This is a genomic window from Nonomuraea roseoviolacea subsp. carminata (assembly GCF_024172185.1).
Taxonomy (GTDB): Bacteria; Actinomycetota; Actinomycetes; order Streptosporangiales; family Streptosporangiaceae; genus Nonomuraea; species Nonomuraea roseoviolacea.
The window spans coordinates 6,273,632-6,330,901 of the sequence record NZ_JAMZEC010000001.1; the positions used below are offsets into that span (position 1 = coordinate 6,273,632).

General features: G+C 70.9%; 53 protein-coding genes and 1 tRNA gene (2 of these 54 only partly in view). 25 read left to right on the forward strand and 29 right to left on the reverse strand.

What is annotated here, in order from left to right:
* Positions 1-2,117, reverse strand: the 5' portion of a protein-coding gene (locus tag HD595_RS29040) for a glycoside hydrolase family 3 N-terminal domain-containing protein (protein ID WP_253774458.1). It extends 961 nt beyond the left edge of the window; the window shows 2,117 of its 3,078 coding nt (coding positions 1-2,117); its start codon is at positions 2,115-2,117; its stop codon lies beyond the left edge, outside the window.
* 567 nt (positions 2,118-2,684) lie between these two features.
* On the reverse strand, positions 2,685-5,267 hold the full coding sequence (locus HD595_RS29045; protein WP_253774460.1) for a DNA gyrase/topoisomerase IV subunit A: 2,583 nt from the start codon (positions 5,265-5,267) through the stop codon (positions 2,685-2,687).
* A gap of 386 nt (positions 5,268-5,653) precedes the next feature.
* Here HD595_RS29045 and HD595_RS29050 point away from each other — a divergent pair, with 386 nt between their 5' ends.
* Entirely contained in the window at positions 5,654-6,475 is an 822-nt protein-coding gene (locus tag HD595_RS29050) for a TauD/TfdA dioxygenase family protein (RefSeq protein WP_253774461.1), read from the forward strand.
* Between the two features lies 1 nt (position 6,476).
* Here the strand turns inward: HD595_RS29050 and HD595_RS29055 are convergent, their stop codons facing one another.
* Complete coding sequence (locus tag HD595_RS29055) at positions 6,477-7,286, reverse strand: hypothetical protein (RefSeq protein ID WP_253774463.1); 810 nt, start codon at positions 7,284-7,286, stop codon at positions 6,477-6,479.
* Positions 7,287-7,431: 145 nt separating this feature from the next.
* On the opposite strand from HD595_RS29055, the gene HD595_RS29060 reads away from it, so the two are divergent.
* Complete coding sequence (locus HD595_RS29060) at positions 7,432-9,519, forward strand: RecQ family ATP-dependent DNA helicase (RefSeq protein WP_253774465.1); 2,088 nt, start codon at positions 7,432-7,434, stop codon at positions 9,517-9,519.
* 147 nt (positions 9,520-9,666) lie between these two features.
* On the opposite strand, the gene HD595_RS29065 is transcribed toward HD595_RS29060, so the two are convergent.
* Positions 9,667-10,560 (reverse strand): carbohydrate kinase family protein, encoded by an 894-nt coding sequence (locus HD595_RS29065; protein WP_253774467.1) that lies wholly within the window; start codon positions 10,558-10,560, stop codon positions 9,667-9,669.
* Between the two features lie 202 nt (positions 10,561-10,762).
* Here HD595_RS29065 and HD595_RS29070 point away from each other — a divergent pair, with 202 nt between their 5' ends.
* From HD595_RS29070 to HD595_RS29085, 4 genes are all read left to right on the forward strand, one after another.
* Complete coding sequence (locus HD595_RS29070; RefSeq protein ID WP_253774469.1) at positions 10,763-13,492, forward strand: bifunctional acetate--CoA ligase family protein/GNAT family N-acetyltransferase; 2,730 nt, start codon at positions 10,763-10,765, stop codon at positions 13,490-13,492.
* 114 nt (positions 13,493-13,606) lie between these two features.
* On the forward strand, positions 13,607-14,197 hold the full coding sequence (locus HD595_RS29075; protein ID WP_175588167.1) for a DUF5998 family protein: 591 nt from the start codon (positions 13,607-13,609) through the stop codon (positions 14,195-14,197).
* Positions 14,198-14,392: 195 nt separating this feature from the next.
* Positions 14,393-15,556, forward strand: a complete 1,164-nt coding sequence (locus tag HD595_RS29080; protein ID WP_253774472.1) for an alkaline phosphatase family protein — start codon at positions 14,393-14,395, stop codon at positions 15,554-15,556.
* Positions 15,557-15,596: 40 nt separating this feature from the next.
* Complete coding sequence (locus HD595_RS29085; RefSeq protein ID WP_253774474.1) at positions 15,597-16,409, forward strand: sulfurtransferase; 813 nt, start codon at positions 15,597-15,599, stop codon at positions 16,407-16,409.
* A 78-nt stretch (positions 16,410-16,487) separates the two neighbouring features.
* On the opposite strand, the gene HD595_RS46880 is transcribed toward HD595_RS29085, so the two are convergent.
* The 4 genes from HD595_RS46880 to HD595_RS29105 form a co-directional block, all read right to left on the reverse strand.
* A complete protein-coding gene (locus HD595_RS46880; protein WP_253774476.1) occupies positions 16,488-19,148 on the reverse strand; it encodes a CHAT domain-containing protein in 2,661 nt (886 codons plus the stop codon).
* Between the two features lie 14 nt (positions 19,149-19,162).
* Positions 19,163-19,417 carry a hypothetical protein gene (locus tag HD595_RS29095; protein ID WP_253774478.1) on the reverse strand — a complete coding sequence of 85 codons (255 nt, stop codon included), beginning with the start codon at positions 19,415-19,417 and terminating at the stop codon, positions 19,163-19,165.
* Between the two features lie 188 nt (positions 19,418-19,605).
* The gene (locus HD595_RS29100; protein ID WP_253774480.1) at positions 19,606-20,145 is read right to left on the reverse strand and encodes an RNA polymerase sigma factor; all 540 of its coding nucleotides are present in this window, start codon (positions 20,143-20,145) and stop codon (positions 19,606-19,608) included.
* Positions 20,146-20,210: 65 nt separating this feature from the next.
* Positions 20,211-21,224: a S8 family peptidase gene (locus HD595_RS29105; RefSeq protein ID WP_253774482.1), complete on the reverse strand. Its 1,014-nt coding sequence runs from the start codon at positions 21,222-21,224 to the stop codon at positions 20,211-20,213.
* A 176-nt stretch (positions 21,225-21,400) separates the two neighbouring features.
* On the opposite strand from HD595_RS29105, the gene HD595_RS29110 reads away from it, so the two are divergent.
* Positions 21,401-21,895: a DUF3145 domain-containing protein gene (locus tag HD595_RS29110; protein WP_175602497.1), complete on the forward strand. Its 495-nt coding sequence runs from the start codon at positions 21,401-21,403 to the stop codon at positions 21,893-21,895.
* A 105-nt stretch (positions 21,896-22,000) separates the two neighbouring features.
* Here the strand turns inward: HD595_RS29110 and HD595_RS29115 are convergent, their stop codons facing one another.
* From HD595_RS29115 to HD595_RS29155, 9 genes are all read right to left on the reverse strand, one after another.
* A complete protein-coding gene (locus tag HD595_RS29115; protein ID WP_253774484.1) occupies positions 22,001-23,425 on the reverse strand; it encodes an acyl-CoA carboxylase subunit beta in 1,425 nt (474 codons plus the stop codon).
* Complete coding sequence (gene fabF, locus HD595_RS29120; protein WP_253774486.1) at positions 23,425-24,657, reverse strand: beta-ketoacyl-ACP synthase II; 1,233 nt, start codon at positions 24,655-24,657, stop codon at positions 23,425-23,427. Before fabF ends, HD595_RS29115 begins: the two co-directional genes overlap by 1 nt.
* Before the next feature lie 70 nt (positions 24,658-24,727).
* Positions 24,728-24,967 (reverse strand): acyl carrier protein, encoded by a 240-nt coding sequence (locus HD595_RS29125; RefSeq protein ID WP_148030187.1) that lies wholly within the window; start codon positions 24,965-24,967, stop codon positions 24,728-24,730.
* Positions 24,968-25,054: 87 nt separating this feature from the next.
* Positions 25,055-26,011 (reverse strand): beta-ketoacyl-ACP synthase III, encoded by a 957-nt coding sequence (locus HD595_RS29130; protein ID WP_253774488.1) that lies wholly within the window; start codon positions 26,009-26,011, stop codon positions 25,055-25,057.
* On the reverse strand, positions 26,008-26,904 hold the full coding sequence (locus HD595_RS29135) for an ACP S-malonyltransferase (protein ID WP_253774490.1): 897 nt from the start codon (positions 26,902-26,904) through the stop codon (positions 26,008-26,010). The genes HD595_RS29130 and HD595_RS29135 overlap by 4 nt, the downstream gene beginning before the upstream one ends.
* A gap of 144 nt (positions 26,905-27,048) precedes the next feature.
* Positions 27,049-28,173 (reverse strand): PucR family transcriptional regulator, encoded by a 1,125-nt coding sequence (locus tag HD595_RS29140; protein ID WP_253781352.1) that lies wholly within the window; start codon positions 28,171-28,173, stop codon positions 27,049-27,051.
* Positions 28,174-28,294: 121 nt separating this feature from the next.
* Positions 28,295-28,726 (reverse strand): DUF350 domain-containing protein, encoded by a 432-nt coding sequence (locus tag HD595_RS29145; RefSeq protein WP_253774491.1) that lies wholly within the window; start codon positions 28,724-28,726, stop codon positions 28,295-28,297.
* Complete coding sequence (locus tag HD595_RS29150; RefSeq protein WP_253774493.1) at positions 28,723-29,871, reverse strand: glutathionylspermidine synthase family protein; 1,149 nt, start codon at positions 29,869-29,871, stop codon at positions 28,723-28,725. Before HD595_RS29150 ends, HD595_RS29145 begins: the two co-directional genes overlap by 4 nt.
* A 3-nt stretch (positions 29,872-29,874) precedes the next feature.
* Complete coding sequence (locus HD595_RS29155; protein WP_253774495.1) at positions 29,875-30,216, reverse strand: hypothetical protein; 342 nt, start codon at positions 30,214-30,216, stop codon at positions 29,875-29,877.
* 164 nt (positions 30,217-30,380) lie between these two features.
* Here HD595_RS29155 and HD595_RS29160 point away from each other — a divergent pair, with 164 nt between their 5' ends.
* Positions 30,381-31,409 carry a PHP domain-containing protein gene (locus HD595_RS29160; protein ID WP_253774497.1) on the forward strand — a complete coding sequence of 343 codons (1,029 nt, stop codon included), beginning with the start codon at positions 30,381-30,383 and terminating at the stop codon, positions 31,407-31,409.
* Between the two features lie 115 nt (positions 31,410-31,524).
* The gene (locus tag HD595_RS29165) at positions 31,525-32,256 is read left to right on the forward strand and encodes a helix-turn-helix transcriptional regulator (protein WP_253774499.1); all 732 of its coding nucleotides are present in this window, start codon (positions 31,525-31,527) and stop codon (positions 32,254-32,256) included.
* A gap of 280 nt (positions 32,257-32,536) precedes the next feature.
* Here the strand turns inward: HD595_RS29165 and HD595_RS29170 are convergent, their stop codons facing one another.
* From HD595_RS29170 to aceE, 3 genes are all read right to left on the reverse strand, one after another.
* Positions 32,537-33,301: a maleylpyruvate isomerase family mycothiol-dependent enzyme gene (locus HD595_RS29170; RefSeq protein ID WP_253774501.1), complete on the reverse strand. Its 765-nt coding sequence runs from the start codon at positions 33,299-33,301 to the stop codon at positions 32,537-32,539.
* Between the two features lie 25 nt (positions 33,302-33,326).
* Positions 33,327-34,823 (reverse strand): alpha/beta hydrolase, encoded by a 1,497-nt coding sequence (locus HD595_RS29175; RefSeq protein WP_253774503.1) that lies wholly within the window; start codon positions 34,821-34,823, stop codon positions 33,327-33,329.
* A 132-nt stretch (positions 34,824-34,955) separates the two neighbouring features.
* Entirely contained in the window at positions 34,956-37,703 is a 2,748-nt protein-coding gene (gene aceE / locus HD595_RS29180; RefSeq protein WP_344582412.1) for a pyruvate dehydrogenase (acetyl-transferring), homodimeric type, read from the reverse strand.
* A 789-nt stretch (positions 37,704-38,492) separates the two neighbouring features.
* On the opposite strand from aceE, the gene HD595_RS29185 reads away from it, so the two are divergent.
* From HD595_RS29185 to HD595_RS29220, 8 genes are all read left to right on the forward strand, one after another.
* Entirely contained in the window at positions 38,493-38,675 is a 183-nt protein-coding gene (locus HD595_RS29185) for a DUF1918 domain-containing protein (protein WP_253774505.1), read from the forward strand.
* A 9-nt stretch (positions 38,676-38,684) separates the two neighbouring features.
* Positions 38,685-39,092: a secondary thiamine-phosphate synthase enzyme YjbQ gene (locus HD595_RS29190; protein ID WP_253774507.1), complete on the forward strand. Its 408-nt coding sequence runs from the start codon at positions 38,685-38,687 to the stop codon at positions 39,090-39,092.
* 116 nt (positions 39,093-39,208) lie between these two features.
* The gene (locus HD595_RS29195; RefSeq protein WP_175602481.1) at positions 39,209-39,637 is read left to right on the forward strand and encodes a DUF3052 domain-containing protein; all 429 of its coding nucleotides are present in this window, start codon (positions 39,209-39,211) and stop codon (positions 39,635-39,637) included.
* A 30-nt stretch (positions 39,638-39,667) separates the two neighbouring features.
* Positions 39,668-40,129 carry a peroxiredoxin gene (locus HD595_RS29200; RefSeq protein WP_420540721.1) on the forward strand — a complete coding sequence of 154 codons (462 nt, stop codon included), beginning with the start codon at positions 39,668-39,670 and terminating at the stop codon, positions 40,127-40,129.
* A gap of 11 nt (positions 40,130-40,140) precedes the next feature.
* On the forward strand, positions 40,141-40,461 hold the full coding sequence (locus tag HD595_RS29205) for a hypothetical protein (RefSeq protein WP_253774511.1): 321 nt from the start codon (positions 40,141-40,143) through the stop codon (positions 40,459-40,461).
* A gap of 153 nt (positions 40,462-40,614) precedes the next feature.
* Complete coding sequence (locus tag HD595_RS29210; RefSeq protein WP_253774513.1) at positions 40,615-41,571, forward strand: ROK family protein; 957 nt, start codon at positions 40,615-40,617, stop codon at positions 41,569-41,571.
* A gap of 17 nt (positions 41,572-41,588) precedes the next feature.
* A tRNA-Val gene (locus HD595_RS29215) sits at positions 41,589-41,660 on the forward strand.
* A gap of 293 nt (positions 41,661-41,953) precedes the next feature.
* Positions 41,954-42,388 carry a hypothetical protein gene (locus tag HD595_RS29220; protein ID WP_253774515.1) on the forward strand — a complete coding sequence of 145 codons (435 nt, stop codon included), beginning with the start codon at positions 41,954-41,956 and terminating at the stop codon, positions 42,386-42,388.
* A gap of 10 nt (positions 42,389-42,398) precedes the next feature.
* Here HD595_RS29220 and HD595_RS29225 read toward each other — a convergent pair whose 3' ends face one another.
* A complete protein-coding gene (locus HD595_RS29225) occupies positions 42,399-43,145 on the reverse strand; it encodes a GntR family transcriptional regulator (RefSeq protein WP_308211259.1) in 747 nt (248 codons plus the stop codon).
* Between the two features lie 867 nt (positions 43,146-44,012).
* Here HD595_RS29225 and HD595_RS29230 point away from each other — a divergent pair.
* Positions 44,013-45,305, forward strand: coding sequence for an NsdA family TPR-like regulatory protein (locus HD595_RS29230; protein ID WP_253774519.1), 1,293 nt, complete (start codon positions 44,013-44,015; stop codon positions 45,303-45,305).
* Between the two features lie 27 nt (positions 45,306-45,332).
* On the opposite strand, the gene HD595_RS29235 is transcribed toward HD595_RS29230, so the two are convergent.
* Complete coding sequence (locus tag HD595_RS29235; protein WP_253774521.1) at positions 45,333-46,061, reverse strand: HNH endonuclease; 729 nt, start codon at positions 46,059-46,061, stop codon at positions 45,333-45,335.
* A gap of 39 nt (positions 46,062-46,100) precedes the next feature.
* On the reverse strand, positions 46,101-47,363 hold the full coding sequence (locus tag HD595_RS29240; RefSeq protein ID WP_253774523.1) for an AAA family ATPase: 1,263 nt from the start codon (positions 47,361-47,363) through the stop codon (positions 46,101-46,103).
* Between the two features lie 1,526 nt (positions 47,364-48,889).
* On the opposite strand from HD595_RS29240, the gene HD595_RS29245 reads away from it, so the two are divergent.
* From HD595_RS29245 to HD595_RS29255, 3 genes are all read left to right on the forward strand, one after another.
* Positions 48,890-49,072 (forward strand): hypothetical protein, encoded by a 183-nt coding sequence (locus HD595_RS29245; protein ID WP_253774525.1) that lies wholly within the window; start codon positions 48,890-48,892, stop codon positions 49,070-49,072.
* Positions 49,073-49,432: 360 nt separating this feature from the next.
* Positions 49,433-49,813 carry a hypothetical protein gene (locus HD595_RS29250; RefSeq protein ID WP_253774527.1) on the forward strand — a complete coding sequence of 127 codons (381 nt, stop codon included), beginning with the start codon at positions 49,433-49,435 and terminating at the stop codon, positions 49,811-49,813.
* Positions 49,814-49,870: 57 nt separating this feature from the next.
* Entirely contained in the window at positions 49,871-50,068 is a 198-nt protein-coding gene (locus tag HD595_RS29255) for a hypothetical protein (RefSeq protein WP_253774529.1), read from the forward strand.
* A 316-nt stretch (positions 50,069-50,384) separates the two neighbouring features.
* Here the strand turns inward: HD595_RS29255 and HD595_RS29260 are convergent, their stop codons facing one another.
* Together HD595_RS29260 and HD595_RS29265 are read right to left on the reverse strand one after the other, a co-directional pair.
* Complete coding sequence (locus tag HD595_RS29260; RefSeq protein ID WP_253774532.1) at positions 50,385-51,446, reverse strand: hypothetical protein; 1,062 nt, start codon at positions 51,444-51,446, stop codon at positions 50,385-50,387.
* Positions 51,443-51,961, reverse strand: coding sequence for a SigE family RNA polymerase sigma factor (locus HD595_RS29265; RefSeq protein ID WP_253774534.1), 519 nt, complete (start codon positions 51,959-51,961; stop codon positions 51,443-51,445). Before HD595_RS29265 ends, HD595_RS29260 begins: the two co-directional genes overlap by 4 nt.
* Before the next feature lie 486 nt (positions 51,962-52,447).
* On the opposite strand from HD595_RS29265, the gene HD595_RS29270 reads away from it, so the two are divergent.
* The 3 genes from HD595_RS29270 to HD595_RS29280 are packed head-to-tail and all read left to right on the forward strand — an operon-like array spanning position 52,448 to position 53,495.
* The gene (locus tag HD595_RS29270) at positions 52,448-52,594 is read left to right on the forward strand and encodes a hypothetical protein (protein WP_253774536.1); all 147 of its coding nucleotides are present in this window, start codon (positions 52,448-52,450) and stop codon (positions 52,592-52,594) included.
* On the forward strand, positions 52,591-53,025 hold the full coding sequence (locus tag HD595_RS29275) for a S41 family peptidase (RefSeq protein WP_253774538.1): 435 nt from the start codon (positions 52,591-52,593) through the stop codon (positions 53,023-53,025). The genes HD595_RS29270 and HD595_RS29275 overlap by 4 nt, the downstream gene beginning before the upstream one ends.
* Before the next feature lie 2 nt (positions 53,026-53,027).
* Positions 53,028-53,495: a S41 family peptidase gene (locus HD595_RS29280; RefSeq protein ID WP_253774540.1), complete on the forward strand. Its 468-nt coding sequence runs from the start codon at positions 53,028-53,030 to the stop codon at positions 53,493-53,495.
* 840 nt (positions 53,496-54,335) lie between these two features.
* Here the strand turns inward: HD595_RS29280 and HD595_RS29285 are convergent.
* From HD595_RS29285 to HD595_RS29295, 3 genes are all read right to left on the reverse strand, one after another.
* The gene (locus HD595_RS29285; protein WP_253774542.1) at positions 54,336-54,680 is read right to left on the reverse strand and encodes a hypothetical protein; all 345 of its coding nucleotides are present in this window, start codon (positions 54,678-54,680) and stop codon (positions 54,336-54,338) included.
* A 349-nt stretch (positions 54,681-55,029) separates the two neighbouring features.
* Positions 55,030-55,440: a hypothetical protein gene (locus HD595_RS29290; RefSeq protein ID WP_253774544.1), complete on the reverse strand. Its 411-nt coding sequence runs from the start codon at positions 55,438-55,440 to the stop codon at positions 55,030-55,032.
* Positions 55,441-55,789: 349 nt separating this feature from the next.
* Positions 55,790-56,536 carry a LysR family substrate-binding domain-containing protein gene (locus HD595_RS29295; RefSeq protein WP_253774546.1) on the reverse strand — a complete coding sequence of 249 codons (747 nt, stop codon included), beginning with the start codon at positions 56,534-56,536 and terminating at the stop codon, positions 55,790-55,792.
* Between the two features lie 65 nt (positions 56,537-56,601).
* Here HD595_RS29295 and HD595_RS29300 point away from each other — a divergent pair, with 65 nt between their 5' ends.
* A complete protein-coding gene (locus tag HD595_RS29300) occupies positions 56,602-56,973 on the forward strand; it encodes a DUF5997 family protein (protein ID WP_253774548.1) in 372 nt (123 codons plus the stop codon).
* Positions 56,974-57,069: 96 nt separating this feature from the next.
* Here the strand turns inward: HD595_RS29300 and HD595_RS29305 are convergent, their stop codons facing one another.
* A protein-coding gene (locus tag HD595_RS29305; protein WP_253781355.1) for an NUDIX hydrolase crosses the window boundary here: on the reverse strand, positions 57,070-57,270 show its 3' portion. 480 nt of this gene lie beyond the right edge of the window; the window shows 201 of its 681 coding nt (coding positions 481-681); its start codon lies beyond the right edge, outside the window; the stop codon is at positions 57,070-57,072.

Below are 57,270 nucleotides of genomic sequence, written 5' to 3' on the forward strand. Positions count from 1 at the left end.
CGGGCCGCCGCCGTGCGCGCCACCGCCCGGTGCGCGGCCGAGCCGACGTCCGGCAGCCCCGACCGGTCCGCGTACGGGTGCTCGAACAGGCCGAGCCGGAACTTCTGCGTGAGGATCCGCGCCACGGCGTCGTCCACACGGCTCATCGGCACCCGGCCGGCCTCCACCTCGGCCTTCAGCGTGCTCTCGAACTCCGCGTACGCGTACGGCACCATGATCATGTCCAGGCCGGCGTTGATCGAGGTCCGCACGTCGCTCGGGTAGTCGCCGGGGATCTGGTCGATCGCCTGCCAGTCGCTGACCACGAACCCCTTGAAGCCGAGCCGTCCCTTGAGCACGTCCGTGATCAGCTCGCGGTGGGCGTGCATCTTGGTCGGCCCCTGGCCGAGGTCCACGCTGGAGAACGACGGCATGACCGCGCCCACGCCCCGCCGGACCGCCTCCGCGAACGGCGCCAGGTGGACGGCCTCCAGCTCCTGCCGGCTCACCCGGGTGACGCCCTGGTCGATCGTGTAGTCGCCGGAGGTGGAGGAGCCGTAGACGGTGCCGCCGTCGCCGACGTAGTGCTTGGCCGTGGCCAGGACGCCGTTCCGCTGCAGCCCGTCGATGATCGTGGTCATCCGGGAGACCAGGGAGGGGTCCTCGCTGAACGACTCGTAGGCCCGGCCCCAGCGGTCGTCGCGCGACACGCACAGGCACGGCGCGAAGTCCCACGGGACGCCCGTCGCCCTGACCTCGCGGGCGGTGACCGCGCCTGCCTTCTCGACGAGATCGGGGTCGCGGGTGGCGCCGAGGCCGGCGTTGTGCGGGAAGATCGTCGCCCCGGCCACGTTGTTGTGGCCGTGGACGGCGTCCACGCCGTAGACGAGCGGGATCTGCAGGCGGGTGCGCCGCGCCTGGAGCTGGAAGGCGTCCACCATGTCGGCCCACGCCTTCGGCGTGTTGGGCGTCGGGGTGGAGCCGCCGCCCGACAGCAGCGAGCCGAGCAGGCGGGTGGCGATGTCGCCCGGCGCGGCCAGCGCCTGCCGCTCGGCCTGCGTCATCTGGCCGACCTTCTCCTCCAGCGTCATGCGGCCGAGCAGGTCGGCGACGCGTTGCCGGACGGGCTTGCGGGCGTCGAGGTACGGCAGGCCGTGCGCGTCGATCACGACGACCGGCGGCTCGGCGGGCGGCCGCACGCCGTCGCCGGACAGCGTGATCGGGATGGTCTCGGCGACCTCCGGCGCCCGGTCGGCCAGCGTCCTGACGGTGAACGACTTCGCCGCGCCGGAGGCGGTGCCCGCCGGGAAGGTCAGCGTGCCCTCGGCCGGGGTGTAGTCCTCGCCGGGCGTGGCGGTGCCGGCGCCCGTGCGGTAGTCCACCTTGAGGTCGGCGGGGAGCGGGGCGCCGGTGGCGGTGCTGATGGAGACGCGCACCTCCGCCGAGCCCTTCTCGGCGACCGGGTACACCGGGCGGTCCGTCGCCAGCCGTACCGGGCGTGGGGGAGCCGTGCCGTACACCTGGACGTCGTCCCACAGCAGCGTGCCGGAGGCGGCGGCGGGCAGGCGCATGGAGTAGCCCCACATGGCGACCAGGTCCAGGTCGCCGTCCGTCGGCGCGCCGCCGGGCTGGTAGTCGGCGCGGCGCACGAAGTCCGCGAACGGCGTGCGCACCTGCCGCCAGCCGGCCGTGTCGTCGGTGAACGAGGACTCGAACAGCTCGGAGGAGCCCGCGCCGGCGCCGCCGTCCTTGATCTCGAAGAAGATCCGCTGCCCGGACCCGGTGCCCTTGACCCAGAAGGAGAAGCCCTCGTAGCCGGACCAGTCCTGGGTGGCGGTCAGGTCGTGGGTCCAGCCGCCCCACTGGCTGACGGCGTAGACGGCCTGGAGCGCGTGGTTGCCGGCGGGCGCGCCGGGGCGGTCGGGGGCGGGTTCGACGGTCAGGGCCGGAGTGGACGGGCCGTCGTTGCCCCAGGCGCCGACGCCCGGAGGCAGCCCGCCGGTCTCGAAGTCGGTGAGGGTGACGGGCTCGCCCGGCTGCGCGGCGGTGGTCGCCACGGCGGGCGGGCTGGGGGCGGCCACGGCCATGGCGGCCATGAGGGCGAGGGCCGCCCATAACGGGGATCTGGCTCGGAACACGATACCTCCCTCGGGAGAGAGCGCTCTCTCACGAGAGAGATCGGGCACAGCGCACATTTCGCAACACGTGCTCCGAAAAAGGTTCACGCCACCTGGTCAACCCCCCGCTGCGGCCCATGCGCGCGCCCTCCGGCGGCGCGCACAGGTGCGCACGCACGCGCCGCCGCACGCACGCCCTCGTGCGCACGCACGCGCCGCCGCACGCACGGCGCTGTCTCGACGCGCGCCGCGAGAGGCTCCCGAGCCGCGTGTCCCTCGAACGCATCAAAAGCGCCCGCATCCCTCCCGCGCCCGAGCCTCACGTACGGCCGCCGGGGCCCGCACGGCCACTGACCGCCCGGGCCCAGGAGGCGGCGGCCTCCGCGTGGCGGGAAACACGCTCCCCGGCCGGGGCGGGAAACACGCTCCCCGGCTGGGGCGGGAAACACGCTCCCCGGCCGGGGCGGGAGAAACGCTTCCGGGCCGGGATGGGAAACACGCTTCCGGGCCGGGGCGGGAGAAACGCTTCCGGGCCGGGGCGGGAAACACCCTTCCTGCCCCGGCCCACCGCGCCGATGACATCCCGAGCTAGTGCCCTGGGCCGGAGCCGTTCGCCGACGGAGGCGTGTCGGCCACCTCCGAGGAGTCCATGGCCACCGTGCCTTCCAGCGGGATCGACCCGTCCGGGGCCACCGCGGCGGCCGAGGCGGCCGTCACCGGGCCGCCCGCGCCCAGCGCGCCGCCGACCGCGCCGATCGTGTGGGTGAGGCGGTCGCCCGAGCCGTCGCGGCGGCCGAGCTCCTCCGGCAGCGGCACCGGCTTGCCCGTGGAGGACACCGCCTTGGCGGGCGCCGGGCCGGCCCAGGCCAGCAGCAGCACGTCCTCGCCTTTCAGGAACCGCTGCGCCCGCACGCCGCCCGTGGCCCGGCCCTTGGGCGGGAACTCGGCGTAGTCGGACACCTTGCCGCCGCCCACCTGCGTGCCGGGCAGGGCGGTGGACGACCCGGCCACGGTCACGACGCGGGACTCGCGCGCCGGGTCGACCACGCCGAAGAAGATCACCCGGGCCGAGCCGTCGAGGCGGATGCCGGTCATGCCGCCCGCGGGCCGCCCCTGCGGGCGTACCTGCGACGCCTGGTAGCGCAGGAGCTGCGCGTCGGAGGTGATGAACACCAGGTCGTGCTCCTCCGATTCGAGCTCGGCCGCGCCGACGACGGTGTCGCCGTCCTTCAGGGTGATCACCTCGAAGTCGTCGCGGTTGGCCGGGTAGTCGGGCACCACCCGCTTGACGACGCCCTGCGCCGTGCCGAGCGCCAGCCCGGGGCCGTCGGGGTCGAGGGCGCCGAGCCCCACCACGGTCTCGCCGGTCTCCAGCGTCACGAACTCCGACACCGGATGGCCGCCGGACAGCGACGGCGGCGAGGCCGTGGGCGGCAGGATGGGCAGGTCGACCACCTGAACCCGGATGAGCCGGCCCAGGGACGTCACGATCCCGATCTCGCCGCGCGCCGACGTGCGCACGGCCGAGACGAGGACGTCGTGCGAGGACCGGTCGCCCTCGCCCGACAGGGGGGAGGCGTCGGTGGTGCGGGCCAGCAGCCCCGTGGACGACAGCAGCGCCAGGCACGGCTCGTCGGCCACCTGGAGCTCCACCGTGGCCGTGCGGGGCGTGCCCGACGACTCCAGCAGCACGGTGCGGCGCGGCGTGCCGTACTTCTTGGCCACCTCGGCCAGCTCCGCCGAGACGACCTGGCGCAGCCGCGCGTCGGACGACAGGATGCCGGTCAGCTCGGCGATCTCGTCGGTCAGCCGCTCCTTCTCGCTGTCGAGCTCCAGCTTGTCGTAGCGGGTCAGCCGGCGCAGCGGCGTGTCGAGGATGTACGCGGCCTGGATGTCGGTGAGGTCGAAGACCTCCATCAGGCGCGTGCGCGCCTGCGCGGAGTCGTCGGAGGAGCGGATGACCTGGATGACCTCGTCGATGTTGAGCAGCGCGACGATGAGGCCGTCGACCAGATGCAGGCGCTCCTCGCGCTTGCGGCGGCGGAACTCGGAGCGGCGGCGCACGACCTCCAGGCGGTGGTCGACGTAGACGCTCAGCAGCTCGCGCAGGCCGAGGGTGCGCGGCTCGCCGTCGACCAGGGCGACGTTGTTGATGCCGAACGTCTCCTCCATCGGCGTGAGCCGGTAGAGCTCCTCCAGCACCGCCTCGGGGATGAACCCGTTCTTGATCTCGATGACGAGACGCAGGCCCTTGTGCCGGTCGGTGAGGTCCTTGAGGTCGGCGATGCCCTGGAGCTTCTTGGCGTTGACCAGCTCCTTGATCTTGGCGACGACGCGCTCCGGGCCGACGTTGTAGGGCAGCTCGGTGACGACGATGCCCTTGCGGCGCGGGGTGATCTGCTCGACCACGCACTTGGCGCGCATGCGGAACGTGCCGCGCCCGCTCTCGTAGGCGTCGCGGATGCCCTGCAGGCCGATGATCGTGCCGCCCGTCGGCAGGTCGGGACCCGGGACGAACCGCATGAGGTCGTCGAGCGTCGCGTCGGGCTTCTTGATCAGGTGGCGGGCGGCGGCCACGACCTCGGTGAGGTTGTGCGGCGCCATGTTGGTGGCCATGCCGACGGCGATGCCGGTGGTGCCGTTGACCAGGAGGTTGGGGAACGCCGACGGCATGACCGTGGGCTCGGTCTCCTGGCCGTCGTAGTTGGGCTTGAAGTCGACGGTGTCCTCGTCGAGCGACTCGACCATGAGCATCGCGGCCGGCGCGAGGCGGGCCTCGGTGTAGCGCATGGCGGCCGGCAGGTCGTCGGGCGAGCCGAAGTTGCCGTGGCCGTCGACGAGGGGCAGTCGCATGGAGAACGGCTGCGCCAGCCGGACCACCGCGTCGTAGATCGCGGTGTCGCCGTGGGGGTGGAGCTTGCCCATGACGTCGCCGACGACGCGCGAGGACTTGACGTGCCCGCGGTCGGGGCGCAGGCCCATCTCGCTCATCGAGTAGAGGATGCGCCGCTGCACCGGCTTGAGGCCGTCGCGGGCGTCGGGCAGCGCCCGCTGGTAGATGACCGAGTAGGCGTACTCGAGGAAGCTGGTGCGCATCTCCGAGGACACGTCGATGTCGACGATCCGCTCCTCGAAGTCCTCAGGCGGGGGTGCAGTCGTGCGTCGGGCCATCTTGATGCTGCGCGGCTACCTCGGCCGTCGCGCCGAGGGGGAAGCGCATCCTCCTGTCCTTGTGCTGTAACCGTAGCCGTCGGCTCGGTGGAGATGGGCCGGATCGGCGGGTGCGGCGCCGACGCGGGCCGGCCCGGTCGCGGTGCGACGGCCGGCGGCCCGTACGGCGGTGGGGGCGGGGGCGTGGTGCGCCCCTGGAGATGATGGCACAGGCGCCTCCCGCCGCCGGATCAGTGAAGCCAGCCGTCCGCACGCATCGTACCAACCGCCACGACGACTTTTAGCATACGTGTTCGAGTCGAACGGCCAGGTCGCCGTGCACTTGACCAAGCAATTGCTTGGGCGTTACGTTCCGGAAAGGGATAACCCTCGTCTCCGGAGGCGTCATGATCGAGTTTCATCCCGTCACCCGCCACATCGGCGCCGAGGTGACCGGCGTGGACCTGCGCAAGCCGTTGTCCCAGGAAGAGGTCGCGACCCTCCGCGAGGGCTGGCTCCGGCACCTGGTGCTGTTCTTCCGCGACCAGCCCATCGACGACGAGCAGCACCTGCAGTTCGCGCTCAACTTCGGCACGCTCAACCACCCCGCGTTCAAGAAGGACGGCGCCAGCCCCATCCACGTGCTCGACCAGACCGACCCCAAGGGCGAGGGCGGCGACGAGTGGCACAGCGACAACACCTTCGAGCCGACCCCGCCCATGGGCTCGCTGCTGCGCTGCGTGCAGCTCCCCAGCGTCGGCGGCGACACGCTCTGGGCGAACACCTATCTGGCGTACGAGACGCTCTCGCCCTCGCTCCAGCGGCTGTGCGACGAGCTGACCGCCGTGCACGACATCACCATGTCGATGAAGAAGGCCATCTCCAAGGGGCACCCGTTCGACCTGAAGGAGGTGCAGGCCAAGTGGCCGCCGATCGAGCGGCCCGTCGTGCGCGTCCACCCCGAGACGGGGCGCAAGGCGCTGTTCGTCAACCGCTCCTCCACCACGCGCCTGGTCGGCCTCACCGACCGCGAGAACGAGGCCCTGCTGCCGCTGCTGATCGACCACGTCCGCTCGCCCGAGTACCAGGTGCGGCTGCGCTGGCGCCCCGGCACGCTGGCCTTCTGGGACAACCGGCCCACCCAGCACTACGCGGTGGCCGACTACACCGAACGCCGGCGGATGCACCGGGTGACCATCAACGCCTTCCCGGAGCACGCCGACAAGTGACCTAGACGTCCGAGGTCGCCCACCCGAGCAGGAGGAGGAAGGCGAGCGCGAGGGCCTCGACGCCGTAGACGATGTTGCGGGCGGTCTGCCCGAGGAAGGTGTACGCGATGGCGGCCAGGAAGGTGGCCACCACGAGGATCAGGTCCACCACGCCGAGGACGATGGCGGCCAGCAGCCGGAGCAGGAACCAGACGAAGCCCAGGCCGTAGTAGTCGCCCATGGTGGAGTCGTCGTAGGCCCATCGCGACAGGGCCATGGGCGAGTAGAAGCAGTCGTCCCAGAACGCCTGCCAGCGGTCGGCCACGCCCGGAGCGCCCTGCTGGACGGTCGCCTGCGCGTTCCTGAACTCGATGGTCCGCACGTCGCCCCGGGTGACGTCGATGAGCACCCGGCGGTCGGCGATCTGGATCGTCGCGGTCCCGTTGACGATGGCGGTGAACTCGCCCGTGCCGCTCCTGACGCGGTAGATCCGGTCGAAGCCCACGACCCGCGGATCGTCGGGGTTGGGGCCGGCGTCGCGGATGACGACGGTCAGGGCGTCGTCCGGATCGTCGAGGGAGTACGCCGCCCCGATCGAGAACACCCCGAGCGGGGTGACCAGGGACTGCTCCCCGGTGATCTGCACCCCCGACCGGTCGACCTCGAGCTTCACCGGCAGGAGAACGGGTTTGTACGACGCCTTGAGCCCGCTTCCGGAGCATCCCGCGACGGCGGCGATCATCACCGTCGCGCAGATGACCCGGGCCAGGCGGCCCCACCCGCCGCCCATCCCGCGGGGCCGCCACGCTGTCGTCAGGGGGAGCATGCTCATCCAGCCTCCGCGAGTACGGTGGGTGAGGTGACGCTCGCTCAACGTCCGGTCGTGGGCGGTGGTTCCGGACGATGCCCGGCCGGTCTCGGACGGCCCCGGGAGCGCGCGGGCGAAAACGTCGGGGAAACCTGGTAACAAGGAGCACATGACTGAAGCCCCCGACGCGGCGGTGCTGCGCGAAGAGGCCGAGGAGCGGCTGCGCGCGCTGGCCGGCGAGCACGCCAGGCTCCGCGACGACCAGTGGGCCGCCATCGAGGCGCTCGTCCTCGACCGGCGGCGCGTCCTCGTCGTCCAGCGCACCGGCTGGGGCAAGTCGGCCGTCTACTTCGTGGCCACCGCGCTGCTGCGCGAGCTCGGCGAGGGCCCGACCGTCATCGTCTCGCCCCTGCTCGCCCTCATGCGCAACCAGATCGCCGCCGCCGAGCGGGCCGGCATCAGGGCCGCCACCATCAACTCCGCCAACCCCGAGGCGTGGGAGGAGATCTACGGCCAGGTCGCCGACGGCCTGATCGACGTGCTGCTGGTCAGCCCCGAGCGGCTCAACAACCCCGACTTCCGCGACAACGTGCTGCCCGAGCTGGCCGAGAGCGCCGGCCTCGTCGTGGTGGACGAGGCCCACTGCATCTCCGACTGGGGCCACGACTTCCGGCCCGACTACCGCCGCCTCGCCACGCTGTTCGAGGAGCTGCCGCCCGGCGTCCCGGTCCTGGCCACCACCGCCACGGCCAACGCCCGCGTCACCCGCGACGTCGCCGACCAGCTCGGCCACGACACCCTGGTGCTGCGCGGGCCGCTGGAGCGCGAGAGCCTCCACCTGGGCGTCGTGCGCCTGCCGAGCGCCGAGCAGCGCCTGGCCTGGCTGACGCAGACGCTGCACGAGCTGCCCGGCTCCGGCATCGTCTACACCCTCACCGTGGCCGCCGCCCACGAGATCGCCGACCACCTGCGCGAGCAGGGCCACGAGGTGGCCGCCTACTCCGGCCAGACCGACCCGGCCGAGCGGCTGGAGGCCGAGGAGGCCCTGCTCGGCAACAAGATCAAGGCCCTGGTCGCCACCAGCGCCCTCGGCATGGGCTTCGACAAGCCCGACCTCGGCTTCGTCGTGCACGTCGGCGCCCCGCAGTCGCCCGTCGCCTACTACCAGCAGGTCGGCCGGGCCGGCCGCGGCGTCGAGCGGGCCGAGGTGATCCTGCTGCCCGGCGCCGAGGACCGCGACATCTGGTCCTACTTCACCTCGCTCGCCTTCCCGCCCGAGCCGGTCGTGCGGGCCACGCTGGCCGCGCTGGAGGAGCGCGGCACCATGTCCACGCCCGCCCTGGAGACCGCCGTCGACCTCGGCCGCAGCCGGCTGGAGATGATGCTCAAGGTCCTCGACGTCGACGGCGCCGTGCGCCGGGTCAAGGGCGGCTGGCAGGCCACCGGCGAGCCGTGGGCGTACGACACCGAGCGCTACTCCCGCATCGCCGCCGAGCGCCGCGCCGAGCAGGAGGCCATGCTCGGCTACCTCACCACGACCGAGTGCCGCGAGCAGTACCTCCGCCGCCAGCTCGACGACGACGCCGCCCGGCCGTGCGGCCGGTGCGACAACTGCACGGGCCGGCACCGCTCGCCCGAGATTGCCGCGCCCGCCGTCGAGAGCGCCCGCGCCCGGCTGGCCAGGCCGGGCGTCACGGTCGAGGCGCGCCGCCAGTGGCCCACCGGCCTCGACGACCTGTCCGGCCGGATCAAGCCGGAGCTCGGCGCCGAGCCGGGCCGGGCGCTCGGCCGCCTCACCGACATCGGCTGGGGCAACCGCCTGCGCGAGCTGCTGGCCGGCCCCGACGGACCGCTGCCCGACGACATGTTCCGCGCCGTGACCCAGGTGCTGGCCGCGTGGGACTGGCGGGAGCGGCCGGTCGCGGTGGTCAGCCTGCCCTCCGCCGGCCGGCCGCAGCTCGTGCGCGGGTTCGCCGAGCGGCTCGCCCAGGTGGGGCGGCTGACCTACCTCGGCGAGCTGGGCTACCGCTCGGGTCCGCCGGGCCGCCAGTTCAACAGCGCCCAGCGCGTACGCGCGGTCCGCTCGACGCTGGCCATGCCCCGCGACCTCGGCACGGCGGTGGCCCAGTGCGGCGGCCCGGTGCTGCTGGTGGACGACCAGGTCGACACGGGCTGGACGATGACGCTCGCCGCGGCCCTCGTCCGCCACGCGGGCGCCCCGGCCGTCCTGCCCCTCGCCCTGGCCACCACGTCCTGACCGGAGGGCGAAGCGGGCGTGCGGCCTGCTCGTCGTCGGCGAGGCGGGCGTGCGGCGGCGCTCCGGCCGGAGCGGCCCGCGCCAGAAGCGGCCCGGGCTGGAGGGCGGCCAGGGTGGAGGGCGGCCCGGGCCGGAGAGCGGCCCGGGCTAGAGCCGGGGGCGGGCCCCCAGATGCATGATCGCCTTGGCGGCGAGGCGGCAGCCCGCGGCCAGCGCCTCGGCCGGCGGCTTGTTGTCCAGCCACGGCGGCAGGAACCCGGCGCAGAACGCGTCGCCGGCGCCCGTGCCGTCGATGATGCGCTCGACCGGCTCGGCCGGCGCGTGGACCGGGTCGGCGCTGCCGTTGCCGAACCACAGCGCCCCGTCGGCGTTCATCTTGATGACGACCTGCGGGAAGAACGCCGTCAGCACCTTGGCCGCGGCCTCCGGCTCGTCGCGGCCGGTCAGCACCTTGGCCTGGTCGATGTTCGCGAACAGCAGCTTGGCGCCGCTCGTCCACTCCAGGAACGGCTCGGCGCCCGTGCGCTCCAGCGGCGCGGACGAGGCGCAGTCGACCGAGATCGACATGCCGGAGCGGCGGGCCATGTCGAGCGCGGCGAAGCCGGCGTCGCGGGAGCCCTCGTTGATCAGCGTGTAGCCGGACAGGTGGAGGTGGCCGCCGCCGTTGAACAGGTCGCGCGGGAGGTCCTCGGGCGAGAGCGCGGCGTTGGCGCCGGGGTCGGACAGCATCGTGCGCTCGCCCTTGTGCGTGACGAGCACCACGCAGGTGCCGGTCGGCCGTTCGGGGTCCATGACGAGCCGCGCGTCGACGCCGTAGCCCATGAGCTCCATGTCGCGGTTGCGCCCGGTGATGTCGGCGCCGCGGCGGCCGATGAAGGCCACGTCCGCGTTCTCGACCGCGAGCCACGAGGCGATGTTGGCCCCGGAGCCGCCACCGTGCATGGTCACGATCGCCGGGGTGTCGCTCGCACGGGCGAGCGCATAACGGGCGCGCGCGACCGCGTCGGTCATGAGATCGCCCACCACGACGACCCGCGTCATGATGTCACCACCTTGCTGCCTTCAGAACGAGCCGGCCACGGCAAAACGCCACCGCAAAACTAACAGCTTCCGGGCGGCCCGTGGGGCGGTCCTCGAACACCGGTCCGCAGTCGATGCACAAGCGTTGCCAACAGGCCCTGAGGTCTTGCGATGTGGGACGCGGGATCGGTGCGGGGGCCGGGCGGGGATTAGTCTCGGGACTGTGCAGGCTCAGGCTCAGTACCCCGCTCACTGGGAGGCCGATGTCGTCCTCGCGGACGGCGGCACGGCCCACGTCCGCCCGATCCGCCCCGCCGACGCCGACCGGCTGCGCGCCTTCTACTCCCGCCTGTCCGCCGAGTCGATCTACTTCCGCTTCTTCGGGCCGCGTCCGCGGCTGTCGGACAAGGAGGTGGCCTGGTTCACGACCGTCGACTACGTGGACCGGGTCGCGCTGATCGCCACCATCGGCACCGAGATGGTGGCCGTCATCCGCTACGACCGGATGAGTCCCACCGAGGCCGAGGTGGCGTTCCTGGTCGAGGACGCCCACCAGGGGCGCGGCGTCGCCTCGGTGCTGCTGGAGCACCTGGCCGCCACCGCGCGCGAGCGCGGCATCGAGCGCTTCGTCGCCGACGTGCTGCCCGCGAACATGAAGATGATGGGCGTGCTGCGCCAGGCCGGCTACACCGCCGAGAGCAGCTTCGCCGACGGCGTCGTCCGCATGACCCTGGACCTCACCCCGACCGAGACCTCGGCCGAGGTGACCGCCTCGCGCGAGCACCGCGCCGAGGCGCGCTCGATCGCCCGGCTGCTCACGCCCGGCTCGGTGGCGGTGATCGGCGCCTCGCGCGAGCCCGGCGGCGTCGGCCAGGCCGTGCTGCGCAACCTGCTGGCCGCCGACTTCACCGGCCCCGTCTACCCGGTCCACCGCGAGGTGCGGGCCGTGGCGGGCGTGCGGGCCTACCCGAGCGTGTCGGCCATCGACGACACCGTGGACCTCGCCGTGGTCGCCGTGCCCGCCGAGAGCGTGGCCGACGTGGTCAAGGAGTGCGCGGAGAAGGGCGTGCACGGGCTCGTCGTGGTGTCGTCCGGGTTCGGCGAGACCGGCGAGGAGGGGCGGGCCCGCCAGGACGAGCTGGCGCGCATCGCCCGCGCGTACGGCCTGCGCATGGTCGGCCCGAACTGCCTGGGCATCGCCAACACCGACCCGGCCGTGCGGCTCAACGCCACGCTCGCGGCGACCGTGCCCGGCCGGGGACGGGTGGGGTTCTTCAGCCAGTCGGGCGCGCTCGGCACGGCGCTGCTCCAGCGGGTGGCGCAGCGCGGCATGGGCATCTCGTCGTTCGTGTCGGCGGGCAACCGGGCCGACGTGTCGGGCAACGACCTGCTCCAGTACTGGGAGGAGGACGCCGCCACCGAGGTGATCCTGCTCTACCTGGAGTCGCTGGGCAATCCGCGCAAGTTCACCCGGCTGGCGCGCCGCATCTCCCGCAGCAAGCCGGTCGTCGTGGTCAAGAGCGGCGGCACCCCGGCCGGGCACTCCGCGCGCGAGCTGCGGCTGCCCGACTCGGCGGTCAGCTCGCTGTTCGAGCAGGCCGGCCTCATCCGTGTGGACGACCTCATCCAGCTCTTCGACGTGGGCCAGCTCCTCGCCTACCAGCCGCTGCCCGCCGGGCCGCGGGTCGGCCTGGTCACCAACTCCGACGCCCTCGGGCTGCTGGCCGCCGACTCCTGCGTGGCCGCCGGCCTGTCGCCCCGGCCTCCCGCGAACCTGGGCGCCTCGGCCGGGGCCGCCGAGTACGGCGCGGCGCTGGCCGGGCAGCTCGCCTCGGACGACGTGGACGCCGCCATCGTGATCTACACGCCGCCGCTCCCGGGAGCCGGGGAGGAGGTGGCGGCCGAGCTGCTGCGGGTCGCGGAGGAGTCCGGCAAGCCCGTGCTGGCGACGTTCGAGGGGCATCTCGGGATGCATCCGGCGCTCCGGGTGGGCGCCGCGCCGTCGGCCGGGCCCGGCGCCGCGCGGGGGCCCGGGGCGGCGCGGGCCACGCCGTCGCGCGGCTCCATCCCGTCGTACGCGGCGCCGGAGGAGGCCGTGCGGGCCCTGGCCCACGTCGTGCGCTACGCCGCCTGGCGCTCCCGGCCCGCCGCGCCGCCGCCGGAGCTGGAGGACGTCGACACGGCCCGCGCCCGCGACCTGGTCACCCGCGCCCTCGCCCCCGAGCCGGTGGGGGCCGACGCGGACGTCGCCGAGCCGGTGGAGGCCGAGGTGGACGCCGCCGAGCGGGAGGCCGAGGTGGACGCCGCCGAGCTGCTCTCCTGCTACGGCCTCGACGTGTGGCCGGCCGAGGTGGTCCGTTCGCCGGACGAGGCGGTCGAGGCCGCCGGGCGGCTGGGCTGGCCCGTGGTGCTCAAGGTCGCCGACCCCGACGCCTCCCGCCGGGCCGGCACCGTGCGGCTCGGCCTGGAGAGCCCCGACAGCGTCCGGCACGCGTACACCGAGTTCGCCGGCCGTCTCGGCGAGGACGTGGAGCTGGCCGTGCAGCGCATGGCGCCCCAGCCCGCGGTGCCGACGGTGGTGGGCGTCGTGGAGGACCCGGCGTTCGGGCCGATCGTGTCGTTCGGGCTGGGCGAGGTGACGGCGCGGCTGCTGCTCGACCAGGGGTTCCGGCTCGCGCCGCTCACCCGCGAGGACGCCGCCGGGCTGGTGCGCTCGGTGCGGGCCGCGCCGCTGCTGTTCGGCGAGTACGGCTACCCGCCCGTGGCGGTCGGCGCCCTGGAGGACCTCCTGGTGCGCGTCGGCCGGCTGGCCGGCGACCTGCCGGAGGTGGCCCGGCTGGACCTCGACCAGGTGCTGGTGGGGGAGTCCGGCGTCATCGTGCTCGGCGCCCGCGCCACGGTCCGCACGCCGCCGGGCCCGCGCCTCGACGGAGGCCCGCGCCGCCTTTCCTGACCTCTCGACGGCCGCCGCTCGCGGGGCGCTTCGGCGTGTCCGTACGGCTTGAGACGTTATAGAGCGTTATGTACGGCAGGTGAGGGCGGCGCGCCGTCCTGGCAGGATGGACCCATGAGGGAAACCCGAGTCTCAGCCGCGGGCCTGCGCGAAGCGATCGAGCGCAGCGGCTACTATCCCGACCTCGTCACCGATGCGGTCGAATCCGCGCTGGGCAAGGAGGCCGTGACAGCCTTCGTGGTCCACCATGAGGCGACGTTCGACCCGGCCATGGAGGTGCGCAGGCACGTCACCGTCCTGGTGCTGACCGGCACCCGGCTCCTGGTGTGCCACACCGACGAGCACCCGGCCGTCGAGGGCGTCTCCGCCTCGCACGCCTCCACCACCACCGAGGCCGTGCGGCTGAGCCGCATCCAGTCCGTCGCGGTCACCCGGGTCGTCCCCGACCCCGCCTCCTACGCGCCCGGGGTGCCGCCCACCGAGGCGACGCTCACGATCGGCTGGGGCGCCATCGCCCACGTCGACCTGGAGCCCGCCACCTGCGGCGACGAGAACTGCGAGGCCGACCACGGCTACACCGGCGCCATCACGGCCGACGACCTGTCGCTGCGCGTCAGCGAGGCCGCCGACGGGCCCGAGGCGGTCTCCCACGTGCTCGCCTTCGCCAAGGCCCTGTCGGAGGCCACGGCCCGCGCCGCCTCCTGACCCACGGCTCCGAGGGCCGGCCGGTCACGCCGTACCGGTCGGCCGGTCGCGTCGCGCAGGTGGTCGGTCGCGCCGCACAGGTGGCCGGTGGCGTCCGGCAGGTGGTCGGCCGCGCCGCACGGGTCGGCGGGTCGCGTCGCGCAGGGCGGCCGGTCGCGCCTCGGAACGGCGGACCCACGCCGCTAAGCTCGGAGGATGGCCGACACCGCCCCCCTGATCCCCGCGTACGGCGGGTCGTCGCTGGCGGACCTGCCCCGAGCCCTGCTGGCCGCCCTGGGCCCCAGCCCCGACGGCCTGAGCTCCGCCGAGCCCGGCCCGATCCGCGTCGAGCCCGCCCGCGCCGTCTGCGTCCTGCTGATCGACGGCCTCGGAGCGGAGGCGCTGCGCGCCCACGCCGACGCGGCGCCGTTCCTCTCCCAGGGCATGCGGCCGGTGACCGGCGCGCCGCCGCTGACCGCCGGGTTCCCCGCCACCACCGTCACGAGCCTGTGCTCCCTCGGCACCGGCCTGACCCCCGGCGAGCACGGCATGATGGGCGTCAGCCTGGCCGTGCCGGACACCGGCCTGCTGTTCAACGCCCTGCGCTGGTCACTGCCCGACGGGGCGGCCATGGACCCCCGGGTCTGGCAGCCCGCCCCCACCGTGTTCGAGCGGGCCCGCGACGCGGGGGTCAGGGCCGCGTACGTGGCGCCGGGCGAGTTCGCGGGCACCGGCCTGACCGAGGCCGTCTACCGGGGCGTGCGCCACCTCGCCGCCGCCACCGTGGACGAGCGCGTCGAACGGGCCCGTGAGGCCCTGCGCGAGCCGCCCGCGTACGTGACCGTCTACTACGGCGACCTCGACGCCGCCGGCCACGAGACCGGCTGGGGAAGCGAGGAGTGGCTGCGGCGGCTGGCGACCGCCGACCGGCTCGCCGAGCGGCTGGCCGGCGCGCTGCCGGACGGCTGCGCCCTGTACGTCACCGCCGACCACGGCATGGTCAACGCCGGCGAGAAGCTCGACGTGGAGGGCGATCCGGCGCTGCGGCACGGGGTGGCCCTGCTGGGCGGCGAGGCGCGGGCCCGGCACGTGTACGCCGAGGAGGGGGCCGCCGCCGACGTGCTGACCGCCTGGCGCGAGCGGCTGGCCGGCCAGGCGTGGGTGGTGTCGCGCGAGGAGGCGGTCGAGGCCGGGTGGTTCGGGCCCGCCGTACGGGCCGAGTGGGTCAAGCGCATCGGCGACGTGCTGGCCGTGCCGTACACCGGCCTGGCCCTCGTCGCGCCCCGCGCCCACGCGCGCGAGGCGGCCTTCGCCGGCTACCACGGCTCGATGACGGCCGCCGAACAGTACGTGCCGCTGCTGGAGGCGAGCACCCGTTGACCGGTCCCGCGAGCGGGACGACCGACCATGAGGAGCCGAGATGAGCCCGCTGATCACCCCCGCCGAACTCGCCGCGCTCGACGACGTGACCGTGCTCGACGCCCGCTCGCGGATCGGCGGCCCGCCCGCGATCGGCCTGTACCGGGAGGGACACCTGCCGGGCGCCGTCTACTGCGACGTGGACGCCGACCTCGCCGCCCCGCCCGGCCCCGGCGGCCGGCACCCGCTGCCCGACGCCGCGCCCTTCGAGGCCGCGATGCGGCGGCTCGGCGTGAGCAACTCCAGGCCGGTCGTCGTGTACGACGACGCCGGCTCGACGATCGCGGCGCGCGCCTGGTGGACGCTGCGGTACTTCGGCCACCAGGACGTCCGGGTGCTCGACGGCGGCCTGCCCGCGTGGGTGGCGGCGGGGTTGCCGACGGTGACCGAGGTGCCCGAGGTGGAGCCGGGCGACTTCACCGCCAAGCCCGGCGGCATGCCCATGCTCACGGCCGACGAGGCCGCGGCGCTGGCCGGTGACGGCGTGCTGCTCGACGCCAGGTCCGCCGAGCGCTACCGCGGCGAGACCGAGCCGATCGACCCCGTGGCGGGGCACGTCCCGGGCGCGGTGTCGGCGCCGACGGCCGAGAACGTCGGCCCGGACGGCCGCTTCCTGCCGACGGAGGAACTGCGGGAGCGGTTCACCGGGCTCGGGGTGCGCGAGGGGGTGCGGGCCGGGGCCTACTGCGGGTCGGGGGTGACGGCCGCGCACCAGGTGCTGGCCATGGAGCTGGCGGGTCTGCCGGCCGCGCTGTACGTGGGTTCGTGGTCGAACTGGGTGGCCGACCCGACCCGCCCGGTCGCGACCGGCTGACCCGGTCCAGGACCCGGTCGGCCCGACGCGCACGGTGAGCGAGTCTGGCCGGCCTCTGAGGCCCGTCGTCCGCTCGGGTCAGGCGGGGGGTGTGACGGGGCGGTGGCCCGCGCCGAAGCAGATGAAGCCCGGCACCTCCGTCTTGGCCGAGGCCGCCGCCAGCGCGGACGCGGGCGGCTCGCCATGGGCCAGCAGTTCGTGGAAGAGCGTCATCACGGCCCGCGCGTCGTCGTCGCGCACCGGCACCATCCCGGCGACGACGCAGGCCGTCCCCCTGGCCAGGAACGCCCCGGCCAGCCCCAACAGCGCGCCCTCGGCGGGGACGCGCGCCATCCCCGCGTCGCACGCCGACAGCACGACGAGCCCCGGCGAGCGCGGCAGCCGCAGCAGGTCGTACGCCATGAGCGGCCCGTCGTCCAGCGTGATGGACGACAGCAGCGGGCTGCGCGCGTGGAACACGCCGTGCGCCGCCAGGTGCAGCACGTCGGCGGCGGCCAGCGCCTCCATCACCGGCCCGGTGCGCGCGGGAACCTCACGCCCGCGCGGATGGCCGGCCAGCACGCGGTCCACCTCGGTACGGGCGTGCGCCAGCCCGGGCCCCGCGGCGGCGGCCACCACCGGAGCGCCGTCCGGGACGGGCGCGCGCCGTCCGGCCGCCAGCCAGGCCGCCGCGCTCGCGGCCACGCTCACGGGACGCCCGCGCAGGCACGGCAGCGCGGCCCACGGCACGGTGTGCAGCACCCCGGCGGGCACCACCACCAGCGGCCGCTCGGCGATCTCGCGCTCGACCGGCCTCAGCAGCAGCCGCTCGACCTCGCCCGCCGCCTCCGGCACCGGCCCGCCCGGGGCGAGGGCGGTCCGCTCGTCCACCGCCGGGCCGTCGCCCAGCGTGTGGCGGCGCAGGGCGTAGCGCAGGCGCACGACCGCCTCGGCGACCTCCTCCAGCCGCCCCAGCCGCCGCACCAGCGCGCGCTCCTGCGTCACCACCACGACGAGCAGCGACGCCCCCTCCACCACGAACTCAAGAAGCACGGCCCCGCGGGACTCCTCGGCACCCGCGTCGCTTCCGCTGAGCACGGCTCTGCCCTCCGTGCCCGCGCCGCGTCCACCAGGTGCGGCCTCCGCCAGGGCGGCCCGCACCTCGCGCAGGTCCGGTACGTACGCCTCCGGCGCCGCCACGGCGCGCCAGCGCTCGGCCCAGGCGAACACCTCGGCCGCGTCCCGGTCCCGTGCCGCCAGCCGCAGCCCCAGCCCGGCCAGCCGCTCGCCCGCCCGCGCCATGTGCGCCCGCAGCCCCGGGTCCTCGAACGCGCCCGCCTGGCTGCGGGCCTCGGCCAGCCCCTCGCCGGCCGCGCGCAACGCGGCGTCCGTGTCGCCCCGCAGCTCGGCCTCCAGCGCCAGGGCGTGCTGCCGCACCAGCCCCGGCACCCGCCGCTCCGGAGGAGGACCGGGCTCGCCACCGATGAGCTCCTGCAACGCCGGAGGCAGCGCCGCCACCCTGCGAGCCGTCCCGCGACCCTCCGGGATCACCCCCGCGGCCGGGGCCGGGGCGGGAACGTCCGGAGGGGCGTTCGTCAGCTCGGCGAGCTGCCCCAGGGCCGTGGACCGGTCGCCCAGCGCGAGGGCGGCCTCGGCCGCCTCCAGCCGCAGCGCCGCGCCCCCCGCCTGGTGCGCGGGGTCGCGTTCCAGCTCCCCGGCGCACGCCACCAGCTCCGCCAGCAGCCCGGGCGCTGGCCCGTCCAGGGCGAGCCGGGCGCGCAGCACGACCTCGCGGGCGAGCGGCAGCCACGAGGCGCGCCCCTGCGCCTCCAGCTCCCGCCCCGCCCGGACGGCGAGCGCCAGCGCCCGCCGCGGGTCGCCCGTCAGCAGCTCCGCCCGGGCCAGCTTCAGCCGCGCGTCGGCCAGCGCCACGTGCGCCCCCGACGCCTCCAGATCGGGTACGGCCCGGCTGAGCAGTTCGCGCGCCTCGCCGGGCTGCTGGGCCGCCAGCAGGGCGCCCGCGAAGTCCGCCCGCATCGTCGCCAGCCGCTCGGCGAAGCCGAACAGCGCCTCCTCGGCCTCCCGGTAGTGCCCGAACGCCCCCGCGACGTCGCCCCGCCGTACGGCCAGGAAGGGCAGGTTGGCGGCGGCCAGGCGGGCGAGGTGGTCGAGCCCGGCGTGCCGGGCCAGCTCCAGGCAGGCGGTGACGTCGCCCATGGCCGCGTCCCACTCGCCGAGGAAGGCGCGCACCAGCCCTCGGTTGAGCAGCCCGCCCGCCAGGAACCGGTGGTCGTCGCCGCCGCCCGGCGCCGCGGCCAGGACCTCGACGGCGCGGTCGCACGCGGCCACGGCTCCCCGGTAGCGGCCGAGGTGGGCCAGCGCCACGGCGCGCTGGGTGTCGAGCTTGGCTCGGTCGAGGGACGACAGCGCGGGCCAGGCCAGGGCCGCGATGCGCAGCGCCTGCACGGGATGCCCGCGTTCGGTGCGTACGGTGACCAGGGACAGCCGCGCCTGGGCCAGCCGCTCGGGCGGTGCGCCGGAGGTGGCGACGGCGCGCCGCAGGTGGCGCTCGGCGGCCGGGAGGTCGCCGAGCTCACGCGCGGCCAGCCCCATCGCCCTGAGCGCCACGACGGCCGCCTCCGCCATTCCCCGGGCGTCGGCGGCCGTCAGGACGGACTGAGCCGCGCGCATGGCCTGAGCCGGATCGACGACCGAGCGCAGCACCGCCGCCTCGGCCGCCTCCACCAGGCCATGCGTCACAGCACCGCCGGTCGTCACGGCCGGATGCGCACCCACCTGGTCTGGACGGGTGGTTGGCCGGGACGGTGGCAGACCACGCTGAGCCAGCCCGGAGGCAGGCCCGTGGCAGCGAAGTGGCCGGTGCGGGCCAGGCGTCGGGTCAGCGTCAGATGAGGAGTGCGGACGTCGACGTGGCTGCCCTCTCCAGGGTGCGGGACGATCTGTCCCGCCACGTCGATGAGCCCGTCACCCACGGTCACCTCCAGGTCGAAGGTCAGTCCGGCGGCCACGAAGCGGACCATCTTGCAGCCGTCCGAGCTTCGCACCTCGCGTGAGGCGGGGCACTCCGCAGGCACGGCTGTCACCGCTTGCGGGACCCGGAGCCCGTAGGCGTCCCGAGCGGCAGCGGAGACATGTTCTGGGAGCGGGTCGTGCCCGGCGGCAAGACGAAGCGCCGCCAGGAAATACTCTTCGTTGATCATTGCACCGTCTCCTGTTGGTGGATCAGAGTGCGCAATCTCTCCAGGCACCGCGATCTGGTGGGACCCACGCTGCCCAGGGGCACGCCCAGCCGCCCCGCCACCTGCCGGTTGCCACAGTCGCTGGCCACCAGGCGGAGGAGGGTACGGCATGGTTCGTGCAGGCCAGAGACCGCATTCCAGAGCCGGCGGCTGTTGTCGGCCTCCAGGACGGCCGCCGCCGGATCAGGGTCGCCGGGTACGACCTCAGGCAAGGGAACGCCGGGACGCCCCTTCCTGAGAATCAGCATCGCCTCACGACGCGTGGTCGTCGCCAGCCACGCGCCGATGCCCGATGGGTCCCTGATCGTGTGCAGATGCTCCAACAGGCGCAGCCACGCTCCCTGTACTGCGTCCGCCGCATCTGCCTCGCTCAAGCCACAGGCGCGGGCGGTCGCCCACATCCTGGGTCCGTACCTGGACTCGAGCATGTCCCAGGCCCTCTGGTCGTCGTCGGCCGCCGCCATGAGCAACTCGCCTGAGTCTCGTGGCTCGTGCACGCGGCCTCCTTCGCCCGGTCTACGAGGCTGCCTCCTCGTAACTGGCCGAGGACTGAGCGTAAACTCTACAGACTCGACGGGACGAGAGACCCCAGATCAGGGATTTGCCTGGCCCTCGCCGGATCGAGCACGCGCCGGGCCGCGTCCTGCGCCGGGAGGTCCCGCGCGGCGTCGGCGATCGCGCCCGCCACCAGGGCGGCGGCGAACGACGTCCCGCTCCACGCCGCGTACCCCCCGAACTCTCCTGTCTCCAGATAACTGCTGGTCAGCCACTCGCCGCGGGCGCACGCGTCGACCCAGGTGCCGTGGGCGGTGAACGGCGCCGGCCGCTGCTCGGCGGCGTCCACCGCGCCCACCGCGATCACCCCCTGCAGCGCGGCCGGCCAGAACGGCCGGTCGTCGGCCGTGTTGCCCGCGCAGGCCACCTTCACCGTGTCGGGCAGCCCCTTGAGCGCGTCGGCCAGCAGGGGCGGCGGGCGGTCGTCGAAGGTGTAGCAGCCGAAGGACAGGTTGATCACCTGGGGCGCCCGTTCCCGCATGCGGTTCAGCGCCCGGATCACCGTCGCCTCGTCGCCGACGCCGTCGCCGTCGAGGACCCGCCGCGCGCACAGCGACACGCCCGGCGCGCGGCGCAGGATGAGCCCGGCCAGGAACGTGCCATGGCCGGCCTGCGTGCCCTCGGCGGCGTCGCCGTCGTCGCGGCCCAGCTCGCCGTACCACTCGCTGGACTCCCACCACGGATGCTTGGCGACGCCCGTGTCGAGCAGGCCGACGAGCACGTCCGAGCGGCCCCTGGAGGGCCGGCTTGGCGCCTGGCGCACCGGGAACGGCCGGGACGCCGGGCCGCCGAAGAACAGCGGCTGGCCGGCGACCACGTGGTTGGGGGAGGCCCGGAAGCCGCGGTCGCGGAGATCGCCGGCGATCTCGCACACGTCGACCCCGCGCGACAGATGGATCACGCAGACGCCGTCGCCCTCGGAGACCGCCTGGGTCCAGCGCGCCACCGCGGACAGGGCGCTGCGGTCGGTGAGCACCTGACCTGGGCGGATGAGCGCCTCGCCGGCATATTCGATGTCCATGTGCCGGTACCTATCCCCGAGGTGGCCCCCTGTCACGTGCCACAGCCGCAACAACTTGGTATGGGCCCCCTCTGGTGCCGGATTGCGACCGACGGTAGTCTCTCCCTAGTCACTTGTGATCATCCCAGGACGAGGCCGTTGGGGAAGGCGCACCTCGTACCGAAACGGGAGGTCCGGTGTCTGCTCGTGGCGTGCTCTACGTCCACTCGGCTCAGCCCGCGCTGTGCCCTCATATCGAATGGGCGGTCGCGGGTGTCCTTGGCGTGCCCGTGGACCTGACGTGGACGCCGCAACCAGCCGCGCCCAACGTCGTGCGGGCGCAGGCGGAGTGGGAGGGCCGCCCCGGCATCGCGGCCGCCATCACGTCCTCGCTCATGGGCTGGCAGCGCATCAGGTTCGAGATCACCGAGGACGCCTCGCCGGGCGTCGACGGGTCCCGCCACGCCTACACGCCGACGCTCGGCGCCTTCAGCGCGGTGATCGGAGCGGCGGGCGACATCATGATCCCTGAGGACCGCCTGCGCACGGTGATGATGATGGCCGCGCAGGGCCGGTGCGTCCTGGAGGACGAGCTGGACAAGCTGCTCGGCCGGCCGTGGGACGAGGAGCTGGAGCCGTTCCGCTACGCCGGCGACGGCGCCCCCGTCCGCTGGCTGCACGCCGCCGTCTGACCCTGCTCTCCTCTTCGCGAGGCGTCGCCTGGTCGAACGCCGATGGGCCCCGCACCTGGCAAGGTGCGGGGCCCATCGGGGTTGTCCGGAGTGCGGTCTCCCTGGTTACAGGGGGATGTTGCCGTGCGCGCCGCGGGCCGGGGTGGCCTGGGCGAGCACCTTGGCGATCGCGCCGCGCGTCTCCTTGGGCTCGATGACCTCGTCGATCACGCCGAGCTCCTGCGCGCGGGCCAGGCCGCCGGCCAGCTTCTCGTGCTCCTCGGCCAGGCGCTGCTCCAGCTCCGCCCGCTCCTCGTCGGGCGCCGCCGCCAGCTCGCGCCGCTTGAGGATGCGCACCGCCGCCACCGCGCCCATGACCGCGACCTCGGTCGTCGGCCAGGCGAACACCTTGGTGGCGCCGAGCGCGCGGGAGTTCATGGCGATGTACGCTCCGCCGTACGCCTTGCGGGTGACCAGCGTGACGCGCGGCACGGACGCCTCGGCGAAGGCGTGCAGCAGCTTGGCGCCGCGGCGGACCACGCCGTCGTGCTCCTGGCCGACGCCGGGCAGGTAGCCGGGGACGTCCACGAGGACGACCAGCGGTACCCCGAAGGCATCGCACATGCGCACGAACCGGGCGGCCTTCTCCGCGGAGGTCGCGTCGAGGCAGCCGCCGAGCCGCATCGGGTTGTTGGCGATCACACCGACGGTGCGGCCGCCGAGCCGGCCGAGGGTGGTGACGATGTTGGGCGCCCACTTGGGGTGCAGCTCCACGCCGGGCTCGTCGAGCAGGCCGTTGACCAGCGGCTTGACGTCGTAGGCGCGGCGCGCCGAGTCGGGCAGCAGGCTGGAGAAGTCGACCTCGTCCACCGCGGAGGTGCGCACCCGGCCCTGGTGGCCGAGCAGGACGGCGAGCTGGCGCGCCTTGAGCAGCGCGTCGGTCTCGGTCTTGGTGACGACGTGGACGACGCCGCTGCGCTTGCTGTGGGGCTCGGGGCCGCCCAGCGCGGCGCTGTCGACGTCCTCGCCGGTGACGCTGCGCACCACGTCGGGGCCGGTGACGAAGATGCGGCCGGAGTCGGCCAGGATGACCAGGTCGGTCAGCGCCGGGCCGTAGGCGGCGCCGCCCGCGGCCGGGCCGACGACCACGGAGATCTGCGGGACGACGCCGGACGCCTTGGTCATGGCGGCGAAGACCCGGCCGACGGCGTGCAGCGACTCGACGCCTTCGGCGAGTCGCGCACCGCCGGAGTGCCAGATCCCGATGACCGGCACCCGCTCTCGGACGGCCACGTCGTAGGCGTGCACGATGTGCTCGCAGCCCTCGCCGCCCATCGCGCCGCCCTGGAAGCGAGCGTCACTGCAGAACGCGACGACAGGGACCCCCTCCACGCGGCCCGTCGCGGCGAGCACGCCGCTCTTGTCCTCGGGAGTGATCAGCCGCAGCGAGCCCTCGTCGAGCAGCGCGGCCAGGCGGACGGCCGGGTCGCGGGGATCAGCGGGCTCCTGATCGGAGCCGCTGGTCACCACCCTGTTGTCGAGCACGGTCATTAAGCCCCCTTGAAGACGACGGTGGCGTTGTGCCCGCCGAACCCGAACGAGTTGTTGACCGCGGCGATGTCGCCGGCGGGCAGCTCGCGGTTGGCGCCGTGGACGATCTCCACCTCGATCCCGTCGTCGGGGTCGGAGAGGTTGATCGTCGCGGGGACGATCCGCTCCTGCAGCGCCTTGATCGTGAAGACGGACTCGATGCCGCCCGCGCCGCCCAGCAGGTGGCCGGTCATGGACTTGGTCGAGGTGACCAGCGGGTGGGTGCCGATGGCCTTGGCGACCGCCTGCACCTCGACGACGTCGCCCGCGGGGGTCGAGGTGGCGTGGGCGTTGACGTGCTTGACGTCCAGGCCGGCGATGTCGGCGTCGTTGAGCGCCTGCGTCATCGCCATGATGACGCCCCGGCCCTCCGGCTCCGGCTGGGTGATGTGGTGGGAGTCGGCGGAGTAGCCGACGCCCGCGGCGTAGGCGTAGATCCGCGCGCCCCGCGCCCGGGCGTGCTCCTCGGACTCCAGCACGATGATGCCGGCGCCCTCGCCGAGCACGAAGCCGTCACGCTCACGGTCCCAGGGCCGCGACGCGCCGGCCGGGTCGTCGTTGCGGGTGGACATGGCCCGCGCGGCGGCGAAGGCCGCCACGTTGAGGCCGTGGATCGCCGCCTCGGTGCCGCCGGCCACGACGACGTCGGCGCGCCCGGACCTGATCATGTCCATGGCGTAGCCGATGGCCTCGGCTCCGGAGGCGCAGGCGGACACGGTGGCGTGCACGCCGGCCTGGGCGCCGAGGTCGAGGCCGACCCAGGCGGCCGGGCCGTTCGGCATGAGCATGGGCACGGTGAACGGCGAGAGCCGGTTCCAGCCGCGCTCCTTGTAGGTGTCGTAGGCCGACAGCGTCGTGTTGATGCCGCCGATGCCGCTGGACACCACGACGCCGAGCCGCTCACGCGCGACGTCGGGGGCGCCCGCGTCCTGCCACGCCTCGCGCGCCGCCACGAGGGCGAACTGCTCGCTGCGGTCGAGGCGGCGGGCCTCGGGCCGGGGCAGCACCTCGGCCGGGTCGACGGCGGCCGTCCCCGCGAACTTCACGGGGACGGTGTCGACCCAGTCCTCGGTGATGGTCTTGACGCCCGACTGACCGGCGAGGAGCGCCGACCAGGTCGAGGTGACGTCTCCACCGACGGGCGTCGTCGCGCCGAGCCCGGTGACGACGACACGTACCCGGTTCGCACTCACGTTTCGCGCTCCTTGTCGATCAGTAGGGTGAAGGTTCAGGCGATCGGCGGCCCGGAGACCGCGACGATCGTCAGTTCTGGATGAAGGTGAGGACGTCCTTGACCGTCTTCAGGTTCTTGAGCTGGTCGTCGGGAATCTCGACGCCGAACTCGTCCTGGGCGGCCACGGCGATCTCGACCATGGACAGGGAGTCGATGTCGAGGTCGTCCACGAAGCTCTTCTCGGGAGTCACCTCGGAGGCCGGGATGCCGGTGATCTCGTTGATGATCTTGCCGAGGCCCTCGAGGATCTCCTGCTCGGTGGCAGCCATGTCGTCGTTCTCCTTTGGGTTCTATCTGGATCTGTACGGCTCACGCCGTACAAGCTGTGTCCGGTACGGCGGGAGCCGTACCGGATCCTACGGAACCTCGATCACTTGGCCCGCATAGGTGAGGCCGGCGCCGAAGCCCAGAACGAGCGCGAGGTCGCCGGAGCGGACCTCGCCGCGCTCGATCATGCGCGAGAGCGCCAGCGGGATGGACGCCGCCGAGGTGTTGCCGGCGGTGACGATGTCCCGCGCGACCACGGCCTTGTCGGCGCCGAGCTTGCGCGCGATCGCCTCGATGATGCGCAGGTTGGCCTGGTGCGGCACGAACGCGGCCAGCTCCGACGGGTCGACGCCGGCGCGCTCGCACGCCTGCCTGGCCACCGGGTGCAGCGCGGTGGTGGCCCAGCGGAACACCGCCTGGCCCTCCTGGTGGAGGCTGTCGTTGCGGTCGGGGATGATGATCGCGTCGGACTTGTCGCCGGAGCTGCCCCACACGACCGGCCCGATGCCGGGCGTGTCGGACGGGGCCACCACCGCGGCGCCCGCGCCGTCGGCGAAGATCACGGCGGTGGACCGGTCGGTCGGGTCCACCCACTGCGACAGCTTCTCGGAGCCGATGACCAGCACGTTGCGCGCCGAGCCGCCGCGGACGGCGGCGCTGGCGGTGGCCAGCGCGTAGCAGAAGCCGGCGCAGGCGGCGTTGACGTCGAACGCGCCGGGCGAGTCGATGCCGAGCCGGTGGGCGACCACGGCGGCGGCGTTGGGGATCTGCGTCTCCAGCGTGCAGGTGGCGACGATCACCAGGTCGACGTCGCTCGCCGACAGGCCGCTGGCGGCCAGCGCCTTGCCGCCGGCCTGGACGGCCATGTCCTCGACCGACTCGCCCTCGGCGGCGATGCGGCGCTCCCGGATGCCGACCCGCGACTGGATCCACTCGTCGTTGGTGTCCATGACCTTGGCCAGGTCGTCGTTGGTGACGATGGTGGCCGGCTGGTAGTGGCCGAAGGCCAGGATCTTCGCGCCGGGCGCGACGTCGGGGATCCTCACTTGGTCAGCTCCTTGGCCGCGTCGATGTCGTCGGGGGTCTTCAGCGCGACCGTCGGCACGCCCCGCAGCGCGCGCTTGGCCAGGCCGGTCAGGGTGCCGCCGGGCAGCAGCTCGATGATCGCGGTGACGCCCTGCTCGGCCATCGTGGCCATGCAGGAGTCCCAGCGGACGGGGCTGCTGACCTGCTTGACCAGCCGGTCGAGGAAGTCGGCGCCGCTCGTGACGACCTGGCCGTCGGCGTTGGACAGCAGCCGGACGGCCGGGTCGGCGGGCGTCACGCCGAGCGCGGCGTCGCGCAGGGTGGCGACGGCCGGAGCCATGTGGACGGTGTGGAAGGCGCCCGCGACGGCGAGCGGGCGCAGCCGGGCGCGCTCGGGCGCGTCGTCCTGGAAGGCGGCGAGCTGCTCCAGCGTGCCGCCGGCGACGATCTGGCCGGCGCCGTTGATGTTGGCGGGGGTCAGGCCGTGCCGCTCGATGGCGGCCAGCACCTCGGCCTCGTCGCCGCCGAGCACGGCGGTCATGCCGGTCTCGGTGACGGCCGCGGCCTTGGCCATGGCCTGGGCGCGCTCGCGGACCAGCGCGAGGGCCTGCTCGGCGGTGAGCGTCCCGGCGAGGGCGGCGGCGGCGAACTCGCCGACGCTGTGCCCGGCCACCAGGTCGGGCCGGACGCCGAGCGCCTCGGCGGAGGCCAGCGCGGCGGCCACGAGCAGGGGCTGGGCGACCGCGGTGTCGCGGATCTCGTCGGCCCCGGCCGTCGTGCCGTAGGTGATGAGGTCCAGGCCCACGACCTCGGACCACGCGGCGAGCCGGTCGGCCAGACCCGGCAGCTCAAGCCACGGTGTCAGGAAACCTGGGGTCTGGGCGCCCTGGCCCGGAGCGACGATTGCAAGCACAAAAACCACCTTGCCCTGTAGAGGTTCGACACGCGGCTAAGGATCCGTACGAACTTTGTCCAACACCTTTTGTAGGGTTCCTACAGTGGGGGTTTCGGGATGATTACGTTAGGGCCGCCATGTCACGGCCGCGTCACCGCGTACCTACGTGAGCGCCCGCCACATCGCGGCGCTCTCCGAGAGCCGCCCCAGGATGAGGCCGACCTGGAGGGTGAACGCGGAGCGCCCCTCGGTCGGCTGGTAGCCGGTCAGCTCCGTGATCTTGCGCAGGCGGTAGCGGACCGTGTTGGGATGGACGAACAGCAGCCGCGCCGTCGCCTCCAGCGACGTGCCCTGCTCCAGGTACGTGGCCAGCGTGTCGAGCAGCGGCGTGCCCGCCAGCGGCAGGTAGACGTTCTCCACGAGCTGCTCGCGGGCGTCCTCGTCGCCGTCGAGCGCCCGCTCGGCGAGCAGGTCGTCGGCGTGCACGGGCCGGGGCGCGTCGGGCCAGCCGGAGGACGCCTTCAGCCCGGCCAGGGCGGCCCGCGCGGAGCGCGCGGCGGCGTGCAGGTCGGGCACCTCCGGGCCGATGACGATCGGGCCCGGCCCGAAGCGGGCCACCACCTGCCGGGCCGCGTCGTTGACGCTGCCCGCGCCGCCCACGATGACGATCAGCCGGTCGGCCTGCACCCCGGCCAGCAGGTCCATGCCGATGCGGCGGCCCTTCTCGCGCAGCCCGTCGATCACCGCGCGCGGGTCGTCGTCGGGGGCGTGCCCGGCGATGACGACCACGGGGGAGGAGGTCCAGCCGAGCGCGGCGGCCCACGAGTGGAGGCCGTCGTCGACCTCGCCCCGCACCAGCGCGTCCACGATCAGCGCCTCCAGCCGGGCGTCCCAGGAGCCGCGCGCCTCGGCCTCGCGGGCGTAGACCTGGGCGGCGGCGAAGGCGACGTCGCGGGTGTAGCGCAGCATGGCCTGCTGGAGCTGGTCCTCGCCGCCGGGCGCGGCCAGCTCGTCGCTCTGCGCCTCGACGACCTCCACGACGATGCGCACGATGTCGACCGTCTGCTGGAGCGAGATCGAGCGCTTCAGCTCGCGCGGCGCGGTGCCGAAGAACTCGATGCTGGGCGTCGGCCGGTCCTCGCCGGCGTGCTGGAACCACTCCACGAACGCGGCGATCCCGGCCTGCGCCACCAGGCCCACCCAGGAGCGGTCCTCGGCGCTGAGCGCGCGGAACCACGGCAGCTGCTCGTCCATGCGCGCCATGGCCGCCGTGCCGAGCGCGCCCATGGCGCGCTCCAGCCTGCGGGTGGTGTCCTCCCGGGTCCGGTCCGTCACGCCTCTAGAGTGCCAGGTCCGTCGAGATGACCGCGACGAGCACCCTCACGGGCGCCGTCCGGATGACGGCGGCTCAGATGACGGCGACGGCGGTGATCAGGCCGATCGCCACGTGCGTGGCGGCCAGCAGCCGCGTGCCCGGCTGCACCTCCGGCTCCTTGACCAGGTCGCGGACCGAGATGCCGACCACCTTGTCGAAGACCATCATCGCCACGGTCTGCACCACGATGCCCACCAGGCCGAAGACCGCCGTGCCGGCCAGGCCCTCGACCAGGCGCCCGCCGGAGGACCAGATCGAGGCGGCCACGATGAGACCCACGGCGACCATGGCCGAGGTGGCGAGCAGGGTGGCGTTGGGGTTGCGCTCGGTACGGATGATCGAGCTGAGCTTGCCGGGGGTGGCGAGGTCGATCACGTAGAAGCCGATGATCAGCAGCGCCACGCCGACGGCGGCGTACGCGGCGATGGCGCCCGAGCCGCGGGCGAGGGTTTCCAGCAGGGTCATGATCGCTCGATTCGGTGGGGGACGAAGGAGGAGGTGTCATCGGTGATGAGGCCCGTGGTCTCACGGATGCCCAGGCCGGCCGCCTCGTCGGCGACCACCCAGGCGCCGAGCACCGGTCGCTGGCCGTCGAACTCGGGCAGGGCCTCGAAGCCCTGGTGGACGAAGCCCTCGCGGCCGTACTCGCCCGGCGTCTCGTGGGCGCCGCCGGGGGTGACGACGCGCATCGACGCCCCCTCCCTGCCGAGCAGCGGCTTGACGATGTACGAGGTCAGGTCGCGGGGCCCGTCGAGGTAGGCGGGCAGCAGGTTGGGGTGGCCCGGGTACAGCTCCCACAGCACCGCGAGCAGTGCCTTGTTCGACAGCAGGACCTTCCACAGGGGCTCGATCCAGGTGCCGTGCCGGACGGCGTGCCGCCCGAACGGGTCGGCCAGCATCCACTCCCACGGGTACAGCTTGAAGATCGAGCGGATCCAGCGCTCCTCGACGTCGGAGAAGCGCCGGTTGAGGTCGTCCCAGCCGACGTCCTCCATGGCCACCGCCACCGTGGAGCGGCCGGCCTGCTCGGCCGTCTCCTGCAGGTAGGCGAGCGTCATCGCCTCCTCGCCGGTCTCGTCCATGGCGGTCCAGGCGAAGTGGGTGGGACCGGGCGGCAGCGCCATGGCCGCCCAGCGGTCGACGAGCCGCTCGTGGACGGAGTTCCACTGGTCGTCGTCCGGGTGCGTGTCCTTCAGCCAGAACCACTGCACCACCGCCGACTCCACCAGCGAGGTGGGCGTGTCGGCGTTGTACTCCAGCAGCTTGGCCGGGCCGGTGCCGTCGTAGCGCAGGTCGAAGCGGCCGTACAGGTGGGGGTCGCGCCGCTCCCACGAGCGCCGCACGTCCTCGACGGCCCATCCGGGGATGGCGAAGTCCGCGAAGCGGCCGGTCTCCACGACGTGGGCCGCGGCGCGCAGGCACATCTCGTGCAGCTCCTCGACCTGCGCCTCCAGCTCCTCGACCTCGGCCATGGAGAAGACGTAGTGGACGGACTCGTCCCAGTACGGCCGGCTCAGCCCCTCGGGATGGGCCGCGCGGTGGTAGGCCAGCCCCTGGCTCTCTATGATCTTGTCCCAGCCGGGCCGGGGTGTGCCGTATGCGCGCCGCACGCCTCAGCTCCCGCTGCTGGAGCGGCCGCCGAAGCCGCCCCGCTGGATCGACTTGCCGCCGCGGGAGGAGATCGACACGTCGGAGGGGCGGTAGGAGGAGCCGCCGCGCACGCGGGTGCCGACCCGGGTGCCGCCGTAGTACCAGTGGTAGGCGCCGCGCGAGCCACCGCCGTAGTAGTGGACGGTGCCGTCGTCATCGTCGTCGCAGTAGTCCTCGTCGACGACCTCGTACGTGCCGTCGGGCAGCTGCTGGCTCATGTCGACGCAGTCGGCGGTGACGTCGTCGTCGTCCTGGGCGGCGCAGTAGGCGACGATCATGACCGAGACGATGCCGATGACGGACAACGTGACCACTTTGGACGCCATGGACCGCTGGGGCGGTTGGTGCTGCTGCGGTGGTCGCGGTTGTCCCATGAGCTCCTGCTTTCGTTGGCCGATCAGCCTATCGGGGGCCACCCGCGGCATCAATGTCGATTAGGTGACGAACCGCACGGGGGTAGGAGTTCCCCATGACACCGGTCGAAGCCCTGCGTGAGATCGCCTTCCTCCTGGAGCGGGCCGGCGAGCCCACGTACCGCGTGCGCGCCTTCCGCCGCGCCGCCGCCGTCGCCGAGTCCACGCCCCACGACGAGCTCGTACGGCTGGCCGGCGCGGGCGGCCTCGCGGACCTGCCCGGCATCGGCAAGGTCACCGCCCTGGCCATCACCGAGGCCCTGGGCGGCGAGGTCCCCGCGTACCTGCGCAGGCTGCGCGCCACCGAGGGCGCGGACCTGGACGAGGAGACCGCGGCGTTGCGCGCGGCGCTCAAGGGCGACCTGCACAGCCACTCCGACTGGTCGGACGGCGGGTCGCCGATCGAGGAGATGGCCGAGACGGCCCGCGCGCTCGGCCACGAGTACTGGGCGCTGACCGACCACTCGCCCCGGCTGACGATCGCCAACGGCCTGTCGCCCGCCCGGCTGCGCCGCCAGCTCGACCAGGTCGAACGGCTCAACGAGCGGCTGGCGCCGTTCCGGGTCCTCACCGGCATCGAGGTGGACGTCAACCTCGACGGCACCCTCGACCAGGAGCCCGAGCTGCTGGAACGCCTCGACGTGGTCGTCGCCAGCGTCCACTCCAAGCTGCGCATGAACCGCCACGAGATGACCCGCCGCATGGTCGCCGCCGTGGCGAACCCGCACGTGGACGTGCTGGGCCACTGCACGGGACGCGTCGTGCGCGGCGGCGGCCGGCGCGGCGGGGTGCGGCCGGAGTCGGAGTTCGACGCCGAGGTCGTCTTCGAGGCGTGCCGCAGGTTCGGGGTGGCCGTGGAGATCAACTCGCGGCCGGACCGGCTCGACCCGCCCAAGCGGCTGATGCTGCTCGCGTACGAGACGGGGTGCGACTTCGCGATCGACTCCGACGCGCACGCGCCGGGGCAGCTCGACTGGCAGCGGTTCGGGTGCGAGCGGGCGGCCCGGTGCGGGATCGAGGCCGGCCGGATCGTGAACACCTGGCCGGTGGAGGAACTGGTGTCCTGGACGCGCCGCGGGTCGTGACCGGGGCGGGCCCTCGCTCGGGCGGTCAGACCCTGCTGGCGCGGGGGTGAGGGGCATGTGGCGTGGGGCGTCGCGGGAGGCGTGATTGTCGGTGGCGGCGCGTAGCGTCGCGGTCGTGAACCGTACCGACCGGCTGTACGCGCTCGTCGAGGACCTGCGCGCGATCTCCCCACGCTGCCGCTCGGCGCGCGAGCTCGCCCGCCGGTTCGAGGTGAGCGTCCGCACGATCGAGCGCGACATCATCGCGCTCCAGGAGTCCGGGGTGCCGATCCACGCCGAGCCGGGCCGCAGGGGCGGTTACGCGCTCGACAAGGCGATGTCGCTGCCCCCGCTCAACTTCACCCCGGCCGAGGCCGTGGCCATCGCCCTGGCCCTCAGCAGGTCGGGCGACCAGCCGTTCGGGCGGCAGGCGCGCAGCGCGCTGCGCAAGGTCGTGGCCGCGATGCCCGGCCGCGAGGGCGAGCTGGCGCGCGAGCTGGCCCGCCGGGTGCGCGTGGTCGCCGAGCCCGGCGGCGACGGCACGGGCGCCCGGCTGCTCGGCGCCGCGGGCGTCTCGCGGGCGATCGAGGAGGCGCTGCTGCGCCGCCGCGTGCTGCGGCTGGAGTACGCCGACGCCAAGGGCGCGCTGACCACGCGCGACGTGGAGCCCGGCGTGTTCCTGGGCGGGCGCGGCGGCTACTGGTACCTCGTCGGGTGGTGCCGGTTACGCGACGACGTGCGGGTCTTCCGGCTCGACCGCATCGCCTCGGCCGGCGTCACGGGCGAGCGCTGCCCCGACCGGCCGCTGGAGGGGTTCACGCCGGACGTTCCGGAGATGGTGTTGCACGGCACCGTACTCGATCAGTAGCTCGAAAACTCGTCCGGAAACACCGACATAGGGCTGTCGTTTCGCCATGGGATCGTCATTGTGTTCGATAACCGAGCGCGGGTCGTGAGCCAGGGTCTTTCACCTGAGTCATGAGCCGCGGCGAGCCGCCGCCGGCGCCTTCCCCGCCGGCCCCCGCCCGCCCCGGCTCGTGACGGGCCGCGCGGTCCTCGCGCCGCGCGGCCCCGTCCCTGGACTCGCCGCCGACCGCCGAGCGGCGGCGCGTCCAGGGCCTTTCCGCCGCACCGGCTCCCTGCCGCGGTCAGAAGGCGGCCGCGGCGAGCCAGCGGTCCAGGAAGGGACGGTCGCCGAAGACGGTCAGCGCGGGGGAGAAGCGCCGGCCGTACAGCATGAGCAGCAGGTCACGCGCGGGGCCGCGGACGGCCGCGTCGGCCTTGGCGTGGCCGCGCGTCCAGGTGATCACACCCTCGGGGCCCTGCGTGACGGTCCACTCGCCCGCGCCCTCCGGCGAGCCCGCCGGCGGGTCGGTGGCGTGGAGATGGATCGTGGCGCCCTCCGCGCCCAGCTCGGCCAGGCGGCGGGTGATCCAGGCGGCGTGCGGCAGGTTGCCGAGGAACTCCTCGACGCCGTCCAGCGCCGCCGCCACGGTCACCGCCGGCTCGGCGCCCAGCGCCAGCTCGGCGTCGATCCGGTGGACCAGCAGCTCGAACGTCATCCGCCGCGCCCAGTACGCCGCCGACTGCTCGCCGCCCCACGACCACACCCGCGTGGCCGGGTCGGTGGCCCGCAGCGTGTCCAGCAGCTCGGCCGCGCCCCGCGCCAGCCAGGCCGGGTCGCCGCTCGCGCCCTCGGGCAGCCCGTTGGGCACCTGCCGCGACCAGATCCGCTCCTGGACCCGGTCGCGCAGGATGTGGGTCACCCACCGGTGCGTGGTGCCGACGTGGGTGACCAGGTCGGCGACGGTCCAGCCGGGACAGGTGGGCACGCGCGTGCCCGGATCGGCCCCGCTCACCAGCTCGACGAGCCGGGCCGCCTCACCCTCGATCAGCATCGGATAGTCGGTCACGGTCCCGAGCCTAGACGGGGGCCGCTCAGGTCGCCTCGCAGACGGCGCCCCGGGCCGGGAGCTTGCCGGTGAGGAGGTAGGCGTCGATCCGGCGCTGGATGCAGCGGTTGCCCGACGTGTACGCGCCGTGCCCCTCGCCCTCGTACGTCAGCAGCCGCGCGGTGCCGAGCTCCCTGGTCAGGCGCGGCGCCCACTGGTACGGCGTGGCCGGGTCGCCCTTGCCGCCCACCACCAGGATCGGGCCCGACCCGGCGGCGTTCACGTGCCGCGCCTGGTCGCTGCCCGCGACCGGCCAGAACCGGCACAGCCCGCCCGAGCCCTCACCGCCGAACAGCGGCGAGATCCCGGTCGAGCGCTCCCACGTGCGGCGCAGCTGCGCGTCGTCGGGCCGCTCGGCCGAGTCCACGCACGTGATGGCCGGGAAGCTGGACATCTGAGTGCTGTAGTGACCGCGCTGGTCACGCCCGGTGTAGGAGTCGGCCAGGAACATCAGCGCCTCGCCCCGTCCCTTGATCCCCGCGGCGATCGCCTTCTCCAGGAACGGCCACGACAGCTCCGAGTACAGGGCGGCGGCCACGCCCGTGGAGGCCAGGCCCTGGGTGAGCTGCCGTCCGTCCACGGTGAGCGGCCGGGTCACCAGGCGGTTCATGAGCCGGTCGACGTTGGCGCCGGCGGCCTTGACGCTCTTGCCGAAGTCGCAGCCCTCCTGCACGCAGTTCTTCAGGAAGGTCTCGTACTCCCGCTGGAAGCCGCGCGTCTGCGCGATCGTGCGCTCCGAGAACGTGATCGACGGGTCGAGCGGGGCGTCGAGCACCATCCGGCCGACGTTCTTCGGGAACAGGGTGGCGTACACGGCGCCGAGCTGCGTGCCGTACGACATGCCGAAGTAGTTGAGCTTGGGGTCCTTGAGCGCTTCGCGCAGCCGGTCCATGTCGCGGGCGGCGTTCACGGTGCCCACGTACGGCAGGACCCGGCCGGCGTCGCGCTGGCAGAGCCGGGCGAACTCCTTGTTGGCGGCCTGCCCGGCCAGGCGGGTCTGCTCGGTGAGCGGCAGCGTGTTGAGCGACACCCAGCGGTCCATGTCGGCGTCGGAGCCGCAGCGCACGCCCGCGCTGCGCTCGACGCCGCGGGGGTCGAAGCTGACCAGGTCGTAGCGGCCGCGCAGCGACTCGAACTGCTTGGCGGCCTGGTCGAGGGTGTCCACCCCGGAGCCGCCGGGACCGCCGAAGTTGAACACGAGCGAGCCGAGGCGGTGCTTGCCGGTGGCCGCGATCTTGATGAGGGCGAGCTGGATCGTGTCGCCGCCGGGGTTGTTGTAGTCGAGCGGCACCGCGAGCTTGGCGCACCTGACCGAGGGGTCCTGCTGCGCCGGGGTCTGGCCGCCGGGCCGTTTGATGTCCGTGCACGGCCCCCACACGATGGGCGGTACGGCGCCCTTGGGATCGGTGTCGGGTTTCGCCGTGCCCGCGCAGGCTGTGGCGGACACGGCCAGCGCGGCGGTGACGGCCAGGACATGACGCATGAAAGCTCCCCCTCGACTCTCAGGGGGAAGTAGTGCCCACAATACGTGAGACTCCACCAGGAACGGTGTGAGGCGCCGCGCCCTTCGCGAACGCGTCGCCTCACCCCGCCTGTCGTGGTCGTGCGCGCCGGGTCAGACGCCCATCGACTGCGTGTCGTTGCTCTCGGCGCCGCCGGCCTCGGTCACGCCGTTCTTGAGGTGGTAGCGGGCGATCGCCTCACTCAGCACCTCGCCGTCGAGCTCGCCGCGCTTGACCAGGCTCGTGAGCACGGCCAGCGTGATCGACGCCGCGTCGACGTGGAAGTGGCGGCGCAGCGCCGAGCGGGTGTCGGACAGGCCGAACCCGTCGGTGCCGAGCGACGACCAGTCACCCGGGACCCACTGGGCGATCTGGTCCTGCACGGCCTTCATGTAGTCGCTGACGCCCACGAACGGGCCCCGCGCCTGCGACAGCGCCTGGGTCACGTACGGCACGCGCGGCTCGGCCTCCGGGTTGAGCAGGTTGTGCTCGTCGCAGGCGAGCGCGTCGCGGCGCAGCTCGCTCCACGACGTCGCCGACCAGACGTCGGCCGACACGCCCCAGTCCTCGGCCAGCATCCGCTGGGCCTCCACGGCCCACGGGCCCGCCACGCCGGAGGCGAGGATGTTGGCCTTCGGGCCCTGCGTCTGCGGGCCGTCGGCGAACTTGTACAGGCCCTTGAGCAGGCCGTCCACGTCGATCCCGGCCGGCTCGGCCGGCTGCAGGTAGGGCTCGTTGTAGACGGTCAGGTAGTAGAAGACGTCCTCGGGCTGCTCGCCGTACATGCGGCGCAGGCCGTCCTTGACGATGTGCGCCACCTCGAACGCCCACGACGGGTCGTAGGAGATCGCGGCCGGGTTGGTCGAGGCGATGAGCGGCGTGTGGCCGTCCTCGTGCTGCAGGCCCTCGCCGTTCAGCGTCGTGCGGCCGGCCGTGGCGCCGAGCAGGAAGCCGCGGCCCATCTGGTCGCCGAGCTGCCACATCTGGTCGCCGGTGCGCTGCCAGCCGAACATCGAGTAGAAGATGTAGATCGGGATCATGTGCTCGCCGTGCGTGGCGTACGAGGTGCCGGCGGCGATCGCCGACGCCATCGAGCCCGACTCGCTGATGCCCTCGTGCAGGATCTGGCCCTGCACGGCCTCCTTGTACGACAGCAGCAGCTCGCGGTCGACGGCCTCGTACGTTTGGCCGTGCGGCGAGTAGATCTTGGCCGTCGGGAACATCGCGTCGAGACCGAACGTGCGCGCCTCGTCGGGGATGATCGGCACGAACCGGTGGCCGATCTCCTTGTCGCGCATGAGGTCCTTCAGCAGGCGCACGAACGCCATGGTGGTGGCCACCTGCTGCTTGCCCGAGCCCTTGCCGAACGTCTTGTAGACGTCGTCGCCGGGCAGCTTGACGGGCTTGGCGCGCACCACGCGCTTGGGCAGCACGCCGCCCAGCGCCGCGCGGCGCTCCTTCATGTACTCGATCTCGGGGTCGTTCTCGCCCGGGTGGAAGTACGGGGGCAGCTCGCCCTCCAGCGCGGAGTCCGGGATCGGCAGGTAGAGCCGGTCGCGGAACTCCTTCAGCTCGGCCTTGGTGAGCTTCTTCATCTGGTGGGTGGCGTTGCGCGCCTCGAAGTCCTTGCCCAGGGTCCAGCCCTTGATGGTCTGGGCGAGGATGACGGTCGGCTGGCCGACGTGCTCGCGGGCCGCCTTGAACGCGGCGTAGACCTTGCGGTAGTCGTGGCCGCCGCGCGACAGCTTGCGGATGTCGTCGTCGGTCAGGTGCTCGACCATCTTGCGCAGGCGCGGGTCGCCGCCGAAGAAGTTCTCGCGGATGTAGGCGCCCGACTCGACCGAGTAGGTCTGGAACTGGCCGTCGGGGGTGGTGTTCATCTGGTTGACCAGCACGCCGTCGACGTCGGCGGCCAGCAGCGGGTCCCAGTCGCGGCCCCAGACGACCTTGATGACGTTCCAGCCGGCGCCGCGGAAGTAGGACTCCAGCTCCTGGATGATCTTGCCGTTGCCGCGTACCGGGCCGTCGAGGCGCTGCAGGTTGCAGTTGATGACGAAGGTGAGGTTGTCGAGCTCCTCACGGGCCGCCACGCCGATGGCGCCGAGCGACTCGGGCTCGTCCATCTCGCCGTCGCCGAGGAACGCCCAGACGTGGCTGCGGCTGGTGTCCTTGATCTGCCGGTTGAGCAGGTAGCGGTTGAAGCGCGCCTGGTAGATGGCGCCGATCGGGCCCAGACCCATCGACACCGTGGGGAACTCCCAGAAGTCGGGCATCAGGCGCGGGTGCGGGTAGGAGGGCAGGCCGTGGAAGCCGTGCGAGAGCTCCTGCCGGAACGCGTCGAGCTGGGCCTCGTTGAGGCGGCCCTCCAGGAAGGCGCGGGCGTAGATGCCGGGCGCGGCGTGGCCCTGGAAGAAGACCTGGTCGCCGGACTCGCCGTGGTCCTTGCCGCGGAAGAAGTGGTTGAAGCCCACCTCGTAGAGGGACGCGGCGGAGGCGTAGGTGGCGATGTGGCCGCCGACGTTGGTGCGCGCGTTGGCGCGGGACACCATGATCGCGGCGTTCCAGCGGATGTAGGCGCGGATGCGGCGCTCGACGTGCTCGTCACCCGGGAACCACGGCTCGCGCTCCGGCGGGATCGTGTTGATGTAGTCGGTGCTGCGCAGGCCAGGCACGCCGACCTGGTGCTCGCGGGCGCGCTCCAGCATGCGGAGCATGAGATAACGGGCCCTCGTGCGGCCCTCGGTCTTGACGACGTTGTCGAGGGACTCGAGCCACTCGTTGGTCTCGCTGGGGTCGACATCAGGCAACTGGCTGGGTAGGCCGTCGCTGATGATCGAGAAACGCTGGCGTCCGGAAGCCACTGGGTCTCGCCTTCCGAGGATGACGGATGTCTGGTCTGGGTCGCCTTCCATCCTGGTCGCTCGTCGTAGAAAGTGCATCTCTACTGGCCGGTAACCAGGACGTCCCTGCTGGCAGGGCGGCTAGTGGTGGCCTAGACCACCGATGGTAGGACGAATCAAGGGCCAAGGTTACATTGGCCGGCCAATTTAACAAGTCGGGAAAACCTGGGAAATTTCGCCCTCATGTGTGGAGTATCCCCCGAAGGGTGGACACCGTCATCCGCGGGGGGCGGGACGGCCCGCACGCCGCGCGATTCTAGCCGCCGGACCTGGTGCGACGACCACGCGACGCCGCCCCAGGGGTGTCGCCCCAGGGGTAAGGGAAGTCTCGCCCAGGCCCCGCGCGATCGCATGCCGTGCCCCCGGCGTCCCGTGATCACCTTCGCGGTCGGAGCATGTCCCGTCCCGTGCCGCGCGCCCCCGAATCCCGGGCCCCTGCACTCCCGATTCTCCGCGCCCGCTCACGTTCGGTGTTCACGTGCCGGGCCCCGCGCGCGACGGGCCCACAGAAGGGGTGCGTATCCGGCGCGCCCGACAACCTTCTTCAGGAGGGCGGCCTCAAGGAAGGGGGCAGCCGGACGGAGCTGACCGATCAGACCTCGGCTTGCCGGGACGCCGGGCGTGTCGTCCAGGAGAGGGGGCCCGGGGCGTTCGAGCAGCGTAACGGTTCGGTCATGATTTTTCCTGACCTCGTGGTGGGAGGCGGACATCCCCCTTTTCGTTTGGCGGCCATCGTACGAATGTGGAGATATGAACGCGACGGTAGGCGATCGGCTCCTCGTGCACGGGAACGTCGTCGGAGAAATGGATCACGGGGGAGTCATCATCGAGATCCACGGGGCGAACGGCGGCCCCCCGTACATCGTGCGGTTCGACGACGGGCACACCGGACTGGTGTTTCCCGGCCCGGATGCGGTCATCGTGCCTCAGTAGAATTCACGTGTGAGATCCCAGATCATCTCCGTGGCCACGGGTTCGCGCGAGACCGTGCACGACATAACGCCGGCGTGCGCGGACTTCGTGCGCGAACAGGGCGAGGACGGCCTGCTGCATGTCTTCGTCCCGCACGCGACCGCCGGCGTGGTCCTGATCGAGCTGGGTTCGGGCAGCGACGACGACCTGATCGCCGCGCTGCGCGACCTGCTGCCGGCCGACGACCGATGGCGTCACGCCCACGGCTCGCGCGGGCACGGCAGGTCTCACGTGATGCCGGCGCTCATCCCGCCGTACGCCACCGTCCCGGTGGTCGGCGGCCGGCTGGCGCTGGGCACCTGGCAGTCGATCGCCCTCGTCGACCTCAATGTCGACAACCCGCAACGCCAGGTTCGACTGTCATTTCTGTCCGATTAATTATGGCCGCCTACGGCCGTACCCGTGGCGACCGTTGACGACTGAGGGTCACAGCGTGTGGACTGTCCCGAAGCGATAACCGCACAAGCGGGGCCACTCAAGCAGGAGGGATAAACGTGAGCGCGACCGCGGGTCAGGCGCAGGGCGAGCGCGGCCTGGCCGAACGACTCGGCCTCAAGCCGGGTCAGGTGGTGCAGGAGATCGGTTGGGACGAGGACGTCGACGAAAAGCTTCGCGAGTCCATCGAGAACCTGACCGGCAACGAGCTGTTGGACGAGGACACCGACGACGTCGTCGATGTGGTGCTGCTGTGGTGGCGTGACGGCGACGGGGACCTGTTCGACGTCCTGAGCGACGCCATGCGAGGCCTCGCCGAAGGCGGCCAGATCTGGCTGCTGACTCCGAAGGCCGGACGCGACGGCCACGTGGAGCCGAGCGACATCGGGGAGGACGCCGCGACCGCGGGTCTCTCGCAGACCAGCAGCATCTCCGCCGCCCCCGACTGGTCGGGGACCAGGCTCGTCTCGCCCAAGGGGCGACGCTAGGGAGCATCAGCGCCGGCCGGATACGGCAGGATGAGTCCCGTGACGCAACATCCTGCCGCGGTGGGCGCCGTGGCTCCGGACTTCGAGCTTCAGGACCAGCACGGCACGCCCGTGAGGCTGTCCGGCTTCCGGGGCCGGAAGGTCGTGCTGGTCTTCTACCCGCTTGCCTTCAGCGGGGTCTGCCAGAGCGAGCTGGCCGCCCTGCGCGATCTCGACACCGACGCGCAGATCCTCACCGTCTCGGTCGACTCCCTGTTCACGCACCGTGCCTGGGCGGACCAGGAGGGTTACGGTTTTCCCCTGCTCTCCGACTTCTGGCCACATGGACAGGTCGCCCGGGCGTACGGTGTCTTCGACGATGCGAAAGGCATCGCGCGGCGTGGCACCTTCATCATCGACGGTGGGGGCGTGATCCGGTGGTCGGTGGTCAACCCGGCCGGCACCGCACGTGACGTCGCCGCCTACGTGAAGGCACTCGCCGACATCTCGTAACGGAGGACACCATGCCCTGCTACCGCTGCGGGGCCCGGCAGACCGACCCCGTCAAGGGCGCCAGCCCGTGGCAGCGCGGGGTACGCCGGGAGTCCCAGGTGCTCATCTGCCCTGACTGCCAGCGCCTGCACGACCTCGACCTCGACTGCTGCCGCACGTGCGGGTCCACGGCGCTCATCTGCCGTCTGGGCGAGGTGGAGTGCCGGGCCTGCGGGGCGGTGCGGATGGCGCGGGCCAGGGCTTTCGCGGGGTCGGCTGCGCCGTCGGGAGCCCCGCCGGGGCTGTCGGCGGAGGTGGAGGCGGCCCTGAACCGGGTCCTGGGCCGCGCCTGAACCGCGAAGTCGCTGTACGGCCGGTGGTCCCGGAGAGGGCCGGCCTGCCCGTGACAGGGGTGCCAGAAAGGCGGACAAAAGGGGACAGAGGCTCGTACAAGCCCCGGAGACCCCTTTCCAGACATTTACTGAGCTGCGCTATCGTCTCGTACCGTGTCCGAACCTAGGAGCAGTTCGTTCGTCGTAGCGCTCGACGTCGGTGGCACGTCCATGAAGGGCGGCCTGGTCAGCGAGTCCGGCGCGGTGCTGTTGAGCGAGCGACGCCCCACTCCGGTCTCGGAGGGGCCCGAGGCGGTCGTGACGGCGATCCGCGACTTCATCGGGCACCTGGCGGGCTCGGGCGACGGAACCCCGGCAGGGGTCGGCCTGGCCGTTCCCGGGCTGGTCTCCGAGGACACCGCCCTGTACGCCGCCAACCTCGGCTGGAGCGACGTCCCGGCCACCGCGTTCACGCCGCTGGACGTCCCCGTCCTGCTCGGCCACGACGTCCGCACGGGCGGCCTCGCCGAGAGCGTCCTCGGGGCGGGGCGCGGCGTCTCCGACTTCCTGTTCCTGCCGATCGGCACCGGCATCGCCGGCGCCATGATCCTGCACGGCGAGCCGTACGGGGGCGCCTCGGGCTGGGGCGGCGAGATCGGGCACATCCCGGTCTTCCCGGACGGGGAGCAGTGCGCGTGCGGCCAGTTCGGCTGCCTGGAGACGTACGCCTCGGCCGCCTCGGTCGGCAGGCGCTACAGCCAGCGCTCGGGCCTGGAAGGGATACGGGCCGAGCAGGTGGTCTCCTCGGACGACCCGGTGGCCATCGAGGTCTGGGACGAGGCCGTGGAGGCCCTGTCGCTCGCCCTCGCCACGTACACGCTGCTGCTGGACCCCACCATGATCGTGCTGGGCGGCGGCCTGGCCGAGGCGGGCCCGGCGCTCTTCGACCCGGTCCGCACCCGCCTCGTCAAGCGCCTCGCCTTCCGCGCCGCACCGCCCCTGCACCCGGCGGCCCTGGGCGTGGACGCCGGCATGCTCGGCGCCTCCCTCCTGGGCTGGCGCGCCGCCGGCCGCCCCGAACTGGGCCCGGGCTGGGCTCTTGATGTGCGATCCCAGCCGTTGGTGTCGTAAGGTGTAGTGCCGATCAGGGGCGGTTAGCTCAGCGGTAGAGCACTCGCCTTACAAGCGAGGGGTCACTGGTTCGAACCCAGTACCGCCCACCCTGCACACCCACCCGTTGCCCACCTCCCGGGTGGGCCGTCTGACGCCCGCCCTGCACACCATGGCCCTCGCTGCGCTCGGACGCCTTTCCTGAGGGCCGGGCTTCGCCCGGCGGCTGTCGCCCCATGATGACCATCTGATCAGTGGACTCGATGCTGCACCCGAGGCTCCAACGGCTGTTCCCTGCCCATGGTGGGAGGCATCACAGTGCCTGGAGCGATCAACGCGATTCGCATGGGCGCTTAGAGAATTGCGCAGTTGCGAAGTACGACTGTGCTCTATGGTCACGATCATGACGCGGTGGACGTGGGGATGCTTGGCCGCTGTTGCCCTACCCCTCATCGGCGTGCTCGTCTTGGTGTTCGCATTCGTCATGCCGCCCGTCTGGCGTGACGATGACCGCCTCGATGCTCTGCTGGAGCGGGTGGTGACCTATCCGCTCCCGCCAGAGACGAGAGAGCTTTCCGGCAGGCGCTTCACGGACTTCGGGCGAACCATGTTCGGAGGCAATGGTGACTACTGCGATTACCTGATCAAGATCGTTTTGCAGACCAAGCTCACGCAGGAGGAGATCCGGAAGTACTACCGCAAGGCCGCGATCAGAGGAGCCGAGGAGAGCGCGACGATCTCCTTGTCCTTCGAAGACTCAGGAGACACGGCAGACCGCCGGGTGATTGTCGAAGTCCACGACAGGCACGGCAGCGACTGGGACTGGCGCTGCACGTAGAGACGGACCATCACGCCACCGGGTAGGCGTCCTCCAGCTCGTGACGGTCGGCCGGTAGCAGCACTTCCACCACGACCAGCGGACGACTCGAAGCGTCCCGAACGGCTCCGAAGACGGCCAGCAGTGGCACGTTCTTCGGCATGCCGAGCTGCTTGACCTCCTGGGCGGTGGGCATGCGTGCGGTGATCTGCTCCACGATGTGATCGAAGCGCACGCCCTTACGTGACTGGAGATGCTGCCGTATGCCCTGCGGCAACGCCTCACCGCTGGTCAGATCGGTGCCCTCGGACAGCTCCAGAGGCAGCCACAGCGAGACCAGCTCACTCGGCTCGCCCTCACGAGTGACCAGCCGCCGGCGCAGGAAAGCCTTGCTCTTGAGCTGCGCATCCAGCAACGCCGCCACGCGGTTGGGCAGTGCCATCGCGCCGGCCTCGACCAACTCACCAGGGGAGTCCGTCTCCGGACTGGTCAGGTACGCCTGACCTGTGCGGTTGGACTCCACCGACGCCATCGCAGGACGGCCCCGCACGAAGCGGCCCTTGCCCTGCTGGGACTCGATCCAGCCCTGCTCACGCAGCACCCGCAACGCCGCCACAACCGTGAGCCGGGAGACGCCGAACTCCTGGAAGAGCTGATGCTCGCTGAGGAGCATGGAGCCGGGCGGTAGGTTCCCGCCTCGATACGCCGTTGAAGGGCCTGCACAAGCTGCGCATACTTCGGCGGCACGGACTCTAGCGACATTATGACCGTCCAACACCCGACAGGTTGTTTTACCAAGTTTGAGAGTAACCTGGCCGAGCGCCGCCTGCCCACGTCACTGCGGTAAACGCGAGCCGTCCAGGAAAAGGCCCGGCAGGCAGCCAGGGGAGGGATCGGGGGCGACCCTCCCAGGGCGTGGAAGTGACTGCCTGCCGGGCGGGGAGACGCGACGAGGCGATGAGACGGCCCACCCTGGTCCCCTCCTGGCCAAGGCCGTCACCGCCTCGCCGCGTCCGTCCTCACTTGGCGATGTACTCCGCCAAGACGTTCGCGGCGCCCTCCACGTCATCGATCGGATGACGCTGCTCAGCGCTCTGCCAGGAGTAGTACGCGCCGCCGTAGCCGACGAACACCCACACCGGCAGCCCCGGCCAGGCCGATGCACCATGAGAGCACTGTTGTTCTCCCGCAACTCGGCGTTGACGCCGAGACGGGCCAGCCTGTCGCGCAGCCGGATCAGCGCATCGCTCTCGCTCTGCTGCGCGAGTCCGGCCATGGCCGCAGCCATGATCGAGTTCATTTCCCGCTCCCTTCGGCCCGGCCGCTTCAGAGGCAGCCGAGACACTGCCGTTCCTCCCTTGGAACCTCGTCTCCATCGCCGCTGCCGATGAGGAGCGCGCGGCGCGAGTCGCGCAGCTTGATTCCGCGTCCCCGGCATGCCGGGCAGGGCGTTGTCTCGCTGTTCTCGTCTGGCCCGGTCACCGTCGCCATCTCCTCGATTCATCCGGCGTTCCCTGTGTCGGGAGGCCGCTTCACGTACCTTGTTGGTTGATGGCAAGTCCACCGTCAAAAGGAGAAACGCAGGACCCCCGAACGGCCCCCTCTAATCCCCCTCTTGAGCCCCAGCCGGGAGGAAGGCCCGTAGATGCCCGAGAACATTCCCAATGTCCAACTCCGCGCATGGCGCAACGAACACCAGCTCACGCGCGCCGAAATGGCCGACCGAATTAACAGCACCCAAATCGGCATTTCGGAACGCCTGACCTGTGACGAGGAGCGCATCCGACGCTGGGAGGCCGGGGAAGTCCGCTGGCCACGCTCGCCGTACCGGCTGGCACTGACCCAACTGACGGGATTGCAGCCGGAGGCACTGGGGTTCTCGCAGACCAGGCAGACGGGCAGCCGCCTCATCGAGGCGACGGCCATCCTGCCGATGGACGCCCTACGGGCAGAGGCCGAGCTATACGGAACTATGGAACTTGCCCAGCAGCTCCAGGCATCCGACGTCGGTACTGGCACCTTGGAAGCCCTGGCCGAGGCCGTCGATCTGCTCTGCCGCGCCTATCCCGTGGTGCCGGCCACTACGCTGCGCGACCGGACGCAGAAGCGCCTCGCACAGGTCAACAAGCTCCTAGCCGGACGCCTCACTCTCGACCAGCACCGCGAACTCCTTGTCATCACCGGCTGGCTGACCGCCCTACTCGGGTGTGTTCACTACGACCTAGGAGAGCGAGAAGAGGCCGAAACAGCGCGCCGAGCCGCCTTTGAGATGGGCCGCCAGGTGGGCCACGGTGAACTCATGGGATGGGCACATGAGATGTCGGCATGGTTTGCCCTGGTCGAGGGCCGCTATGAGGACGTGGTCACCGCGGCCCGTATGGGTCAGGCCGTCGCTGGCCAGACCAGCGCTATGGTCCAACTGACTCTTCAGGAAGCCCGTGGTTTGGCCCGCATCGGCGACCGACGCGAGGCAGACCGCGCATTGACCCGTGGTGCCGGAGTTCTCAGCCGCCTGCCCATGCCCGACAACCCGGATCACCACTTCGTGTTCGACCATGCCAAGTGGGTCTTCTACGCGGCGACCTGTTATACCTGGCTCGCTGACGACGACCGTGCCGAAGAGCACGCCCGCGAGACCATCCAGATGCACACCCGTCCGGACGGCACATCCAACGCTCCCATGCGGGTTGCAGACGCCCACATAGACCTCGGTATCGTTCACGCCCGCCGCGGAGACCTCGACGCAGCGGTTGAGCAAGGTATAGCAGCATTCGACATCGACCGCCGGTCTCTTACTGACCTAGTCAATCGAGCTGGGGATCTCGATCGCGTCCTACGGCAGCGTTACCGCAATGAAGCCCTTGCTGATGAGTTTCACGAACGGTTCATGATGGCGCGACGAGCTCTAACCACTCGTCATCCTGAATTGCTTGATTAAAGGTCTAAGCGGGTCGCAGTTCTGTTATCACAGCTGTGCGTCCTTGCCAGGTGCCGCCGCATACGGCCACTGAACCGCATATGAGACTGTTCGACGAGCCAGATTGGGAAATGTCGTTCTGAAGCTTAGAAACGGTTCTTCTTGACTGCCCTCCCAGGCGAACAGCCATAGAGATACGCCGAAGTCGTCTTCAGAGACTTCCTGCAACAGTCTCGCCCAGGACTTGTTCAGATCGACGCTGGAAAGCAAATCCTTAACCGCGCGCTGTAGTCGGCGAATAACTCTTAAGCGTCCTTCTGCAATTGCTTCGTTAAGTAGGCAATCGAGAACGTCGAGAGTAGCTTCCCCAACTTCGTCAAAGGCCTCGTCTTTGTAGCGTGGGGCAATCAATCCAGTTTTCGCGTCCAGGACGAAATGCTTCCAAGGGTCCTGTGTCGCAGGATTTAGCAGCAAAGGGTGGCCTTGGGCGTCTACGGGGAAGCTATCTGACTTGTGGCGGTTGCAGTTGGGACACACCAGTAGCCAATTGTGCCATGAGAATGTCAAGCTACATTTGCGGGCGATGGGCCAGTAGTGATCTATGTCTGCACCGATAGAGTCGCCACAATAGAAACACCTGACGCGCTTGCCGCTCATCTGGGCTAGGGCTTCTAGCGCCGGGGTAGCCTGCTTCGATCGTCTAAAACTATTCCACGCTTTACGGCTATCCTCTTTTGTGAGTGCTAGCTTGCTGCGTCGGAACAGATCAAGACGCACCTCTAATGGTAGTGTAGGTCGGTAGAGTCGCCGCATAGCCTACGCCAACTCTTCATCTGCGAACAAGGACACGTAGCCGAGTTCCTTTGCTTCCTCTTCGGTCAGGCCGCGTGCAAGCTTCTTGGCAACAAGTCGCGAGTGCTTCCTTCTGGCCTCGACTGCTTTCGGCGACCGCGTGTCTTTCAGGCCAAAGGCAGGCGTAAGAAGAATCTGATCCGGTTTCCCTGTGATGACCCTAACGTAATCCTTCTCCGAAAGCATGAACGGCTCTCCGGTGCTGGATGCTGGGAGATGGTAGATTCTTCCTCCATCGGCAGCTTGGCACACCAGTGGGCTGTGCGTCGTGACGATAAACTGAACGAAGGGGAAATGTCTACGCAACCAAAAGCCGATCTCGCGCTGCCATTCTGGATGCAGGTGCGCATCGATTTCATCGATGAGGACAACGCCTGGGCGGTTGACATACGAAGATCCGTCTGGATGCTTCTGCACAAGTCCATCGATGCCGTAGCTCTCCACCATGTGGCGGAATATATCTATAAGCATCGCCAGCGCTGCTCTATACCCCTCACTCATGTCTGAGAGGGGCATTCGTCTCCCGGTGGCATCGTGCAACCACATGCCCTCGGAGTTGACTTCCTCTATTGTTATCCCTTGTCTGAGAAAGTCATCGCCAAGGAGCGAGAGCAGGCTGTCAAGGATGGTTCCCTCTTCCTGCCTGGCCTCTAGCTTGCGGTACTTGAGCTGCTTCACCCATTGCTCGCACTCACCGAGGGTGGCATCTTCCTTAAAGAGAGTGGCGAATCTAGGAATTCTTCCAGGTATAACCATCAAGCGCTGGGCGTCAGGAGAGCTGCCATACAATCGCCTGAAAGGTCCGTAGCCAAGCGCGAACCAGCCCGGCGTTGACTGTGCCCAAGGCCCATTTAGGGCGCCACGCTTCTTTTTCTTGAATACATCCGTAGGATTGATTTCCCAAGTAGGCCCTTCGGGGACTATCGCGATTTCAGCCCAAAAAGTGGACTGAACTGGGGCGCCACCTTTAGCTGTTCGATCAATTTCTTGATCCGGCTTCACCTCGACCGATATTGTACCTTTCGGGGCCCCTTCGGTAACCCATCCCCTCAGGTCCTGAATAAGGCCTCTGGCTTGGTCGGGCCCAAGCAGGGCGAGGCATACCGCCTTTAGGAGTGCTGTTTTTCCGGATCCATTGTCGCCGGTAACGACTGCCCAACCTGGGTATTGGTCTGCCGTTGGGCAAAAATCAAGGTCTGCTTGCTCGAAGCCTTTTATGTTGTTCAAGACAACTCGGCTAATATACATCGCATTCCCATCTGGTCCGCTCAGGCCCCGGAACTATCAAAGTCTAGCCAATTTCATGCCCCCGTCGGTCTAAGGAGCGGGGTGTGTTGCAGAATTGTGCTTATAGGGATCAAGGGCGGCGCTCCGCGCCGCCGGCGCGGCCTGCGCTCGGCCGCACGCTGCGCGTGCGGCCTGGGGGCCGTTCTCGCGCGCGGCCGTGCTCAGGCCGCGCTGGGCACGAGGTATACCGCCGACCCTCGCAGCGGATACCTTCACTAGGTGGACGATGATCTCTCAGGTAGTCCAGTGACCGACGCCGAGATCGCTCTCGGGGTCGGTCTCATGGTCTTGATCCTTCTGCTGCCCACCCTCATTTGGCTTGCCACGGTGTTGCTGCGCCGCCGTAGATAGAGCCTCCGGCGGGGGCCTCGGCTCCGGGATGATCGCGACGGGCGTCCAGGTGGTCAGTGGCTGACGTGAGCCGATCTTCCCGTCTACCTCGTCCCAGGCGGAGCCCAGCAGACCAAGGGCCACGGGTCAAGGGTCGTTCTTCCAGTGGGGAGCTCCACCCTTGACCCGTGGCCCTTGGCCCGCTGCCTTCCAGGTGGGACGAGGCAGACGGGAAGATCGGGTGTGGAGGCGTGTACGTCCGTACGGGCGTGCCATTCGCGTGCCATTCGCCGGCCCCGGCACGATGAGGAAGCCCTGATCAGATGGCATGGTGACGTGGGGGAGGAGCATGATCGTCGTGCCATTAGCGTGCCATTAGGTCCGGCGGGAGCCTGGCGGGTGGGCTGTGATCGCGTTGCGTCGGCCGAGGTCGGGCGGCGTGTACGGCCGATCTTGGCTCCTTACAAGCGAGGGGTCACTGGTTCGAACCCAGTACCGCCCACCCTGCACACCCACCCGTTGCCCACCTCCCGGGTGGGCCGTCTGACGCCCGCCCGCACGCCATGGCCCTCGCTGCGCTCGGACGCCTTTCCTGAGGGCCGGGCTTCGCCCGGCGGCTGCCGCCCCATGATGACCATCCGATCAGTGGACTCGATGCTGCGCCCGAGGCTCCAACAGCTGTTCCCTGCCCATGGAGGGAGGCATCACGGTGCCTGGAGCGATCATCGCGATTCGCATGGCCGCTTCGGGGATTTCACAGTTGCCAAGTACGACTGTGACCTATGGTCACGATCATGACGCGGTGGACGCGGGGATGCTTGACCGCTGTTGTCCTACCCGTCAGCGGCGCCCGGTGAACCTATCCTGGCGCCAGGCGCGCGCAGTAACGGCTCGATCCGCGCCCACAGCTCATCGGACACGATCCACGGCTGTTGACCCTTCCTCACGCTGCGAGCAACAGCGGAGACGACCAGCTGATTCCAAGATCCTTTTTGTTAGGATTTCTTGGGCATGTCGGTCACGTCAGGGGCGCTTGATCGGTGGTACCGAGCTGAGCGGGCAGTGGCCGCCACAGACGGGAGAGGAAAATCGCACTTTTAGCCTTTATCATCAAGACCGCCGAAACCGAGGAGACCGTGACCTACGAGTACGGCGAAGGCCCCGACGACCTCGTGGGCGTGGTGAGCATTCATAAGGCGACTGGCGCCCCAGTGGATAAAGATGCCCTGCCGAGGCAGGCCCAGCTTGCTCTACGTGCCATCTTCAAGGGAAAGTCAAAGACCGGTGATTGGCCACACCACTACACCTATGCGGCCTGACCACCGCGAGTGACAAACTGAGTGACATCATGGTGCCTACCGCAGCACGACTAACTGGTTCGAACCCGGTACCGCCCACCCTGCACACCCACCCGTTGCCCACCTCCCGGGTGGGCCGTCTGACGCCCGCCCACACACCATGGCCCTCGCTCCGCTCGGACGCCCTTCCTGAGGGCCGGGCTTCGCCCGGCGGGCTGCCGCCCCATGATGACCATCTGATCAATGGGCTCGATGCTGCGCCCGAGGCTCCACAAGCTGCTCCCTACCCGTGTCGGGAGGCATGACGGTGCCTGGAGCACCCCCATGAGGTGATCTTCCAGAGAACGGCGCTCAAGCTTGCCAGGTCGAGCGTGGACCGTCTTGGCGGTCCATCCTGACACGCTGCTCGCCCTCGTTCCGGAGCCGATGATCCGCGATGGCGAACTCGTCGAACTGTCCGGCGCCGACGCCGGCCGCGACCTGCTCTGCCTGGCCCACAGGTGCCGGCGCCTGCTGACCGACAACCGGCAGCCTCCACGCCACATGGCCGGCGTCCACCGCGACTGCGGGTTCGCCGAGCTGTACGAGCGCCTCGACGAGGACGGGCAGCCCGCCGGGTCGGAATGCCACGCCTGCCGAACTTCGTACGGGGCTCAGGGGTACGCGGACCTGACCAGCGCCCGGAAGGAGCCGGTGAAGACGTACAGGCGGGCACTGGTGGCCGCGCGAGCAGGAGACGACATCACCTCGCGGCGAGTCTGAACGAGTCTGAAAACGAGAGGAAAACTGTCGGTGCGGCGCGGGATGATGATCCCCATCATGGTCATCTCCCCGCCTTCACCGTTCGCTGCCGTGCGCTCGCCGCTCGGCGACATCGTCGTCTTCTACCTCGGCACCGAGCCGCGGCTCACGCCCGAGCAGGCTCTCGCGTTCGCCGATCAGCTTCGTGATCTGGCAGCCGAATCCCTGCGCGTCGATTCGACCGAATCGCTGACCAGCATGTTCCAAATGGATTGATCGTGGAATTACCGGCCCTCGAAACGCCTCGCGCGCGTCGAGGGCTCTCGCATGTACGCAGGTGTCCTCGTGCAGCGTGAACCCGTCACGAGCCCGGCGAGCGCGGGGTGATCGCGTCGTGTTGATCCAGGTCAGACCGGGCGAAGGGTGGATCGGGGCTCCTTGCAAGCGAGGGGGCACCGGTTCGAACCCGGTCCCGCCCATCCTGGACGCTCACCCATCACCCACCTCCCAGGTGGGTCGTCTGGCGCCCGCCCCCACCCCTGCCCCTCCCTGACCCGGCGGGCCACCGCGTACGGCTCCTCGCTGTGGGAGCTCAGCGTGCAAGCTTGACTATCTTGCTCGAGTACACCCCCACCGACCAGCCGACCTGGCGGTTGGAATGTCCCCCATGCATCCGCACCTTGCCCGAGACGATGATTTTCGTCCCCTTGGGGACCTTCTGGCTCCACAGCAGCGCGTTCGTCTCGTCCAGGGTCCGGTGACCACAGGCCCATTCCCCCTCGGAGGCTTCGTCGCCGATCTGGTACGAGACGAAGAGCCGATCCGCCAGATCACCCGTACACAGGTGCTCGATGCGGAAGTAGCCGCCCGGGCTCGTGACCGTCAGCGCGAAGGACGACTTCCGCGGCCACACCCCCGAGGCCTGTCCGGCCAGCTTCTGGGTCCCCAGTCTGACGGGGAAGGGCCCGACCGGATCCGGCTCGACCGGCTGGGCCGGCGGCGTGTACTCGTAGACCGCCAACGGCCAGTCGGCGGGCTGCAAGAACGTGCGGGTCGGGCACGGCTCGCCCTTCTTCCCGACGCAGCCCCCATCCGTGATGTCGAAGGTGATGGTCACCTGCTCGACGCCCTTCGGCACGCTCACCGAGCCCATGACCATTCCCCTCCCCTCCCTGGTCAGGCACTGCTGGAACCAGTTGCTGGAGGGCTTGCCGTCCACGATGACCCTCGGTCTCGCCACCTCGGCGGGGTTGCCCTCCGGGCACAGCGCGGCCACCTCCAGCGGCTTGCCCGAGACCGGGACCGTGACCGACGCCTTCTTCTCCCCCTTGGACTCCGCCTTGAGCGTGGCCGAGGCCAGACGGCGGTAGGCGGAGCCATCGCCCGAGGTGAACCGCGGCGGCAGCTCGGCCGCCGGCCGGACGGCCGTCGTTGTCTCGCGCGGCGACACGGCCGGGCCGGGAAGGAGGAACGCGGGGATGAAGAGGCCGGCGGCTGTCAGTACGGTCACCCCCGCCATGGCGGCGCCGGCGGCCCGGCGGCGGGTGTCGCTGCGGATGCGCCGCTCGAGCTGGGCGAGGCGCCGGTGGTTGTCCGGCGCGTCGGCGCTCATGTCGTCGAACAGATCACGCAGCTTACGCGGGGCAGGCGTCATCCCAGCTCTCCTTCCATACGGGACGCCACCGCCGGCGGCGCGATCTCGGGGTCGATGCGCAGCTTGGCCAGCGCCTTGCTGCTCTGACTCTTGACGGTGCCGATGGAGCAGTTCAGAATCTCGGCCACGGCGGATTCGGGCAGGTCCTCGAAGAAGCGCAGCACCAGCACCGCCCGCTGGCGTGGCGGCAGGCGTCCCAGCGCCGCCCAGAGCACCGCCCGCTCGTCGATCATGCCGATCCTGTCGTCCGGTACGACCGTCTCGGGTGGTGCGTCCGTGGGCAGCTCGCGCCGCCAGAACCGGCGCCGCCAGGACAGGTACGTGTTGACCAGGACCCGGGACACGTAGGCGTCCTGGTACTCGCCCACCCTGCCCCAGGCCCGCCACACGCGTACCAGCGTGGTCTGGAGCAGGTCCTCCGCCTGCGCCCAATCACGGCAGAGCAGGTACGCGGTTCGTAACAGTCGTGGCGATCGCGCCTCGACATATGCCACGAAATCCGACTTGTCTCGCATCAGCCGTGCCCTTCCCGTCGTACCGGCTCCCGTTATGACCCACTGGAGCCCGCCAACGGTTGCCCGCCTCCCCAGGCCCTTGACCGGCGTCGTCCTGCAAGCCAAGCCGGGCGTCAAGTGGGCTGCGGCTCCCTTCTCTCCGACCAGACCTCATCACGCCGGGCGCCGATCACCCGCTCGTCCCACTCGGCCGCTCGCCGGGCCGGCACCCGCCGGATCCGGCCCACCCTGCGCACCCACCTCCCGGGTGGGCCGTCCGACGCCCTTCCTGAGAGCCAGGCTTCGCCCGGCCGCTGTCGCCCCACGATGACCATCCGATCAGTGGGCTCGATGCTGCGCTCAGCGGCGATCAAAGCTTGACCACCAACGAGATTTGGCCCCGCGCCCCAAGGGCCGTCGCCCCGAAGGCCGGTGAGGTGGGGGCGGCCCTCCGGAGTGGCCGGGCTGTGCCGCTGGTGGCCCAGGGGCGAAGGCAACATGCAACGGGTGAGCGAGCGCCACGCACTGCTGATGCGCGCCGATCTCCAGACCATTTCTCAGGAGATGCGAAGTGTGAAGGCTGATCATGCATACCGAAGGTTTCTGACCGGCTTTGACGTTTTCGAAAAGGCAGTGCTCTACTCCCTGCCATGACGACTCTGACGAACCTTCAGCCCGCCCCTGTCATCGATGAGACAGCCCGACTGCTGACCGAGCACTACGTCTTCCCTGAGATAGCCGAACAGGTCGCCGACCTGCTACAACGACGCCTCGCCGAGGGCGCCTACGATGTCGACGGTGCCGAGGAACTCGCCCGTGTGGTCACCGAGGACCTGCAGTCCGTCAACGACGACAAACACCTGCGACTGAAGTACCACGCCGACCCGGTGTCCCCCGAGCAGGGCGCGGCGACCCTGGACTCCATCCGCCGCGACTTCGACACCTCGCTGGGCGGTGCGCCCCGGGTGGAGTTGCTCGACGGAGGGGTAGCCGTGGTGGAGCTGGCGCCGATGCTGTTTCCGCTGGAGTGGGCCGCCGAACCGCTGAGCGCCGCGCTCGCCTGGCCTCCCGCGCCCAGGCGCTGATCGTGGACCTTCGCAACAACCGGGGCGGCGACCCGGACACCGTCGCCTTCGTCTGCAGTTACCTCCTGGACGAGCGCACCCACCTCAACACCATGTACTGGCGCAGGGGCGAGCGCAGCGAGCAGTCCTGGAGCCTGCCGCACGTTCCCGGCGCGCGTTTCGGCGGCAGCAAACCGTTGTACGTGTTGTCCAGTGACGGCACCTTCTCCGCCGCCGAGGAACTGGCCTACGACCTGCAGCAGCTCGGCCGTGCCGTTGTCGTGGGCGAGCCCACCCGCGGTGGCGCACATCCGTGCAAGGGCTGGACCGTCCACCCCCACCTGGAGACCACCATCCCCACCGGCCGCGCCATCAACCCCATCTCCGGCGCGAACTGGGAGGGCACCGGTGTTCGGCCGGACGTCCCTTGCGCTGCCGTGGAATCCCTCGGCCAGGCACACACACTGGCCCTCGCCCGACTGGCAGGCTGAAGTAGTTCAGCTCATCGACAGTGAGGCACCGAACGTCGTTCGTGATCAAGGCGGCTGGAGCTCAGGGCCTGGTACAGAGCGCCGCTCCTTGGATGATCTCGACAGGCGCTCAGGCGCTCAGGCGCTCAGGTGGTCGGTGGCCGGCGTGGGGCCGGCCTTCCCGTCTGCCCCTCCCAGGCGGAGCCCAGCAGACCAAGGACCACGGGCCAAGAGCCGTTCTTCCCATGGGGAGTGCCGCCCTTGACCCGTGGCGCTGCCCTTCTGTCGCGGCTTTCGTCCCCTCCGGAGGCGGACCGTCATGGCAGGTGCTGGTGTTCTTCTGTTCTTCGTGATGGTGGCGCTGATCGGCCTCGGCCTCCGCTCGGAGGCGGTGATTCGCGAATGCAGCGGATCATGAAGGGCCGTTGTGTCGTTCGCCGGCGCCGGCGCTATGGCTCACACGCTTCCTCAGTGAGTGGGATGACGGCGACAGGGTGATCAGACAGGAGGCTGGGCCTATGCTTCCGCGTATGATTCTCCCTGATCTGCCCCCGGAGGTGGCGCAAGTCCAGGACATCGCAGGCTTCGCCGCGTTCCTTGAACTGATGGCCCATGACTTCGCCGCAGATCAGGCTGAATGCGAGCGCGCATGGAACGCGGGGAACAAGTATCACGAGGGCCGATGGGCTCACAGGTACGTGGGCGATTTCCTGGAGGCCTGGGCAGCGTGGCTACGGAATGGGTGCATCCGAGAAGGAGCCCCGTTCGGAGATGTTGTTGAGCCGTTGACGTGGCAGAGTATCGCCCTTCAGATTCGGGTCGGCAGCGTGTACGAGTAACGCGCAGGCCGGCGTTGCAAACTCACGAATCTTGCTTCATCAGGAGGGCGGCACCTGTGACGCCGCGCATCAGTTGTACATAGGCGATCAGGCCTGCGATGGCGTCCCGCTCCTCGCTGTGCTCGCGCTGCGCGCTCTCAAGACCCTCCCGCAGAATCCGAAGATCCCTGTCCGCGTCCTCAAGGGCGGCGAAGTCCGCTGCGGTCATGTTGCCATCGAGGGTTCTCAGACCTTTCGCGGCGACGAACGGGTCCAGTAGGAGGACTTCGAAGAAGAGGTCATCCAGTTCCTCTGCCACCGTCGCTTTCGGGAAGGCGCAGGCCGAGAACACGTCGTATACGGTGATCAGTTCTTCTCTGGCAGTCAAGGCGGCATTCCCTCCGGAGCCTGCGCGGGACGATATCCAGGACGGTGACGGTAGCCGCACGGCAACCCTCCGGATACTCGAACACAAACCCCTGCACGTCGCCTTGTCCGCCACGTCGAGAGGCTGTCGAGCCGATGAATCTTCGAGCAGCCACGCGGCATGCCGGTATGCGTGTGCAGCGCTTTCGGCCTGATTCGCTGTCAGGCCGCCTCCATGACTCAAGACTTGGCCCGAGCCCGATAACGCGTGCGGCCGATCACGTTGATGATGGAGACCACGAAGCCGAGTCCAATGCCGGTCCATAAGTGCCATAACGGCCAGGGCTTGCTGAGGTCTGACAACGCCATGCTCAGGCCTGATGCCGTCCATCCACAGTCGAAGATCGCAAGAGCTGCGGAGATTTTGAACCAGAGAGATCGCCGATATTCGTCCATGGGTCAATGTCCCACGAGTCGATCACGGTCAACAAGGACTGGCGTGCTGGGACCCGTAGGCGGCATCTCAGCGGTCCGGGCAGTCGGCCTGAAGCCATGAGGCGGCGAGTCGTGAGCTCGATGGACTGCTCGTCGCCGTCCCGGATGAACGCCAGGGAGGCCAGGCAAAGGTCCTTGACGCATCGCCGGCCGTAGAAGTCGTAATGCGCCGGATCGGTGACGAACGAGCGGGCTCCGTCGGGAAGGTTCGCACTGAGGACGGGGAGCACCGCGAGGTACGGTCCCGGATCGAGTGTCCGCCCCTCTGCGGTGACGCCGATCTTCACGTATTCCACGCTGTGCCCATCACCGGATGCGTCCGACGTGCCAAACGGGTCTGGATGGAATGGGGGTTCGCTGCACATGCCCCGCCGCGCCGCGCCGCGTCCGTCCCGACGTATGTGACCGCGACGTTCGCGGCACTCTCCGCCACCCTCATCCTCATGGCGCAGCTCGGCGGCGGCGGCCTCGGCGCACTGCCAGGAGCGGTACGCGCTGCCGCTGAAGGTGTTCGTCGGAGTCGTGCCCGGCACAACGCGCACGAGGGCCGCAAAAGCAGAGCGACGGCCGGATCAGCCGCAAGAGACCTGGAGCCATATCTCGTCAGCCCCCGCACCAGACCCGAGCAGCTGCGGGTCATCGAGGCCGGTTGCCCTTCTTTCTCCGGTTGCCCGGAACGCTACGGCTGCTCGGCGCGGCCCGGCGGCCGGAGCCGCTCTGCGCGGGCTTCGGCGCCTTCCGCTGCGCCGGTTTCTCCACAGCCGGTGCGGGGTTGCGGCCGCGCGAGCTGTTCACCGTCCGGCCGCGGACGATGCCGATGAAATCCTCCACCAGGTCCGTGGTCGCGTCCGAGGGCCAGGCCAGCGCGACCTGAGACTGCGGCACGTCCGTCAGCGGCCGGTACGTGAGATCTTTGCGGTGGTGGAGGCGCGCCAGCGACTGCGGGACCAGGAGGAGCCCCGTGCCGGACGCCACCAGCTGGACCGCGTCCGCCGTGGTGGCCGGGCGGGTGAACGCGGGCAGCCCGGGCCGTTCCGTCCACTCGATGGTGTCGTCCAGCGGATGGAACACCTCGTCGTCGGCCAGGTCGCCGGCGGTCACCTCGTCGGCGGCGGCCACCGCGTGGTCCTTGGGCACCACGACCACCGTGGTCTCCACGTAGAGGGGGATCACGCTCAGCCCGTCCCGGTCGACCGGGAGCCTGACGAAGGCGGCGTCGGCGCCGCCGTCCCGGAGGAGCGCCACCGCCTCGGCGGCGGGCACCGCTATCAGGGTGAGCGGCACGTCGGGCATCCTCTCGGTCCAGACGTTCACCCATTTCGCGGGTGTCACCCCGGGCACGTACGCCAGCCGGAACGTCCTGCCGGTCTCCCCATCAGTCACTTCCTCAGCGTACCGATGTCGTACCGATGTCCGGGGAACCCGTTCCGACTGACTACGCTTGGCACATGACCTCGTCCAAGTCGAAGACCATCCAGACGATGAAGCCCGAGACCGCGGCCAAGAAGCTGGGTGTCCTCCTCTCGGCCACACCCGCCGAGTTCCAGGACGGTGTGGTCTCCAGGGACGAGCTGAACGAGTTGCAGGCGAAGCCGCCCGCCTGGCTCGTCGATCTGCGCCGCAACGGCCCCCACCCCAAGCAGGTCGTCGCCGCCAAGCTCAAGGTCTCCATCTCCGGCCTGGCCCGGGGCGGGATCACCGAGCCGCTCACCACCGCCGAGATCGAGGCGCTGAAGGAGGAGAACCCGGAGTGGCTGGAGCGCGAGCAGGCCATCCAGGCCGAGAATCGCAAGGAAGCCCTCCGCCTCAAGGAACGCTAGCCGGTCACGGCGTCCCCGGTTCCGGACGAGCCCCTGTCGAGTGAGCCGTCCAGGGGCCGTCGTTCGTCGCTGTGCGGAACCGGAGAGCGCACGCATTCACCGCAAGCCGACGTTGCCCGATCTCATCAGTGGTGGCGTGAGAGTCTCGGCCGGTCCGCGGCGGAAGAGGCCGGCCGGGCGGCCGACCTCGGGAAGTCGTCGTTCGCCGATGGGTACGACGAAGCCGTCCGTTTTCATGACCTTGCGGCGGAAGTTGCTGGGGTCGAGGGGCACTCCCCACACCGCCTCGTAGATCTG

Bases quoted from the DNA above. Each gene is read 5' to 3' on its own strand.
- HD595_RS29085 (WP_253774474.1), top strand. From the start codon at position 15,597: ATGAGCCCGCTGATCACCCCCGCCGAACTCGCCGCGCTCGACGACGTG.
- HD595_RS29115 (WP_253774484.1), bottom strand. From the start codon at position 23,425: ATGACCGTGCTCGACAACAGGGTGGTGACCAGCGGCTCCGATCAGGAG.
- HD595_RS29145 (WP_253774491.1), bottom strand. From the start codon at position 28,726: ATGACCCTGCTGGAAACCCTCGCCCGCGGCTCGGGCGCCATCGCCGCG.
- HD595_RS29230 (WP_253774519.1), top strand. From the start codon at position 44,013: ATGCCCGAGAACATTCCCAATGTCCAACTCCGCGCATGGCGCAACGAA.
- HD595_RS29205 (WP_253774511.1), top strand. From the start codon at position 40,141: ATGCCCTGCTACCGCTGCGGGGCCCGGCAGACCGACCCCGTCAAGGGC.
- HD595_RS29265 (WP_253774534.1), bottom strand. From the start codon at position 51,961: ATGCGAGACAAGTCGGATTTCGTGGCATATGTCGAGGCGCGATCGCCA.
- HD595_RS29105 (WP_253774482.1), bottom strand. From the start codon at position 21,224: ATGGACATCGAATATGCCGGCGAGGCGCTCATCCGCCCAGGTCAGGTG.
- HD595_RS29275 (WP_253774538.1), top strand. From the start codon at position 52,591: ATGACGACTCTGACGAACCTTCAGCCCGCCCCTGTCATCGATGAGACA.
- HD595_RS29160 (WP_253774497.1), top strand. From the start codon at position 30,381: ATGACACCGGTCGAAGCCCTGCGTGAGATCGCCTTCCTCCTGGAGCGG.
- HD595_RS29065 (WP_253774467.1), bottom strand. From the start codon at position 10,560: ATGACGCGGGTCGTCGTGGTGGGCGATCTCATGACCGACGCGGTCGCG.
- HD595_RS29260 (WP_253774532.1), bottom strand. From the start codon at position 51,446: ATGACGCCTGCCCCGCGTAAGCTGCGTGATCTGTTCGACGACATGAGC.
- HD595_RS29200 (WP_420540721.1), top strand. From the start codon at position 39,668: ATGAGTCCCGTGACGCAACATCCTGCCGCGGTGGGCGCCGTGGCTCCG.
- HD595_RS29220 (WP_253774515.1), top strand. From the start codon at position 41,954: ATGACGCGGTGGACGTGGGGATGCTTGGCCGCTGTTGCCCTACCCCTC.
- HD595_RS29080 (WP_253774472.1), top strand. From the start codon at position 14,393: ATGGCCGACACCGCCCCCCTGATCCCCGCGTACGGCGGGTCGTCGCTG.
- HD595_RS29125 (WP_148030187.1), bottom strand. From the start codon at position 24,967: ATGGCTGCCACCGAGCAGGAGATCCTCGAGGGCCTCGGCAAGATCATC.
- HD595_RS29140 (WP_253781352.1), bottom strand. From the start codon at position 28,173: ATGGGCGCGCTCGGCACGGCGGCCATGGCGCGCATGGACGAGCAGCTG.
- HD595_RS29255 (WP_253774529.1), top strand. From the start codon at position 49,871: ATGGTCATCTCCCCGCCTTCACCGTTCGCTGCCGTGCGCTCGCCGCTC.
- HD595_RS29175 (WP_253774503.1), bottom strand. From the start codon at position 34,823: ATGCGTCATGTCCTGGCCGTCACCGCCGCGCTGGCCGTGTCCGCCACA.
- HD595_RS29300 (WP_253774548.1), top strand. From the start codon at position 56,602: ATGACCTCGTCCAAGTCGAAGACCATCCAGACGATGAAGCCCGAGACC.
- HD595_RS29185 (WP_253774505.1), top strand. From the start codon at position 38,493: ATGAACGCGACGGTAGGCGATCGGCTCCTCGTGCACGGGAACGTCGTC.
- HD595_RS29055 (WP_253774463.1), bottom strand. From the start codon at position 7,286: ATGAGCATGCTCCCCCTGACGACAGCGTGGCGGCCCCGCGGGATGGGC.
- HD595_RS29075 (WP_175588167.1), top strand. From the start codon at position 13,607: ATGAGGGAAACCCGAGTCTCAGCCGCGGGCCTGCGCGAAGCGATCGAG.
- HD595_RS29045 (WP_253774460.1), bottom strand. From the start codon at position 5,267: ATGGCCCGACGCACGACTGCACCCCCGCCTGAGGACTTCGAGGAGCGG.
- HD595_RS29050 (WP_253774461.1), top strand. From the start codon at position 5,654: ATGATCGAGTTTCATCCCGTCACCCGCCACATCGGCGCCGAGGTGACC.
- HD595_RS29060 (WP_253774465.1), top strand. From the start codon at position 7,432: ATGACTGAAGCCCCCGACGCGGCGGTGCTGCGCGAAGAGGCCGAGGAG.